Source organism: Bradyrhizobium oropedii, from assembly GCF_020889685.1.
GTDB classification, from domain to species: Bacteria; Pseudomonadota; Alphaproteobacteria; order Rhizobiales; family Xanthobacteraceae; genus Bradyrhizobium; species Bradyrhizobium oropedii.
The window spans coordinates 1-57671 of record NZ_JACMYO010000021.1 but is presented as its reverse complement, the minus strand read 5'-3'; the positions used below and the strand labels follow the sequence as shown (position 1 = coordinate 57671).

Here is a 57671-nt window from a genome sequence, read left to right as displayed (position 1 = left end):
CGCAATGACGACCATTTCCATGCGAATTACGCCTGTTCGATCTCTTCGCGCAGCACTTCGAGCTCGAGCCAACGGTCTTCGGCGGCGGCAAGCTCTTCCTGCGCCTTCGCGATCGCGGCGGAAGCTGCGTCAAACTTCTTGCGATCCTTCGCATAGAGGTCGGGATCGTCGAGCAGCTTCTGCTGCTTGGCGATCTCGGCGTGCAATCTGTCGATCGTCTTCGGCAGGGTCTCGAGCGCGTGCTTCTCGTTGAAGTTCAGCCGTCGTTTCGGCGCGGCAGTGGGCGCCGCGGCAGCCTTGGCTTCCTTCTTCTCTTCAGTCGGGGCGTCCGCCTTCACGGTCTCGCGCTTCACGTCGGCGCCGCGCTGCGCCAGCATGTCGGAGTAGCCGCCGGCATATTCGATCCAGCGGCCCTGGCCTTCGGGCACGATCACGGATGTCACCACGCGGTCGAGGAAGTCGCGATCGTGGCTGATCAGGATCACCGTGCCCTCGTAATCGCCGAGCATGTCCTCGAGCACGTCGAGGGTTTCGAGATCGAGGTCGTTGGTCGGCTCGTCCAGGATCAACAGGTTCGACGGCTTTGCCAATGCGCGCGCCAGCATCAGCCGACCGCGTTCGCCGCCGGAGAGCGCCTCTAGCGGCGTGCCGCGCTGCTCCTGCGCGAACAGGAAATCCTTCATGTAGCCGATGACGTGCTTCGACTTGTCGCCGACCATGACGTGATCGCCGCGGCCGCCGGTGAGCGCCTCGGCCAATGTCAGCTTCGGATCGAGGCTTTCGCGATGCTGGTCGAGCGTCGCCATCTCGATATTGGCGCCCAATCGCACCGAGCCGGAGTCGGGTGGATCGTTGCCGATCAACAGATGCACCAGCGTGGTCTTGCCGGCGCCGTTCGGGCCGACGATGCCGAGCCGGTCGCCGCGCTGGATCCGGGTCGAGAAGCCGTCGACGATCTTGCGCTCGCCAAAGGCTTTGTTGATGCTCTTGGCTTCGATCACCAGGCGACCGGACTTCTCGGCCTCGGCGGCGGCGAGCGTGGCATTGCCGGTGGCGCCGCGGTAGTCGCGGCGCTGGTCGCGCAGCGCGTGCAGATTGCCGAGCCGCTTGACGTTGCGCTTGCGGCGGCCGGAGACGCCATAGCGCAGCCAGTGCTCCTCGTTGACGATCTTGCGGTCGAGCTTGTGCTGCTCGCGCTCTTCCTCGGCCAGCACCTCGTCGCGCCATTCCTCGAAGGCGCCAAAGCCGCGATCGATCTGCCTGATCTGGCCGCGGTCGAGCCAGGCGGTCGAACGCGACAGATTGGTGAGGAAGCGGCGGTCGTGGCTGATCAGCACCAGCGCGCAGCGCCGGCTTTCCAATTCGCCCTCGAGCCATTCGATGGTCGGCAGATCGAGATGGTTGGTCGGCTCGTCCAGCAGCAGGATGTCGGGCGACGGCGCCAGTACCCGTGCCAGCGCCGCGCGGCGCGCCTCGCCGCCGGAGACATGCGCGGGATCTTCCTCGCCGGTGAGGCCGAGCTGTTCGAGCAGATAACGTGCCTGGTAATGATCGTCGCCGGGGCCAAGGCCGGCCTCGACATAGGCCAGCGTCGTCTTGTGCTCGCCGAAGTCAGGTTCCTGCGGCAGATAGCGGATGGTGGCGCCGGGTTGCACGAAACGGCTGCCGGCATCAGGCTCGACCAGCCCTGCAGCGATCCGCAGCAGCGTCGATTTGCCGGAGCCGTTGCGGCCGATCAGGCAGACGCGTTCGCCCGCGGAGACCGACAGCTCGACGCCGGTCAACAGCGGCGTGCCCCCGAACGTGAGGCTGATGTCCTTGAGCTGGATGAGGGGCGGGGCCATCGCGCTAACCCCCGTTCGCCGGCGCCTGCTCGGCGCGGCGGCGCTGGATGCGGCGGATGGTCTGGTCGAGGGTCGACAGGAAGGTCGAGCGGTCGCGCGGCGAGTATGATTTCGGCCCGCCAGTGATTTCACCGGACGAGCGCAGGTCGGTCATCAGATTGCGCACCGCGAGCGTCATGCCGATCGACTGCTCCGTGAACGGCTTGCCGTTCGGTGCGATCACGTCGGCGCCGGCCTTGACGCAGCGGCTTGCCAGCGGAATGTCCGCGGTGATCACGACGTCGCCCTCATGCGCGCGTTCCGCGATCCAGTCGTCGGCCGCATCCATGCCGGAACCGGCGGCGATGCGCTCGATCAGCGGATCCTGCGGCACGCGGATGAAATTGCCCGCGACCACGCTGACGGGTACGCCGAGCCGGATCGCGACGCGATAGATTTCGTCCTTCACCGGGCAGGCGTCGGCGTCGACATAGATGTGGGTGGGAGCAGGGGTTTCGGTCATCGATTCCAAGGTTGGCAGGCGCGGCCTGCGTGTACTCCATCGGGCGGAAAATTGCGAGCAAAACGAGAGGCTTGCCACGCGGCTGGCTTCGATTACGATTGCCGGAGAAAAACAACCGAAATAAGGGGAAACCCCATGGATTCGAAGGCTACGCAGACCTATCGCGTCTCCGCCTACAACACCTCGAAACTGTCAGAGAACAAGATCCACGACGACACGGTGGCGCGGAAGTTCGGCTTTTCCGGCGGTCTGGTGCCCGGCGTCGACGTGATGGCCTACATGATGCATCTGCCGGTCGAGAAATGGGGGCGCGGTTTCCTCGAACGCGGCCTGATCGAGGCGCGCTTCGTCAAGCCGGTCTATGACGGCGAGATCGCGGAATTGACCGGCCGGGAGACCGGTAATGGACTGTCGATCGAGCTCACCAGCCGCGGCGAGCTCTGCGCCACCGGCACCGCATCGTTGCCGGCCTCAGCGCCGAAATTCGTGCTCGACGATTACCAGCAGGTCGCCGCGGTCGCCGAACGCAAGCCGGTGAGCGCCTCGTCCTACGAGCAGGACAAGTGGCTTGGCACCATCCCGCGCGACTGGTCCGGCGATGCCGCCAAGGAGTATCTCGCCGACATCAGGGAGACTGACCCGATCTATTTGCGCGAAGGTCTCGGCCATCCCGGTCTGCTGCCTCGGGTGATGAACAAGGTGCTGGTCGACAACGCGATCCTCGGGCCCTGGATCCATGTCGGCACCCGCATGCAGCTCTTGTCGGCCGGCAAGATCGGCGACGAGCTGACCGCGCGTGCCAAGGTGACCGGCAACTACGACAAGAAGGGCCATCGCTTCGTCGAGCTCGACGCGCTGGTGCTCGGCAACGGCGTGCCGCTAGCGCATTGCTGGCACATCGCAATCACCCAGCCGCGCGAGCAGGTGGCGGCGTAGATGTCTGTCACCATAGACTATTATCTGTCGCTCAACTCGCCATGGACCTATATGGGCAGCGCGCCGCTTACCGATATCGCGCGGCGCCATGGCGCGACCGTCAACGTCAAGCCCTGCAAGTTCGGTCCGATCTTCGAGCAGACCGGCGGCCTGCCGCTGCCGAAACGCTCCCCGCAGCGGCAGGCTTACCGCCTGATCGAGCTGAAGCGCTGGCGCGAGGTGAGGGGCATCCCGCTCAACGTCGAGCCCAGACATTTTCCGAGCGACGATCTCGCGGCGGTGCGGCTCGTGATTGCCGCCGGGCTGCAGGGCAAGGATGCGCACCGCCTGTCGCTGGAGTTCGGCCGCGCGATCTGGGAACGCGAAGAGCCGCTCGCCGACGCTGACGTGATGTCGGCCGCCGCGCAACGCGCCGGCCTCGACGCGGCGGCCCTGCGCGCGGGCGCTCCGTCGGATGCCGAGCTCGACCAGCTCTACGAGCAGTACACGCAGGACGCGCTGAAAGCCGGCGTGTTCGGCGCGCCGAGCTATGTGCTGCCGTCCGGCGAGATCTTTTGGGGGCAGGATCGGCTGGAATTTCTCGAACGGGCGCTGAAGATGCCGGATTGATCGGACTCGAGCGGGTGACGGCGCAAGGAAGGGGCAAGACCGTCCAGACGTGATACCCCGCATCCAGTACGCCGCGGCTTTTCGGTTCTATTTCTGACGTCTCAGGGATACTGGGTCACCGCCTTCGCCGCATGCGGGTGACGACGGCGGTGTTGGCAGCGTCAGCGCCGCTTAGTTCTCACCTCACCTCGCTTGCGGGGAGAGGTCGGATCGCATCGCAGATGCGATCCGGGTGAAGGGCTCTCCACGCACTCACGTCTTTCGAATCTGCGGTAGCAGCCTCAACTATCCGACGTCGTCGTTTGGGTGAGGCACACCGCATCCCGCGCTTCTTCTTGCAATGGAATAGGGAACATAAAAAGAACTGGATAAATGTCTCGCAGGGTCTTGCGGTGGAATCATGAACTGCATAAGTAATGTCATGGCTAAATACTTTGGAGATTGTCATGACTGACACACCTGTTGCTAACCCGACTGTCGCCGCAGAACCAGCCGAGCTTGAAATCAAGTCGACCCTAGCTGTCTACAACGCCCTCAAACCACTCGACAGCGATGCACAAGAGCGCGTCGTCAAGCATGTTAGCGGCATACTCGGCATCAGCGTGTTGCTTAAATCGGCTGACCCCGAACCTGACACCGCAGCGACCGGTGAGGAACATCCGGCAGCGGCTCAAGCGGGCGGGACGCCGACGTTCGGCACGTTTGCGGAATTGTTTCATGCCGCTGATCCACAAACCGCGTCTGACATGGCTCTTGTGGCGGGGTATTGGCTGCAGGTCTGCAAGAATGCCCCCAGCTTCGATGGCCAAAGCGCCAACAAAGAGCTGAATCACCTCGGTCACCGTGTAGCAAATATCACTACGGCAATAGGCGCTCTAAATTCTCAGCGACCCGCCCTCGCCATCCAGCTTGCGAAGTCCGGCAGTTCGCGTCAGGCGCGCAAGACCTACAAGATCACGACCTCGGGCGAGGCTGCGGTGAGGGCGATGATTAATGGATGAGGCGCGCCTTACCGAAGCCCTCAAGTCGCTGCTGGGTGATGATCTCGCGTCCGACATGGTGACCAACTTCGTCAGTATGCGGCGCGATCTGGCGACGCGCACCTTGGAGCGATCCTCGCCCGGCAAATTCGTTGAGACGTTCGTGCAGTGTCTCCAACATATCGCGGCCGGCAAGCACGACACGAAACCCGACGTGGACGTCTATCTTTCTAAACATGCCGAGAACGCCGCCTTGCCGGACGGGCTGCGCATCTGCGGGTGCCGGATCGCGCGCGCTATGTATTCGTTGAGGAGCAAACGCAGCATCGCCCACAAGAATGAGATTGATCCCAACACCTTCGATCTTGCGCTTCTGCACGAAGGCGCGGCATGGATCATGGCCGAGTTGTTCCGCATCGCCTCGGGCCTGACGATGCAGGAGGCGGGGGAACTGATCAATCTGGTGCAAGCGCCGGTCGGCACGCTGGTCGAGGACATCGACGGTACCCGCATCGTTCATGCGACCCTGCCAATTGAAGGTGAAATTCTGGTGCTGCTTCACAGCCAGTACCCGAACGCCGTGCCGGTGAAGAGCATCGAAGGTAGCATGATCGGGCGCAACGCGAAGTCGGTGCGCAACAAGCTCGGCGACATGAAGGGGCGCAAGCTCGTACACGGTGATGCCGCGAAGGGATTTCGTCTGACGCAGGCGGGTTTCGCAGACGCCGTGAGCGAGATCAGCAAGCTCGCTGGCTAATTGCCGACATCTCGCTCAAGTGCAAGTTTGCCGAGGCGTTGCCCGACCCGCCTCGACTGGGCGTGGAATACCGGACCACCCGCTTTCGCGGGTGATGACAGCGGCGAGTGATGGTGAAGCGGCGCCCTTACGCCGCGTTCGCCTTTGCATCCTGGATCGCGCGCCAGACGCGTTCCGGCGTCAGCGGCATGTTGATGTGCTTGATGCCGTACTCCGACAGCGCGTCGACCACGGCGTTGACGATGCAGACGAGACTGCCGGCGCAGCCGGCTTCGCCGCAGCCCTTGGTGCCGAGCGGATTGGATTTCGCCGGCGAGGGGTGATCGCCGACCTCCATCGCCGGCACGTCGCCGGCACGCGGCAGCGCATAGTCCATGAAGGAGCCGGTGATCGGCTGGCCCGAGGCGTCGTAGCTGACCTCTTCCATCAGCGCCTGGCCGATGCCCTGCGCGACGCCGCCATGCAGCTGACCGGCGACGATCATCGGATTGACCACGGTGCCGAAATCGTTGACCGCGGAGTAACGCACGATCCGCGTCACGCCGGTGTCGGGATCGATCTCGACCTCGGCGACGTGGCAGCCGTTCGGGAAGGTCGACGCCGTCTCCTTGGTGGCGTGGTCGACGTCGAGCGTCTCGGGTGTGCCTTCCGGCATCTTGCCGGCGCGCATCCGCTCGGCGAGCTCCATGATGCCGATCGAGCGGTCGGTGCCGGCGATGGTGAAGCGGCCCTGGCCGAATTCGATGTCGGCCTCGGACGCCTCCAGCATATGGGCGGCGGCCTTCTTGCCCTTCTCGACCACCAGCGCGGAGGCTTCGACGATCGCTTGCCCCGTCGCGGTGATCGAGCGCGAGCCGCCGGTGCCGTTGCCGAAGCGGACCAGATCGCTGTCGCCCTGTTCGAGCGTGATCTTCTCGAAGGGCACCCCGAGCTGCTCGGACAGCACCTGCGCAAACGGGGTGGCGTGGCCCTGGCCGTAGTCGAGCGTGCCGGTGGTGAGCTTCACCGAGCCGTCCGGCTCGAAGGTGATCTTGCCGAGTTCGCCGGACGGCGGCGCGGTGACCTCGAGATAGGAGCCGACGGCGATGCCGCGCAGCCTGCCGCTCTTCTTGCTCTCCTTCTTGCGCTTGGCGAAGTTGTCGTAGTCGGAGATCTCCAGCGCCTTCTGGAACACGCCGGCGAAATCGCCGCTGTCGTAGGTGACGCCCGAGGCTGCCGGGAACGGCAGCTGCGACGGCTTGATGAAGTTGCGCTTGCGCAGCGTGAAGCGGTTGATGCCCATCTCGTCGGCGGCGGCGTCGATCAGCCGCTCCATGTAGTAATTGGCCTCGGGTCGGCCGGCACCGCGATAGGCGCCCATCAGCGTGGTGTTGGTCACCACCGTCTTGATGTCGACGCCGAGCAGCGGCGTGCGATAGACGCTGGCGAGGTTCTTGCCGGTGTTGAGCGACAGCGGACCCGGCGCGACGCCGGTGATATAGGCGCCGAGATTGCCGTAGCCTGAGAGCCGCACCGCGAGGAATTTGCCGTCGGCATCGAGCGCGAGCTCGGCATGGATCAGCTGGGCACGGCCCTGGCTGTCCGAGAGGAAGCTGGTCGAGCGTTCGTCCAGCCACTTCACCGGCCGCCCCAGTTCGCGCGCTGCATGCGCGATGCAGGTGTATTCGGGATAGTTGAGGTTCTTCATCCCGAACGAGCCGCCGACATTGCCGGTGAGGATACGGACCTTGTCGGCGGGCACGTTGAGCAGGCGCGCCAGGATCGCCTTGTTGCCGGACACGCCCTGGGTCGGCACCTGCAGTGTGAAGCGCTCGGTTGTCTTGTCGTAATGCGCGAGCGCGACCCGCGGCTCCATCGAGACCACCGCGACGCGGGTGTTGACGATGTTGAGTTTCGTCACATGCGCGGCGCCAGCGAACGCTGCCTCGATCCTGGCGGTGTCGCCATAGTGATAGTCGAGCGCAACGTTGTTCGGAATGTTGTCATAGAGCTGCGGCGCGCCGGGCTTGGTTGCCTCGGCCGCGTCAGTTACCGCCGGCAGCGGCTCGATGTCGACCTCGACGGCCTCGGCCGCATCGCGCGCCTGCGCCGCGGTCTCCGCGACCACGAAGGCAACGGGATCGCCGACGAAACGCACCTTGTCGGTGACGAGCGCCGGGCGGTTGGTCTGCAGCAGCGGCGAGCCGTCGCGGTTCTTCAGCGGCAGGCCGCAGGTGAAGGGGTTGTAGCCCGCGGCCGCGAGGTCGGCGCCGGTCCAGACGCCGAGCACACCCGGCATCGCCTTGGCGGCCGCGGTGTCGATCCCCTTGATGATTCCATGGGCGTGTGAAGAGCGAACCATCCAGCAGTAAGCCTGACCGGGCAGGGAGAAATCGTCGGTGTATTTGCCCTTGCCGCGCACCAGGGTGTCGTCCTCCTTTCGTCGAACAGGCTGTCCGACACCGTATTTTTGCAGTGCGATAGCGTTTTCGAGGGAGGCGGGCGGCGTATGATCTTGCATCGAAAATGACCTGAAATGCCCGGATTTGCTGGAGTTTGGGGGCGCAGACGAGATAACGCACGCCCCCCTTAACGACAACGCCCGATTGGGCATGGACCCAATGTGAACGGAGTTTGCGTAGGGCTTTGACGCTGCTAAAGTTTCCGTGAACGGACAATTATTCGGCGGGCCCATGGATTGCCCTTGGGGTCCTGCGGAAAGACAGTGTTTTGATGAATGACTATGTGCGGCTTTGTGACGGCCCTCCGGCCGGCGAAGCCCCGTCAGGGCTGATTGCGGCGGTCGCGGAAAGCGGCGTCTACGCCGCGCTCGACCTCGGCACCAACAATTGCCGGCTGTTGATCGCCTGTCCCACCGGCGACGGGTTCCGCGTGGTCGATTCCTTCTCGCGGATCATCCGGCTCGGCGAGGGCATCGCCGCGACAGGCTCGATCAGCGAGGCCGCGATCGAGCGGGCGATCGCTGCGCTCGCCATTTGCAGCGACAAGATCCGTTATCGCAAGGCCCGCCGGCTGCGGCTGATCGCCACCGAGGCCTGCCGCGCCGCCGGCAATGCCGAGAGCTTTCGCGCGCGTGTCGCAGCCGAGACCGGCATCGAGCTCGAGGTGATCAATCGCGAGACCGAGGCGACGCTCGCCGTGATCGGCTGCTCGCCGCTGCTCGACCCGAAGGGGCGGGGCGCCATCCTGTTCGACATCGGCGGCGGCTCGACCGAGCTGGTGCGGATCGAGCGTGACCCCGACGCGCCCGATGCGCCGCCGCGCATCAAGGCGTGGATGTCGATCCCGCTCGGCGTCGTGACGCTGGCCGAGCATTTCGGCGGCAAGAACGTCACCAGGGATTTGTATGCGCAGATGATCGACGAGGTCGCGCAGCATGTCGCGCCGTTCGCGGCCGAGCACGGCAACGATCTGCGTGACATGCACATGCTCGGCACCTCGGGCACCGTGACCACGCTTGCCGGCGTCTTCCTCAATCTGTCGCGCTACGACCGCCGCCGCATCGACGGCATCTGGATGAACGATTGCGACGTCACCGCGACGATCCAGAAGCTGCTCGGCATGAGCTATGAGGCGCGCGTCAGCAACAACTGCATCAGCGTCGAGCGGGCCGATCTGGTGCTCGCCGGCTGCGCGATCCTCGATGCGATCCGCAACGCGTTCCCGATGCCGCGGCTCCGCGTCGCCGATCGCGGCCTGCGCGAGGGCATGCTGGTCGAGATGATGCGCGAGGACGGCGCGCTGCGGGCGTGCTAGGGCATTAAATCAAACGAGCGTTCGTTCCACCTCGCCCCGCTCTTGCGGGGAGAGGTCGGATTGCGCAGCAATCCGGGTGAGGGGCCCTTTCCACGCATTCGGTGTGTGGAAGCAGCCCCTCACCCCAACCTTCTCCCCGCAAGAGCGGGGAGAGGGAGAAGAGAAAATGACATGGCGAAAGACACCACCGGGCGGCTGCACGTCACGGTCAAGAGCGGCGGCAAGCGCAAATTGTCGTCAAAACTCTGGCTCGAGCGCCAGCTTAACGATCCCTACGTCGCCAAGGCCAGGGCGATGGGCTACCGCTCGCGCGCGGCCTTCAAGCTGCTCGAGATCGACGACAAATATCGCCTGCTCAAGCCGGGCATGACGGTGGTCGACCTCGGCGCTGCGCCCGGCGGCTGGAGCCAGATCGCGGCGAAACGCACCGGCGCCGCCGACGGCAAGGGCAAGGTGGTCGCGATCGACCTGCTCGAGATGGGCGAGATCCCCGGCGTCACCTTCGCGCAGCTCGACTTCCTCGACCATGACGCGCCGGAAAAGCTGATCGCGATGATGGGCAGCCGCGCCGATTTCGTGATGTCCGATATGGCCGCCAACACCACCGGCCATCGCAAGACCGATCAGCTCCGCATCATCGGCCTGGTCGAGACCGCGGCGCATTTTGCCGGCGAGGTGCTCAATCCCGGCGGCACGTTCCTGGCGAAGGTGTTTCAGAGCGGCGCCGACGCCGAGCTGGTAGCTCAGCTGAAGCGCGATTTCGCCGCCGTCCGCCACGTCAAGCCGTCCGCAAGCCGGCAGGATTCGTCCGAGCGCTACGTGCTGGCGACGGGGTTTCGGGGACAGCAGCAGCCGTCATCGTAGAGATCGTCATTGACGGAGGGAGACTGGACTCACTCCAGCCGCTGATCCCGCGCGCGCGGCACGACATTTCAGCGTGACCGGTTGGAACCTTGGCGCGCGGCCGGAGTCGAGTCCGTTGCTCCCGGCCAATGCCCCCCAAGCCCACCGGGAGAAAACCCCCCACTGGGTTGGCGGCCTTGGTGCAGCGTCGGGTTTCGCGCACTGGGGCCGTTTCTTGCCAGGGCTGGAAAATCGAGCATCGCAGGCGCATATCTCTCATATGGCGACCATTGTTCAATGCAATTGCGGCGCTGAGTACAGACGCACTGAAGAGAAGTTCTTGGTGCCGCATACGGGTGACGCGATCTGCACGGTCTGCGGAGCTGCGCTGGAATCGTGGCTGGAAGCGACCCACGTTCCCACATACGAACTTGTTGAACGTCCGGATCGAGGACAGCCAGGCGGAATGACCGGCCACCCCTGAGGGCCTGGCCGTGACCGGACCGCGGCTTGCAGTGTCCGTGCCTCGGAAACGGCTCGTTCGATCAACTAGCCGAGCCGCTGATCCCTGGCGTTCTGGGTATCCTCGGTCGCGACCTTGACGGCTTCGGCGGCGGCGCGCTTCTCGGCGCCCTTGCGGCTGGAGATATCGATCGCCTTGCGGCCGGCGATCTCGTTGCCGGCGTCGGCCGGCATCTGCCAGAAGAACCAGGCCGAGGCGGCCGAGATCAGCGAGACCACGATGAAGGCCGGTCCGAACACATCGGCGGAGAGTTCGGTCTGGTGATGCAGCGCCAACGTGGTTTCGACCGAGAAGGCGCCGACCGCGACGCCTGCCGACACCGCGAGCTGCTGGTTGACGCTGACGAGGGTGGTGGCGCGGCTCATCTGCGGCGGCTCGACCTCGGCATAGGCCACGGTGTTGATCGCGGTGAATTGCAGCGAGCGGAAGAAGCCGCCGACCACCAGGATGGTGAAGATCAGCATCAGCGGCGTCGAGATCGTGAACAGCGCGCAGGCGGCGAGGAAGGCCGAGCTGACCACCGCATTCACCGTCATCATGTTGCGGAAGCCGAAGGCCTTGATGATGCGCGCCGCCAGCGTCTTCATGCCCATGGCGCCGACCGCGGATGCAAACGTCACGAGGCCGGACTGGAATGGCGACAGGCCGAAGCCGACCTGCATCAGCAACGGCAGCAGAAACGGCAGCGCGCCGATACCGAGCCGGAACATGAAGCCGCCGACGATCGACGCCCGCATGGTCGGCAGCCGCAATAGGCCGAAATCGAGTACCGGCGAACCGGTGCGCCGCGCGTGGATGACATAGAGCGTCATCGACACCGTGCCGACCCCGACCAATCCGGCGACGATCGGCCACGGCAACAGATTGAGGCCAGCGACCGACAGCCCGAATGCGATGCCGGCGAGCCCGATGCCGGCCAGCACCAGCCCCAGCAGATCGAAACGCTCGGGGGCCTCGCTCTTGATCGGGTCGATGTATTTCAGTGCCAGGAAGATGCCGAGCAACCCGATCGGGATGTTGATCAGGAAGATCCAGTGCCAGGAGAAATAGGTGGTGATGAAGCCGCCGAGCGGCGGCCCGATCACCGGACCTATCAGTGCCGGGACCGTCACCCAGGCCATTGCGTTGACCAGCGCGCTCTTGTCGACCGAGCGCAACAGCACCAGCCGCCCGACCGGGGTCATCATCGCCCCGCCGAGGCCCTGCAGGATGCGGGCGAACACGAAATCGGTCACCGAACCCGACAGCGCGCAGCCGATCGAGCCCAGCATGAACACGGCGACCGCGCCGGCAAACACGATGCGGGCGCCGAAGCGGTCCGCGGTCCAGCCGCTGGCCGGGATGAACACTGCGAGCGACAACAGATAGGAGGTGATTGCAAGCTTCAGCGTCAGCGGGCTGGTGCCGATATCGGCGGCGATCGCCGGCAGCGAGGTCGCAATCACCGTCGAGTCCATGTTTTCCATGAACAGGGCGGTGGCCACGATGAGCGGGATCAGGCGTTGTTTGTTCATCAAAATGAGACGGCTGTGCTGAAAAAGGCGGGCGAGGGGGGCCATATCATCCTGCCTCCGGCCACGCTATTGCGGAACCGGCCAAACGCCCTAAATCCTGCGTGACGCTGGTATGCATCCGCCCGCGTTAGAGGTGCCTGCCGTGATCTACGTCCTTGCCGCTCTCTTGCCGCCGATCGGGCTGCTCCTGAACGGACAGCCGTTTTCGGCCATCTTCAATCTGGTCCTGATCGTGTTTTGCGCGATTTTCGGGCTGTTTTTCCACGTATTGCTGCTGGTGCCGTCGGCCCATGCGGTGATTGCGGTCCACATGAAGCGGGAAGACCGGCGCCACCGCGAGGTGGTCGAGGCGATCCGCCGCCACGGGCCGCCGCCCGGTTACAGGGTCCCCTGAACAGGCCCCTAAAAAGCCTGTGCATGGCTGGCAAACACTTTGATTCGTCATGCCGCCATGCTATCGACCAGCGTCAACCCCACCGATGGGCGCCGATTCGACGGTGACGCAGCAAGCGTCGCCGCAGGCGACGTTCATCCGTAAGACCATCGCGGCTGGACCGCAGATAAGGAGTTGGCAATGGCCACGGGATTTCCGGCTATCCGCGAAGCCTTCACGTTCGACGATGTGCTTCTGAAGCCCGGTTTGTCCGACGTGCTCCCCTCGGAAGTCGATATTCGCTCGCGCGTCACCCGCGCAATCTCGCTCAACATCCCGATCATGGCGTCCGCGATGGACACCGTCACCGAGGCGCGCATGGCGATTGCGATGGCGCAGGCCGGCGGCCTCGGCGTCATCCATCGCAATTTCGACCCCGAAGGTCAGGCTGCCCAGGTCCGGCAGGTGAAGAAGTTCGAATCCGGCATGGTGGTCAACCCGCTGACCATCGGCCCCGACGCCACGCTGGCCGACGCGCTGGCGCTGATGAAGGATCACGGCATCTCCGGCATCCCGGTCGTAACCGGTGCCGGCAAGAACGTGCCGGGCAAGCTGGTCGGCATTCTGACCAACCGCGATGTGCGCTTCGCGACCGATCCGCGGCAAAGGGTTTCCGAGCTGATGACGCACGAAAACCTCGTCACGGTGCGCGAGGGTGTCAGCCAGGACGAGGCGAAGCGGATGCTGCACCAGCACCGCATCGAAAAGCTGGTCGTCGTCGACGAGCAATATCGCTGCGTCGGCCTGATCACCGTGAAGGACATGGAAAAGGCGGTCGCCCATCCGCTGGCCTGCAAGGACGCGCAGGGCCGGCTTCGCGTCGCCGCCGCGACCACGGTCGGCGAGACCGGCTATGAGCGCACCGAGCGGCTGATCGATGCCGGCGTCGACGTCGTCGTGGTCGACACCGCGCATGGTCACTCGCGGCATGTGCTCAATGCCGTCAACCGCATCAAGCGGCTCTCCAACGCGGTGCAGGTCGTGGCGGGCAATGTCGCGACCGAGGGCGGCGCGCAGGCGCTGATCGATGCCGGCGCCGACTGTATCAAGGTCGGCATCGGCCCGGGCTCGATCTGCACCACGCGCATCGTCGCCGGCGTCGGCGTGCCGCAGCTCACCGCGATCATGGATGCGGTCGCGGCGGCGAAGAAGGCCGACATTCCGGTCATCGCCGATGGCGGTATCAAATATTCCGGTGACCTCGCCAAGGCGCTCGCCGCCGGCGCCGACATCGCGATGGTCGGCTCGCTGCTCGCCGGCACCGATGAGACGCCGGGTGAAGTGTTCCTGTGGCAGGGCCGCTCCTACAAGGCCTATCGCGGCATGGGCTCGGTCGGCGCGATGGCGCGCGGCTCGGCCGACCGCTACTTCCAGCAGGACATCAAGGACACGCTGAAGCTCGTGCCGGAAGGCATCGAGGGCCAGGTGCCCTACAAGGGCCCGGTCGGCAACGTGATGCACCAGCTCGCCGGCGGCCTCCGCGCGGCGATGGGCTATGTCGGTGCGAAGGACATCAAGGACTTCCACGACAAGGCCGAGTTCGTCCGCATCACCGGCGCGGGCCTGCGCGAGAGCCACGTCCACGACGTGACCATCACGCGCGAAGCCCCGAACTATCCGGGCGGGGTGTAAGCCCACAACTGTCATTCCGGGATGGTGCGTTGGCACCAGACCCGGAATCTCGAGATGGCGGGGATTGAGCGGACAATGAGATTCGCGGCGATACCCACCTCAGTCCTCCCCCGCAAGCGGGAGAGGGAGCGCTAGGCGAGCCAGCGCTTGCGTCGCTTGTAGTGCTTCACATCGCGATATGATTTCTGCTTGTCTCCGGCGACGCCAAGGTAGAACTCCTTGACGTCCTCGTTAGCGGCGAGCGCGCGCGCTTCGCCGTCCATCACCACGCGGCTATTTTCGAGGATGTAGCCGTGGCTCGCATATTTGAGCGCCATGTTGGTGTTCTGCTCGGCGAGGAGGAAGGATACGCCTTCCTTGGCGTTGAGATCCTTAACGATTTCGAAGATCTCTTCGACGATCTGCGGCGCGAGGCCCATCGATGGTTCGTCGAGCAGGATCATCTTCGGGCGCGACATCAGCGCGCGTCCGATCACGCACATCTGCTGTTCGCCGCCCGACGTATAGCCGGCGGTGGAGTTGCGTCGCTCTTTGAGGCGGGGGAAATAGGCGTAGACCCGTTCAACGTCCTGCGCGATCGCGAACTTGCCATCGGTCCGCGTAAAGGCGCCGGTCAGGATGTTCTCCTCGACCGTAAGATGAGGGAAGGCACGCCGGCCCTCCATCACCTGAATGCAGCCGCGTCGCACCACGTCGTTTGGCGACAGCGACTTCACCTCGACGCCGTCGAACAGGATCGAGCCCTTGGTGACCTCGCCGCGCTCTGCGTGCAGCAGATTGGAGATCGCCTTCAGCGTCGTCGTCTTGCCGGCGCCGTTGGCGCCGAGAAGCGCGACAATGCCGCCGCGCGGGACCTCCAGCGAGACGCCCTTCAACACGAGGATGACGTGATCGTAGACAGCCTCGATATTGTTGACGGATAGAATCAGAGCTGCTGCTTCCGTCGCAGCGGCGACCGTCTTGGCGTTAGACACGCGCGGACCTCCAAGCAGTTGCACCTTCCGGGATCCGGGAGCAGCCAAACTGCCCCCGGATCGCTCACACGGGCTCAGGTTTCCTTCGCGCAATCGCGCGGCTGGATCTTCTTCTCCGCGGCATACTTCGCGGACACGTCGGCGACGAGCGGTTCGATGAGCGATTCGTCAGCCGTGTACCAGTCGGAGATCACTTTCCAACCCTTGCCATCCCATTGCTGGACGCGCCCGTAGCGCGCGCCCTCGTGGTCGGAGCAGGAAATGCTGACCGGCTTCAACATCCCCTCAAAGCCGAGTTCCTTGATTCGATCAGCGGTGAGGATGAGGTTCTCAAGCCCCCAACGGACCTGCTCGCCCGTCAGCGGTTTCTTGCCGAACTTTTCCTGTGCCTTGCGGATTGCCTCCACGCCGAGCATGGCATTCGTCATGCCGCGGTTGTAGAGAATTTCGCCAATTTTGCCAGGTTCTGTCGAACCTTTGCCCTTCGCGTAGAGATATTTCTCTATGTCGGCATGAACGAGAAACTTGCCGGCGCCGTGCTGAAGCATCAGCGACTTGTAGCCCGCGGCCTGATCACCTGCCGGCGTCACATCCGGCTCTGCGCCTGACCACCAGACGCCGATCATCTTGTCGCGCGGATAGGCGACGGCGGCCGCTTCATTGATTGCCGTGCTGTTCATGACGCCCCAGCCCCAGACCAGGACATAGTCCGGCCGGTTCTGGCGGATCGCCAGCCATTGCGACTTCTGCTCGACGCCGGGATGCGTGACGGGGATCGGCGTGAAGTCGAAGCCGTACTTCTGCGCCAGCACTTGCAGCATCGGAATCGGCTCTTTGCCATAAGGGCTGTCATGGTACAGCAGCGAAATCTTCCTGCCCTTCAGCTTGTCGAAGCCGCCGAGTTCCTTGGCGACGTACTGGATCGCGATATCGGCCGCGGACCAGTAGGTGCCGAGCAATGGAAAATTATAGGCGAACACCGCGCCGTTCTTGGAATCAGCACGGCCATACCCCATCGTGATGATCGGGATCTTGTCGGTCGCGGTCTTTTCGGTGAGTGCGAAGGTGATGCCGGTCGACAGCGGATTGATGAACGCCGCGCCGGTTGGACCCTTGCTCTTCAGACGCTCGTAACACTCCACGCCCTTGTCGGTCGCGTAACCCGTCTCGCATTCCTCGATTAGAATCTTGATGCCGTTGATGCCGCCGTCACGTTCATTGATCAGGTTGTAATAGTCTACAACGCCGTTTGCGTAGGGCGCGCCGTTCACAGCGTACGGTCCGGTCCGGTAGGACAGAATTGGAATGAACTGCTCGTTTTGCGCTGCGGCCGGTGCGCTCAACGCCGCGCCGGCCAGGGCGGCCGCCAGCATCAATACATTGCGTGCAATACTTGCCATATTGATATCCTCCTCGTTTGAAGTCCCTCTTTTCCGTCCGCGGTGCTTGCTTCCTCTCCGTTGTCGGCGGCCGCCGTCCGCGTTGCGATCGTGGCGCGATCGCTCCTTCAATAGGGAAACGGCCAAAGTCTGAGCTTCTCCTTGCCGATCGATATCAGCCTTGCGAAGCCATGGGGTTCCTTGATGAGCAGATAACAGATCAAGGATCCGAAGATGATGAACTGGAGGTGAGTGATCGTTTGCGTCGACAGTGGCAGGCCGAGCTCGGCCGGAATCACATTCAGCATGATCGGCATGATGAGGATGAAAGCCGCCCCGATGAACGAACCCATGATCGATCCGAGCCCGCCGATGATGACCATGAACAGTAGCTCTAGCGAGCGGTCGATCGAGAACGCGAGCGGCTCCCATGAACCGAGGTAGACGAACGCCCAGAGCGCACCCGCCACCCCGATGATGAACGAAGATACCGCGAAGGCCGTGAGCTTTGCATAGAGGGGCCGGATGCCGATCAGTTCGGCGGCGATATCCATGTCGCGGATCGCCATCCACTGCCGGCCGAGATTACCGCGAACGAGATTCTTCGCCAGCACCGCCATCACAGTCACGAAGAGCAGGCACAGCAGGTAGCGCTCGACCGGCGTGCGAACGATCATGCCGAAGAAATCCAGTTCCGGCGCATTCACCGATCCCGACGGGGCGTAGTTGGTGAACCACGGGAGCCGCAGGAACGCCCAATCGAAGAAGAATTGCGCGGCGAGCGTTGCGACCGCCAGGTAGAGACCCTTGATCCGCAGACTGGGAATGCCGAACAGGATTCCGGCACAGGCCGCCATCAACCCGCCTAGCAGGATGGATGCCAGCACGGGCAACGGTGGGATCGCGATCGCGAAACCAAGCCAGGCAAGCGGGATGTGAACGCCGGTCGCCAGCTTGTAGGCGGAATAGGCGCCGATCGCCATGAACGCGCCGCTGCCGAGCGAGATCTGGCCGCAATAGCCGACCAGAATGTTTGTCCCGACGGCGGCGAGCGCCAGGATGAGGAAGGGCAGCAGGATGGCCCACAACAGATAGTCGGTGCGGAACGGCCAGATACGGAAACTGGCCAACAGCGGCACGCCAATGAACGCAATCCCGAGCAGGATAGCGAGCGCAATGCGATCCTGACGGATCGGGAAGATCGCCATGTCCTCCGCGTAGTTCGTCTTGAACTGGCCGGCTTCGCGATAAAGCACAACGATCTCCTTGGCTCAGATACGTTCGATGATGCGCTCGCCGAACAGACCCTGTGGCCGCAACAGCAGCACCGCCAACGCCAGTACGTAGGCAAACCAATACTCGATGCCGCCGCCGATCGACGGCCCGAGATACACCTCTGCGAGCTTCTCACCCGCACCGACAATGAGCCCGCCGACGATGGCTCCGGGAATGGAGGTGAGGCCGCCGATAATCAGGACGGGCAGAGCCTTGAGCGCGAGAAACGTGATGGAGAACTGCACGCCAAGCTTGGTCCCCCACACGGTCGCGGCGACCAGCGCAACGAGGCCGGCAACGAGCCAGACCACGAACCAGATCCAACTGATTGGAATCCCGATCGAGTGCGCGGCCAAATGGTCGTCGGCCACGGCCCTGAGTGCGCGACCGGTCTTGGTACGCTGAAAGAAGACGGCGAGGCCGGCGACCAGGACGCCTGCGATCAATGCGCCCCAGACATCCAGCTTGTTGACCAGAATCCCACCCGGAAACAGGCCTTCAAACAAGAACCAGGCGTCGGTCGGGAACAGCCGCAACGGGTAGACATCCGATCCGAAGATCATCTCCGCGGCGCCCTCGATGACGAATGTCACGCCGATCGTCGACATGAACAGCGTCAGGGCGTCCTGGTTGACAAGAGGCCCGATTACCAACCGCTCGATGAGCCAGGCCGTTGCCGCCATGATCACGGCGGCAAAGCCGATCGCGAGGACGACCGCGACCCAAAGCGGAAGGCCGTTGGCGACCAGGAGGTCGAGGGCGCGAACCAGCGCCAATCCCGCGAGCAAAACCATTGCTCCCTGCGCATAATTGAATACGCCGGATGCCTTGAAGATCAGTACGAAGCCGAGCGCGACCAGCGAATAGAGCACGCCGGACATCAATCCGCCGATAAGGACCTCGAGAAACTGACCCAGTGCGATCATGGACGCACCTCAATGCGCGACGCCAAGATATGCGTCGATGACGGCTTGACTCATCTTCACTTCAGCAGGCGTGCCGTCGGCGATCTTGACGCCGTGATCCAGCACCGCGACGCGATCCGACAGATCCATGACCACGGCCATGTCGTGCTCGATCAGGGTGATGGTCGTGCCGTAGTGATTGTTCACATCAATGATGAACCGCGACATGTCCTCCTTCTCCTCGAGGTTCATGCCTGCCATCGGCTCGTCGAGAAGAAGAAGGTCGGGCTCCATCGCGAGAGCGCGACCGAGTTCGACACGCTTCTGCAAGCCGTATGGCAAACGCCCAACCGGTACCTTGCGGATTGTTTCGATTTCGAGAAAGTCGATGATCTCCTCGACCTTGCGCCGATGCTCGACCTCCTCCGCGAGAGCAGGGCCGTAGCGCAGCACCTGCCACAACAGCCCGCGGCGCACCTTCAAGGTGCGCCCCGTCATGATGTTGTCGAGCGCGCTCATGCCCTTGAACAGGGCGACATTCTGAAAAGTACGCGCGATGCCGCCGCGCGCCGCCTCGAAAGGCTGCATTTTGGCCCGGGTGCGTCCCTTGAAGGTGATGGCACCATGGTTTGGATGATAGAAACCGTTGACGACGTTCAGCATCGAGGTCTTGCCGGCGCCGTTGGGGCCTATGATGGCTCGAATTTCGCCTTTTCTGACGTTGAACGAAACGTCTCGCAGCGCCTTGACGCCGCCGAAGGCCAGCGCCACGCCCTCGACCTCTAGCAGGATTTCGTTGGTGTCCGGCGCTCTCATGCTGCCCTTCCGAGCGATTCTGCCGGAGCGATGACTTGCATGTCGCGAACCTTGACCCGGGCCGCGATCTTGCCCTTCCGGCCATCCTCAAAAGTCACTTCCGTAGAAATGTCGGCGTCATGCGCTCCGTTGTAGAGGGCCGTGACCAATGGCGCATAGCGTTCGGCAACGAAGCGGCGACGCACCTTCTGCGTGCGGGTCAGTTCGCCGTCATCCGCGTCGAGTTCCTTGTGCAGAATGAGGAAGCGGCGAATCTGGGCGCCCGCAAGCTGCTTTTCCGCGGCTAGGGAGCGGTTCACTGCGGCAACGTCTTTGGCGACCATGTCGTAGACCAGCGGATGCCCGGCAAGCTCGTGATAGGATCCGTAGGCGACGTTGTTGCGTTCGGCCCAATTCGCGACCGCGACCGGGTCGATGTTGAGCATCGCGCAGACGAACTCCCTGGAGTCGCCGAACGTGATCGCTTCCTTGATATTGGGGTAGAACTTCAGCTTGTTCTCGAGGTACTTGGGGGCAAACATCGTGCCGTCAGCCAATCGACCGACGTCCTTCGCACGATCGATGACCTTCAAATGCCCGGTCTTCTCGTCGAAAAAGCCTGCATCGCCGGTCCTGACGTATCCGTCTGATGTCATGGCTTCCGCGGTCTTTGCCTGGTCCTTGAAATAGCCGAGGAACATGCCGGGCGAGCGGAACTGCACTTCGCCCGATTCCGCAATGCGGATATCGACGTTGGGCGCCGGCGGACCAACCGTATCCGAGTAGATCTCGCCATCGGGCTGGCAGGTTACATAGAGGAACGCTTCGGTCTGGCCGTAGAGCTGTTTCAGGTTCAGGCCGATCGAGCGGTAGAACGCGAACAGATCCGGACCGATAGCTTCGCCTCCAGTGTAGGCGACGCGCACCTGGGACAGGCCAAGAACGTTCTTGAGAGGCTCGTAGACCAGCCAGCGGCCGAGCGCATAGATCAATCGGCCTGACAGCGGCACCGGACGTCCCGTCAGGACTTGCTCGCCATACCGCTGCGCGACGTCCAGAAAGTAGCTGAACAATCGCCGCTTGATCAGTGCGGCGTCCTCCATCCGGACCATCAGCCGTGTCAACATGGCTTCGAAAATTCGTGGCGGAGCCAGATAGAAGGTCGGTCCGATCTCATGCCGATCCTGCTCGATCGTGTCGCTGCTTTCCGGACACGCCATGCAGTATCCAGCCACCAGGCCCTGCACATAGCTGACATAGTGATCGCCCGCCCAGGCCAGCGGCAGATAGGCGAGCACCACGTCCTTGTCGGTCAGTCTGTCGAACCGCGTGGTGTCGATTGCAGCATCGATGCAGTTTCGCGCCGACAGCATGACGCCCTTCGGCGCACCGGTCGTTCCCGACGTGTAGAGGATGACCGCGATGTCCGAACCGTTGCCCGCCCGAATGGATTCATCGATCCGTTTGCCAAGCGTTGGCTCGGCCGCAAGCGCGGTGCGGCCGTCCGCGATGATATCGCCGATAGCGATCAGTCGACTGCGGTCGTAGCCGTCAAGCCCGCGCGGCTCGTCGTAGACGATCTTGTTGAGTTGCGGCAGTCGGTCGGACACGGACAAGACCTTGTCGACCTGCTCCTGGTCCTGCGCTGCGACCAGCTTCGCGTCAGCATGAGCGAGAACAAAGGCAAGCTCATCCGCCACGGCATCTGAATAGACCGGAACGGGAATGGCGCGCAGCACCTGCGCTGCCATCATGGTCCAGTAAAGCTTCGGCCGGTTTGAGCCGACTATGGCGACCGTGTCGCCTTCGCGCAAGCCAAGGCGATGCAAGCCCGCAGCGTAGGCACGTATGATCTCGGCAACTTGAGTCCAAGTCCAGCTCTGCCAGATGCCAAGGTCCTTGTGCCGAAACGCTGGCCGCGTGCCAAATTGCGCGCTGTTTCGCAGCAGCAATTTGGGAAACGTGTCATACGATCCACCGCCGGCCATGTCGGTCTCGATCCAAAAACCGGAGCGTTGGTTCGCTCCTGTTATGGTGATGCCTGTCCCTTTTTTTGGGTAACAGCCATGCGAGTGCCGCATGCTCCGAGACTACAGCGAATCGAAAGTCCGACAAGTGCCAGATTGATAGATCGCGTTCCTGCGCGGACGCGCGGGACGGGGATGGTCTACCGGGTGCCGGTCGTCCGAAGGTGAATCCGGCCGCCAAACCAAAGACGTTGCGGTGCGAAGAAGCTGGTCGGCTCCTCAAGAGGTAATCCCAATGGTTTGGGAGGCCTCACATTCGTCGGCCGGTTCCACGGAGCGGATCGAAGTCCTCGCCACTCAGCTTTCGAGGGGAGGCGGCAAACCGATCGCCCACTGCGCGGCGGCGCTCGTCGCGACCCATGGACGGCCAGCTACGCTTTAGCTCCGTCGTGCCGGATGCCGAGGTCGGTTCAGGAGAACCGAGCATGGCCGCTTCGTTCGCTGGTGGCGTGCCTTGATCGACTTGCCGACACCAGATTCCGGGGGCGGTCTTGCGGACCGCCCCGGGACGACGGCGCCGTTTCGAGCACTTTTGCTTGCGAAATGACGGGCATCATTTCAAACAACATTTCAAACAAGTTGCGCGCGAAACAGCAAATCCATCTCCCTTGCGGGGAGGTGGATTGCATGACTACGTGTGCGCCACGAACCAATCACCTCAAGAGGAAATCATGTCCCAAGGAAAGCGCATCGTTCTGGCCTCGCGCCCGCATGGCGAGCCCACGCCGGCCAATTTCAGGCTCGAGGACTACACGCCACCGACGCCAGGCGCGGGCGAGGTGCTGCTCCGCACCATCTGGCTGTCGCTCGATCCCTATATGCGCGGTCGCATGGCCGACGGTCCGTCCTATGCCGCACCGGTGCCGGTCGGCGGCGTGATGGAAGGCGGTACGGTGAGCGAGGTGATCGCGTCGAACAATCCCGGCTTTGCCAAGGGCGATATCGTGCTGTCGCGCGCCGGCTGGCAGACGCATGTGCTGTCCGACGGCAAGGGTCTCGCCAAGATCGATCCGAAGATCGCGCCGATCTCGACCGCGGTCGGTGTGCTCGGCATGCCCGGCATGACCGCCTATACCGGCCTGCTCGAGATCGGCAAGCCGCAGGCGGGCGAGACCGTGGTGGTTGCCGCCGCGTCCGGCGCCGTTGGTTCTGCGGTGGGCCAGATCGCCAAGATCAAGGGCGCGCGTGCGATCGGCATTGCCGGCGGCAAGGACAAGTGCGCCTACGTCAAGAACGAGCTCGGCTTCGACGAGTGCCTCGATCACCGCGATCCCAATCTCGCGGCCAAGCTGAAGGAAGCTTGCCCGAAAGGCATCGACGTCTATTTCGAGAATGTCGGCGGCGCGGTGTTCGACGCGGTGTTTCCGTTGCTCAATGCGTTCGCGCGCATCCCGGTTTGTGGCCTGATCGCGCATTACAACGACACCGAGGCGCACGCACCGAAATGGGCCGGCGCGATGATGCGCAACATCCTGACCAAGCGGCTGACCTTCCGCGGCTTCATCGTCAGCGACTTTGCCGCCATGCATGGCGACTTCCTGCGCGACATGTCGCAGTGGGTGCGCGAGGGCAAGGTCAAGTACAAGGAGTTCGTGACCGAGGGTCTGGACAGCGCGCCGGAGGCCTTCATCGGCCTGCTCAAGGGCGCCAATTTCGGCAAGCAGCTGGTCCGGATCGGGCCGGACAAGGCCTAAGCTGAGGGCCTGAAGCTCCCATTCCGCGCAACAAAGTATCAAAAACGCCACATTGGCGGGGTTTTGGGGGCCTTTCGGCCCCCATTTGCTTGACGGGGACCCCAAGCACTTGATTCAATATGGCTATATTTCAGGTGTAGCCATGGTTTTTGAACTCATTGTTTTCGGGGTCATCCTCCTCGCCGTCGGCTATTGGGCGACGATGTTCGTCATGGGCCGCCGCGACGACGTCTTGCACGGCAAATTCGTCGAGGATCAACCGGACGCGGAGCCGGTGCGATTCATGCCCTACGTGCCTCGCGTGCGGCCGGCGCAGGCGGCGCCGCAACAGAGCAGGGACTCGCTACAGGCGCTGCTCACCGTCATCAAGCAAGACCTGCACGACGCGGCGCGAAGCTGAGAAAGCTCACGCCGGCTGCTTGCTGAGTAGCGTATCCAGGTCGACATCGACCTGGCCCTTCGCCCTGACGTGACGCACCTCGAAACTGTCAGGCTGGAAGCGGTACTCGACGAGACCGACTTCCTTGATGCCGATCACTTCCTGCCGTGCGTCCGAGATGATGAAGCCGGCCGAGGGCGCCCAGATCTGCCTGACATGCTCGAACGTGTAGTCGCGGCGCTGGTGCACGTGGCCGCTGCCTACCAGCCGCAGATCGACCTTGCCGAACATCTCGATCAGGCGGCGCCGCGCCGGTTGCGGCACGAAGCGGATCGCGGTCTCGACACGCTCGGCATCGTAGGGCACGTCGAGATAGAGCGGCTTGTGCAGGAACAGCGCGACCGGCTTGCCGACGGCCTTGTCGAGCGCGCCTGCAAGCCAGTCGAACTGCTCGGCCTCGCTGTCGAGGCCGGTGTTCATGATCAGCGAATTCAGACCGATGAAGCACCAGCCGGCGGCGTCGAAATGCCAGCGGTCCTCGCCGAGCACGGACGTGAAGGCGCCGCGGGTCGCTTCGGTCGGCAGTTGCGCAGGCGTGGGGCCGACCGCGGTCGGATTGTCGCCGATGTCGTGATTGCCGGGCAGATAGAGGCAATCGACCGGCAGCGCGCTATGCAATTGCTTGGCGAACACCAGATCGTCGCGGCTGCTCGGCCCGTCGAACGAGACGTCGCCGGAATTGAGCACGAGATCGGGCCGCGTCGCATCGATGTGCTCGCTGACGCGATGAAAATTGTCGATCAGCGGCTTGAAGCGGCGGGCGAGGTGGGTGTCGGAGATTTGTGTCAGGCGAAACTGGGCCATGCATCGCTCCTTTCGCACCGAGCATAGGTCGGCGCGAAGTCGGAACGATGACGATTTCGACGACTTATTCGCTGCTCTGTTTGATGCGGCGTTTGAAGTCTTGTTTGACTCTGATGCTTTCGCGCGGCCGCTAGATCGCAAGTTGCTGTATCAGGCGTGCCGGCGCGGCAGGCGGACCGGCGCGGCTTCCGAACAGCCCGGTGTTGGGCAGATTTGTTCCCGTGCCGGCCGGCGGCGCGTTGAACCCGAAATAGGCCAGCGCGTCGTGCCTGACGTCGTAGGCCGCAAAACCAAGCAATGCGAGCAGCAGCGTCGTGGCGAGGCTGTGCCTTACGATGTCGCGCGTCGAGCGATAGCCGCTGCTGAAATAGAGTGAGAGCAGGAGCGCGACCAGGAGAGCCGCGGCGACACCGGCGAGCCCCGACATCACCATGCCAAGCCCGCCATCCGCCGCGTCGTCGAACCAGCCGGTGCCGGGATCGATGGCCTTCAGCAGGGGGGTGAGGAGATCGCCGAGCGCCCCGGCCGCCTGGGCCGCGCCATCGAGGATCGGGGTGATGATGCTCATCGCGTCATCCGTGAGGCACTGAAACCGTCATTGTTGCTGGGAGTTGGTCACCCGGGCTCGGATGATGGTTCAACGGGTTACCCTGGCGCCTTATTGGGACGCTTCATTGTGTTGGGCCGCCGCGGCGGCTAAGAGGGCGGCCAGGCGCCCGCGGCTGAGGGAGATTTTCGTGTCGGTTCAAATGGTTCTATTGCCGGTCTTCATCCAAATTGGGCTCACCTTCGCGCTCCTGTTCGGGATGGCGACGTTGCGTACGAGGACGCTGGCGAGCGGCGAGACCAAGATGCGGGACATCGCGCTGCGCGAGCAGAACTGGCCGGCCCGCGCGACCCAGCTCGGCAACTGCTTCGCCAACCAGTTCGAGCTGCCGGTGCTGTTCTATGTGCTGATCGCCATTGCGCTGCCGCTGCGCCGTGCCGATCTGTTCATCGTGCTGATGTCCTGGGTGTTCGTGGTGACGCGGTTTGCCCATGCCGGCGTGTTCGTCACCTCCAACGACGTGCGGCCGCGCTCGCTCGCCTGGTTCGCCGGCGTGCTGGTGCTGGCGGCGATGTGGCTGTATTTCGCGCTCAGACTGCTGCTGTTGATCTGATGCGCCCAACCGAAAGAGACCAATGACCCCCGCTGCCCGGCTTTCCGCCGCGATCGAGCTGATCGCCACCATCGACGCACAGCGCATTCCTGCGGCGAAAGCGCTGAAGGAATGGGGCACCGCGCACCGCTATGCCGGCTCCGGCGATCGCGCCGCGATCTCCGGCCTGATCTGGGACGTGCTGCGCCGGCAATCCTCCTCATCCTGGTTGATGGATGATTCCAGCGCCCGGTCGCGGGTGCTCGGCATGCTCAAGCTCGAACGCGGCATGGACGTCGCCACCATCGCGGCGCTGTGCGACGGCGGCCGGTTCGCGCCGGAGCCGCTGACCGCAACGGAGGAGGCCGCGCTGACCTCGCGCTCGCTCAGGGATGCGCCGGCGCATGTCGCGGGCGATTATCCTGATTGGCTCGATTCGCATCTGGCAAAAGTGTTCGGCGACGAGCGCGCCGCCGAGGCCACCGCGATGGCGAGCCGCGCACCGCTCGATTTGCGCGTCAACACGTTGCGGGGCAAGCGCGAGAAGGTGCTGGCACGCCTGTCGCATCTGGGTGCTGCGGAAACGCCGTGGTCGCCGCTCGGCCTGCGCATCGAGCTCGGCGCCGACGCGCGCAATCCCGGCATCCATGCCGAGGAGGATTTCATCAAGGGCGCCATCGAGGTGCAGGACGAGGGCTCGCAGCTCGCCGCGCTGTTCTCGGCGGCAAGGCCCGGCGAGCAGGTGATCGATCTCTGCGCCGGTGCCGGCGGCAAGACGCTGGCGATCGCCGCCATGATGGACGGCAAGGGCCGGCTGATTGCGACCGACAGCGACAAGCGCCAGCTTGCGCCGATCCACGAGCGGCTGTCGCGCGCCGGCGTGCACAATTGCGATGTCCGCACGCCGCGCGGCGAGGACGAAGTGCTGTCCGACATCAAGGCGTCGGCCGATCTCGTGCTGATCGACGCGCCCTGCACGGGCACCGGCACCTGGCGCCGCAATCCAGACGCCAAATGGCGCATGCGCCCCGGCGCGCTCGAGGTGCGGCTGAAGGATCAGGCCGAGGTGCTGGAACGCGCCGCGCCGCTGGTGAAGGCCGGCGGCCGCATCGCCTACATCACCTGCTCGGTGCTGGCGGAAGAGAACGGCGAGCAGGTCAGGGCCTTTATCGCGCGGCATCCGGAATTTTCCGTGCAGCCGCCGGAGCAGACCGCATCGGTGCTGTGGGACAAGTCCGAGCAATTTGCGGAGGCCGCGCTGCAATCGGCCGAGGGGCTGCTGATGACGCCGCGCCGTACCGGCACGGATGGGTTCTTCGTCAGCATCCTCAAGCGCCAGACGTCATCCTGAGGTGCGCGCCAGGCGGTGCGTCAGCAGCGCTCGGCGAGCCTCGAAGGATGTGGATCGAGCCGGGCCCTCGCCCTTCGAGACGCGCGCAAGAGCGCGCTCCTCAGGGTGACGGGACTGAGCACACCTCGACCGGCACCGGCGTCTTGCTCACCACGATGACCCAGAACAGCAGCGCAATCGCGCTGATCGCGGCACCGAGCACGCAGACGCCGAGCCAGCCGGCGGCGGCATACGCCATCGTCGAGCTGATCGCGCCGAACCCCGTGCCGATCGAATAGAACACCATGTAGCCGCCGACCAGGCGGCTCGCGGCGTCGGGGCGCGCGGCGACGATCAGGCTCTGGTTGGTGACGTGGATCGCCTGCACCGCGAAGTCGATCATCACGACGCCGACCAGCACCAGCCACAGTGACGTATGCAGGCAGGCGATCGGCACCCAGCCGGCGAGCATCAGCAGCAGCGACAATCCGGTGGTGCGCTGCGCCCAGCCGCGATCGGCGAGCTGGCCGGAATTGCGCGCGACCAGCGCGCCGGCGAGACCGGCGATCCCGAGCATCCCGATCGCGGTGTGCGACAGCGACAGCGGCGGCGCTGCGAGCGGCAGCACGACCGAGCTCCAGAACACGCTGAAGCTTGCGAAGATCAATAGCGCGAACACCGCGCGCTCGCGCAGCACGGGCTCCTCGACGAACAGCGCGACCGTCGAGCGCAACAGCCTTGCGTAGGACGCTCCGGCCATCGGCTGCGGCGCGTGCCGCGGCAGCGCGCGTGCGAGCAGCGCCGCCAGCACCAGCGTCAGCGCCGCCGAGGTCAAATACACCACGCGCCAGCCGGCGAGATCGGCCAGCGCGCCGGCGGCAAAGCGAGCCAGCAGAATGCCCGACACCACGCCGCTGGTGACGGTGCCGATGGTGCGGCCGCGATCGGCCGGCGCCGCCAGCGTTGCGGCGTAGGCGACCAGCACCTGGATCACGACGGCAAGCAGCCCGACCAGCACCATGCCTGCGAGCAGCACCACGGCGTTCGGCGCTGTCCCGACGATGGCGAGCGCGATTGCCGACAGCACGGTCTGGCCGACGATCAGCCTGCGGCGGTCCCAGAGATCGCCGAGCGGCACGATCAGCATCAGCCCGAAGGCGTAGCCGATCTGGGTCAGCGTCACGACGCCGCCGATCACCGCCGGGGTGATGGCCAGATCCCGCGCCATGGTGTCGAGCAGCGGCTGGGCAAAATAGATGTTGGCGACGCTGAGCCCGCAGGCGACGGCGAACAGCAGCACGACGGCGGGTGAGAGGGCGCCTGCCGTCGCGTCGCTGGGCTTCGGGTTCGTCGTGTCGTTCCGCTGGGCCGGTCCGGCCTGTGCCATGGTCTGGTTCGTCATCTCGCCTCCGCTGCAATTCGCAATCTGGTCTTATCATGAGACCAGTTGCGCCGGGTGCTGTCTAGTCCTATTTTAAGACCAGTTCGGAATCGTGATCGAGGGAGGCGGAGCGCGATGAAGCGGACCGGATTTGCCAAAGCGGACTGTCCGGTGGCGCGCGCGCTGGATGCGATCGGCGACTGGTGGTCGCTGTTGATCGTGCGCGACGCATTCGACGGCCTGCGCCGGTTCGGCGATTTCCAGAAGAATCTCGGCATCGCCAAGGGCATGCTGACGATGCGGCTGCGCACGCTGGTTAAACTCGGCGTGCTTGAGCAGGTCGCGGCGTCAGACGGCAGCGCCTATCAGGAATATGTGCTGACCAAGCGCGGCCATGACCTGTTCCCGATCGTGGTCGGCCTGCGCCAATGGGGCGAGGCGCATCTTTATGCGCGCGGCGAGGCGCATTCGGTGCTGCTCGACCATGCCGGGCAGGCGGTCGGCCAACTCGTGCTGCCGTCGAAGAGCGGCAAGCCGCTGAGCTGGGCGGAGACCAAGGTGAGAAAGATTGCTGCGCGGAAGCGGTGAGTGCAGAAAGTGCGGCGCTCTCTCCACGTCTTTGCGAGGAGCGAAGCGACGAAGCAATCCATCGCTCCGCTTATGCGGATAAATGGATTGCTTCGCTTCGCTCGCAATGACGGTGGGACTGCGTCAGCTCAATCCACAATAAACAGCGTCGCGCCCGTCGCGGTCGACGACCGATGCGCGGCGTCGCCGAAATCGGAGACCTGGTAGCTCATGCCCGGCTTCAGTGTGAATTTGCGGCCGTCCCGCAACTCGGTGTCGAGCTCACCCTTGATGACATAGAGCACATGGCCGCGATCGCACCAGTGATCGGCGAGATAGCCCGGCGAATAGTCGACCATCCGCACCCTGAGATCGCCGATGGTGAGCGTGCGCCACAAGGCTTGCCCGGTCTCGCCGGGATGCACTGAAGGTGCGACGTTGCTCCAGTCGGTGACGGTGAACGGCAGGGTCGGGATTTTCATGGGCGGGATCCTGATGTTTTGCTCACGCTGCGAATTCTCACCCGTCATTGCGAGCGAAGCGAAGCAATCCATGCGTCCGCATGCGCGGAACCATGGATTGCTTCGTCGCTATCGCTCCTCGCAATGACGGGGGTGAGAGATCGGCTCAATCCACCAGATGGTTTGCCGAGCCCTGCCTGATCTTGCCGTCGGCGCCACACCGCAGATATTCGCAGATCTTCTTGCCGCGTTCGTTCCGGTAGAACACGACGACGCTGTCGGGCGAGACATAGAGGTCGATCAGTTCGAAATGCAGCTCGGGCAATTTCGCCAGCGCCGCGCTCCAATAGGCCCGCAGCTGCGGCTTGCCGCGCACCGTGCCGGTCGCGCCGAAGCCGAACGCCGGGATCCGGTCCGAGGTCATCTCGGTATCATCAGAATACATCCCAAGCACGCGCTCGAGGTCGCGCGCGTTCCAGGCGGCGATCCAGTCGCGGCCGAGCGCGGCGAGGCGCGAGGGTTCGTGAAAATCCGGCATTGGTTTCCTCCATGATTGGCTTTGGCCAAATTAGGTCAATAATACTGACCTATATCGATTTGTCCATGCCCAAAGAAGAATGTGGGCGCAACGCTGGCCGCGGTTGCGGGGGCGGGCGCCGTCGCGTATCTGCTTGCCATGACAGCCCAGCACACAGCCCGTGACTCGTCGACGCCACCAGCGGCCTCGGCGCATGACAAGATTCTGATTGTCGATTTCGGCAGCCAGGTGACGCAACTGATCGCCCGCCGCGTCCGCGAGATGGGCGTCTATTCCGAGATCGTGCCGTTCCAGAAGGCGGAGGCCGCCTTCAAGGAAATGAAGCCGAAGGCCGTGATCCTCTCCGGCGGTCCGGAGTCGGTGCACGAGACCGGCTCGCCGCGTGCCCCGCAGCTGATCTTCGAATCCGGCGTTCCCGTGCTCGGCATCTGCTACGGCCAGATGACCCTGGCCGCTCAGCTCGGCGGCGAGGTCGAGGGCGGGCACCACCGCGAGTTCGGCCGCGCCGATGTCGAGGTCAAGACCGACAGCCAGCTGTTCGACGGCGTCTGGGGCCATGGCGAAAAGCACCAGGTGTGGATGAGCCATGGCGATCGCATCACCAGGATGCCGCCCGGTTTCTCGGTGGCCGGCACCTCGCCGAACGCGCCGTTCGCGATCATCCAGGACGAGAAGCGGAAGTACTACGGCCTGATGTTCCACCCCGAGGTGGTGCATACGCCCGACGGTGCAAAGCTGCTGCGCAATTTCGTGCGCAAGGTCGCAGGTCTCACCGGCGACTGGACCATGCGCGCCTTCCGCGAGGAGGCGATCGAGAAGATCCGCGCCCAGGTCGGCAGTAGCAAGGTGATCTGCGGCCTCTCCGGCGGCGTCGATTCCGCCGTGGCGGCGGTCTTGATCCACGAGGCGATCGGCGACCAGTTGACTTGCGTGTTCGTCGATCACGGCCTGCTGCGTCTCGACGAGGCGAAGACGGTCGTCGACCTGTTCCGCAACCACTACAACATCCCGCTGGTCCATGTGGACGCGTCGAAAGAGTTTCTCGGCGAGCTCGAGGGCGTCACCGATCCGGAAGCGAAGCGCAAGACCATCGGGCGGCTGTTCATCGACGTGTTCGAGGCGGAGGCCAGGAAGATCGGCGGCGCAGCATTCCTGGCGCAGGGCACGCTGTATCCCGACGTGATCGAGAGCGTCTCCTTCACCGGCGGCCCGTCTGTCACCATCAAGTCGCACCACAATGTCGGCGGCCTGCCGGCGCGCATGAACATGAAGCTCGTCGAGCCCTTGCGCGAATTGTTCAAGGACGAGGTGCGCGTGCTCGGCCGCGAGCTCGGCCTGCCCGAAGTGTTCGTCGGCCGCCACCCATTCCCGGGCCCGGGCCTCGCCATCCGCTGCCCCGGCGACATCACAAAAGAAAAGCTCAACATCCTGCGCAACGCCGATGCGGTCTATATCGACCAGATCCGCAAGCACGGCCTCTATGATGCGATCTGGCAGGCTTTTGCGGTGCTGCTGCCGGTGAAGACCGTCGGCGTGATGGGCGACGGCCGCACCTACGAATACGTCGTCGGCCTCCGCGCCGTCACCTCGACCGACGGCATGACTGCGGACTTCTACCAGTTCGACATGAAGTTCCTGGCCGAGACCGCCACGCGCATCATCAACGAGGTGAAGGGCGTGAATAGGGTGGTGTACGACGTGACCAGCAAGCCGCCGGGGACGATCGAGTGGGAGTAGTGTGGCCGGCGGCCGTCGCGCAATTTGGCGTAGTTTGGTGAGGGCTGTTCTCACTTCCTCCGATATCCGAGCGTTGACCCGAGTTGTGGCCTCCACTTAACCCCGATCGGTGTGAGTTCCACGTGCTTCCGCGAGCAGAGTATTGTGGCGCATTACAGCGTGCAGAACGGCCGGAGACCGAGAGGGGAAAGCTCAGTTTAAGGGGGCAGCAGCAGCAATTGGATTAAAGTTGACCACTATTTATCCGCCTTGATCTTTTTGGTGGGAGCTTGCTCAGATTGGGCCGTGGTGGATTGGAGCGAGAGGTCAAGTTCTTCAACTGGTCCGACGTGGGCATCTGCGCACTGTGTGCACCGGGAGGCCCTGAAGAAACGATCGTCAGCAAGCGTGGGTATGCTTTGGAGTGACGCTGGCATATGCCCGCGCCGGGTTTGCTCTTTCGCTTCCAGGGCCCAGTTTTTGGCGGTCTGTAGTCGGCTGCGGCGGACGATGACTTACTGATAGTAGGCTGCATAGGTGCGCCTCAGCTTGGCCTTTTCGATCTTGCCGGTGGCGGTCTTGGGCAGCTCCGAAACATGGATGACGGCCTTCGGGCATTTGAACGGGCTTAGCCACTCGCGCACGGCTGACAGCAGCGTGTCCGCGTCGATGGATCGGCCATCTTGGGTGACGACGACGGCAGTGATCGCTTCGCCCCAACGCTCGTGCGGCAAGCCGATCGCGGCGACTTCAAGCACGTCGGGATGGGCGGCCCGGACCGCGAGCTCGACCTCGATCGACGAGACATTCTCGCCGCCGGTCTTGATGACATCCTTGAAGCGGTCCTCGAACCAGAGAATCCCGTCAGCGTCGAAATGGCCGGCATCGCCTGAGTGGAACCAGCCATGGCGGAAGGCATCTGCGGTCGCCTCGGGATTGTGCAGGTAGCCCGCCATGGTCTGGGGACTGCGATAGACGATCTCGCCGGTCGCTCCGGTCGGAAGCAGGTCGCCGCTCGGTGCCATGATGGCGACCTGCACGTTGACGGCCGGCGTGCCGACCGCGCCGGGATGGCTGAGCTGGTGCTCCGGCTTGAAGAACGTCGAGACCGGGCTCATCTCGGTTTGCCCGAACATGAGGCTGAAGTCGCAGCCGAAGGTCTCGATCGCGCGGCGGAGTTCCGCTTCCGGCATCGGCGCCATCGCGTAGACCGTCAGGCGCAGGCTCGAGACATTGCGTGGGTGCGCGAGCTGGCGTTCGACGAGCTGATGGATCATCATCGGCAGCGCAAAGAGCACGCTGATGCGCTCGTTTTCGATGACTTCGTGAAGAGCGGTGGCGTCGAAGCCGCGCTGGATCACCATCGAAGCGCCTGCCGCGATTGCCGGCGTGCAAAGCGCGTTGAGTTGGGCCGTGTGGAACAGCGGAAGCACCACGCTCAGCCGATCGTTCTCGGTCATGCGCGTATCGATCGCCGTCCCAAGCGATTCCAGGTAGATCGCGAGATGGGTGCCGATCACGCCCTTTGGCGCCGAGGTCGTGCCGCTGGTGTAGAGATAGGAGAGGGGCGCCCGATCCTCGATCGCGACATCCGGAAGGTCGGAGGACCTGCCGGCCGCGAGCGCGTCAAGGTCGAGCAGTGGCACGTCGCGGATGCCATCGGGAGCCGTGGTGCCTGACGCCTGCCCGTCCAACACGACAACGCCAAGCAGTTGTACCGGATCCTCAACGCCCGCGCTGAACTGCTTCAGCAGGCCCGCTTCGACGACGGCGGCGCGAGCGTGCGAGTCCTTCAGGACATGGCTAAGCTCGCCTTGTCGCCAGAGCAGGTTGACGGGGACACAGACCAGGCCAAGCCGCGCGCAGGCGAAATAGACGGCCAGGAACTCGGCGCAGTTGCCCGACATCAAGGCAAGAGCGTCACCCTTCTCGAGGCCGAGCGCGGAAAGACCATGGGCGATCCGATTGGTCCAGGCGTCGAAGTCGCGATAGGACCAACGCCTGTCGCCGTCGCAGATCATCTCTCGCTCTGGAAAGCGCGCCGCGCTTCGGGTGACGAGGTCGCCAACATTGACACGGTGGATCAGGTGATTGGTCACGGCCGCTTAACCCCTGCTATAAGAATGATTGCGGGTGAGGAAATCTCGATGCAGATCTTCATTCGTGAACACCCTGGATTCGCGCCGCTGCGATAAACAACGGATTTACGTGTCCTTATCTATGAAATAGGCCGGCTTTCCGGTCGTCCATGTCTCTCCCCAGAGCTGGCCCCCTCCATCCACGGTCAATGTCTCGCCGGTCACGAATCCTCCGGAAGGACTTGCGAGATAGACGCAGGCTTCGGCGACATCCCACGGCGAACCCGCGCGCATCATCGGATTTGATCGTGGGTAAGCCGCGCGTGCCTCAGGCGTATAGACGCTCCAGCCTTCGGTCTCGATCGCGCCGGGGGCGACACAATTCACCCTGATGTTGAATGGGGCCCATTCGACAGCAACGCTGCGCGAAAGGCCGATAACCCCGGATCTGGCCGCAATCGAATGCGCGATGCCATAAAGGCCGTGCGTCGTAACGACGACTATGTTGACGATGCTGCCGGGATATTTGTTGTCGCGCCAGTGGCGTGCGGCGGCCTGCATCATGTACCAGGTGCCGTTCAGATTTGTATCGATGACGGCGTTCCAGCCCTTGACCGAGAAATCGATGGCGGGTTGCGGAAATTGGCCTCCCGCGCTGTTGATCAGGCCGTCGACGCGGCCATGCTCCTGCCAGGCCGCGTCGAACAGCCTTGCGACAGCGTCGGGATCTCTGATGTCGACGACGCATGCAGATGCTTTCAGTCCCTTCGCCGCCAAATTGGCTGTCAAAGCGGACAATTTGTCCTGATCGCGGCCGACCATGACGAGATGCGCGCCCAGCCGTGCGAACAACCACGCGATCGCCTTCCCGATGCCGCCCGCGCCACCGGATAGCACGATGACCATATCCTTGAGGGCATCGGAAGCGAACACGGTCCGATGCGCCGCAAGCTCATCGTCCGTCAGCCCTAGCCTGTCCGATCGCTCGGGCGTGTGATCGTCAGCCATGCGCAGCCACGTCCTTGAGGAGTTCGCCTGCGATAATCATCTTCCGGACTTCCGTCGTTCCGGCGCCGATCTCCAGCAGCTTGATCGAACGAAATAGCCGGTTGATCTCCGACTCCCAGATGTAGCCGCTGCCGCCGTGGATCTGGACTGCCCGGTCGAGGACGGCGTGGCATGCCTCGGCGGCGTACATCACGGAGGCTGCCGTCAGCATGTGGATATCGCCGCGTCCGCCACCGCCGATTTCGAGCGGCGCGGCCTCCGCCAGCGTGCGATAGGTGAAGGTTCGCATGGTTTCGACTTGAACGTACATCTCCGCCAGCATGGACTGGACCATCTGGAAAGATCCGATCGGCTTGCCGAACTGTTGGCGCGTCTGTGCGTATTCGATGGAGAGCTGCAAAGCGCGCTCCGAAACGCCGAGACACAGCGGTGAGACCATCGCGCGCTCGAGATCGAGCCCGCTCATCACGATCGACACACCGCGATTCTCGCCGCCAACCAGGTTCTCCGCGGGCACCCGGCAGTCTTCGAACACGAGCTCGGCGGTCTGGCTGCCGCGATAGCCCATTTTGGTCAGCTTCTGTGCGACCTTGAACCCGGGAAAGTCTTTTTCGACGATGAAAGCGGAAATGCCGTGGGCGCCCTTTGAGCGATCGGTCTTGGCGTAGACCAGGATGACGTCGGCGACAGGTCCGTTGGTGATGTAGATCTTGCCTCCGTTGAGGAGGTAATGATCTCCATCGCGCCGTGCGGTGGTGCGCATCGAACCGAGGGCGTCGGAGCCGGCCCCCGGTTCGGTGAGGCCCAGCGCACCAATCTTCCGGCCCGCGCAGAGGTCCGGCAGATATTTGCGGCGCTGCTGTTCGTTGCCGTTGCGATAGATGTTGTTGGCGCACAGATTGTCGTGCGCGACCCAGGACAGCGCCATCGCATGGTTCCAGCGCGCGAAGCCCTGCAGCACGAGGCCGGCCGCCACAAGATCCAGGCCGGCGCCGCCATATTCCTCGGGGATGGTCGCTCCGAAAAAGCCGTTGTCCCCGATCGTGCGAAACGCGTCGTCCGGCCACCATTCCTCGCGATCCATTCGTTCGGAGAGCGGATAGAGTTCCTTCTGCGCGAAGCGATCCGCCTGATCGAGGATGGTTTGCTGCTGTTCGTCGAGCGCGAACATCGACATGCGATTGTCGCCGCTCAAAATGGCCCGGGATGTGGTCATGCGCCGGTTTCCTTCCCAGTCATTATGGACGTCGCGATCTTGGTGATCACGTGCTTTATAATGAATTTAATTCAGTTTAGGTTGATGTCAACAGTTCGGACCGACCGACGAGAGACAAAATGAATGAAATTCATTGTTTATGTGACGTCTCGCTGCTTGCGAGGGGCGCTATGTAGGCACCCGAACCCGGTTACGATGCGATTTGTCGTCCAGGATCTGGAAAATTCCGGAGTTGCGATATGCCGGCGATAAGCCCCGAACGAATGCAAGACCGTCACGACGCAATCCTCGACGCAGCCAAGCGTGCCTTCGCCGAGAAGGGCTATGAGGGAGCCTCGATCGCCGAGATCGCGCGCATTGCGCAGATTTCCGATGGGCTTGCCTATCGCTATTTCCGCAACAAGCGGGACCTGCTGTTTGCCGTCTTGCAGAAGTTCTATGAACGGATCTTGATCGACCTCGAGACGCAGGTGTTCAGGAAAAATCGCTTTCCTGACCGCCTCGAAGCGCTGATCAAACGGCATATCGAAGTCTTTGTCTCCGATACCGACCTCTGCCGCCTGTTCATCGCGGAGGTGCGGGGCGCGAGTGACTATGAAGGCTCGGCAATCCAGGAGATGAACCGGCGCTATACCTCGGTGTTGATTCGAATCGTCAAGGAAGCCGTAAAGACCGGAGAGGTGAGACCGGATGTAAATCCAAAGCTGCTGCGCGACGTTCTGTTCGGCGCGATCGAGCATCTTGCCTGGAGGTACGTCAATGGCAGGGGGCAGCTCAGGGTTGCCCAGACGGCACGCGAGCTGACCGCCATGCTCACCATCGGCATTTGCGTGGACGGGTAGGCATCCCTGGTCGCAGAGCAGAGCGAGGCGGATCGCTGCGGGGATGCAAAACGCGCCGAGTGCATCGGCGCGTCGCACTTGTCGACGTTACCTCGGGTTGTTGAATCCCTTTGCCTGACCTGAACAGCTCACTTCTTCAGGAGCCGGCATTTCGACTCGGAGGCTGGCCGGTATGCGTCTTCGCCCCTGACCGTCTTGACGATGTCAAGGTAGTCCCACGGTTCCTTCGACTCGGATGGCTTCTTCACCCGGGCGAGATACATGTCGCGGATGACCCGGCCGTCCTCGCGCAGCTTGCCGCCGTGCACGAAGGCGTCTTCGATCGGCAGTTCGCGCATCTTGGCCATCACCTTCGCCGGATCGTCGGTTCCGGCCGCCTGGATCGCCTTGAGATAGTGCAACACCGAGCCGTAGACGCCGGTGTGGATCATCGTCGGCATCACCTTGGTCCGGGCGAAGAACTTCTTCGACCACGCGCGGCTCTTTTCATCCGTGTTCCAATAGGAAGCGGTCGTCATGTAGGTGCCTTGCGCGGCCTGCAGTCCGATCGCGTGCACGTCGGTATCGAACATCAGCAGGCCGACGAGCTTTTGACCGGCCTGAACCAGTCCAAATTCACCGGATTGCTTGATCGCATTGTCGGTGTCCTGGCCGGCGTTGGCGAATGCCACCACATCCGCCTTGGAGTTCTGCGCCTGCAAGACAAATGAGGAGAAATCGGCCGTGTTGGTCGGATGCCGCACGCTGCCAAGCACTTTGCCGTCGAGTTCCTTGATGAAGCGCGTCGCGTCCTTCTCGAGCTGTTGACCGAACGCGTAATCGGCAGTGACAAAGAACCAGGACTTGCCGCCCTCATTCATGACCGCCGAGGCCGTCACTTTCGAGAGCGCATAGGTGTCGTAGGCGAAGTGAACGGTGTTGGGGCTGCACAGCTCGTCCGTCAACGAACTCGCACCCGGTCCCGAGAGCAGCGCGATCTTGTTGCGTTCCCGGACCATGTTGTGGACGGCAATCGCGATCCCCGAGTTTGGAACGTCGGCGACGGCGTCGACCTTGCCGTTGTCGAACCAGTCACGGACGATCTGCAAGCCGACGTCGGTCTTCATCTGATGGTCGGCGCTGATGATCTCGATGGGTTTGCCGAGCACGGTCGGGCCGAATTCTTCGACGGCCATCTTGGCCGCTTCGACCGATCCTGGTCCGCTATTGTCGCGTCCCCAGCTCGAAAGGTCGGTCAGCACGCCAATTCGGACGACATCGTCTGAGATCTGCGCTGAGGCTGTCGACGCCGACGCCACGACGATGGCCAAGGCCAGGAAATGCTTCTTCACGTGTTCTCCCTCATTTTCTTCTGTCGGATGGTCGATCGTTGGCTGAGCGGGCACATGGCCGGCGAGGCGATGATGATTGCGATGAAAACGGGTGACGCGACTACTTGTCGCCGAACCGCGGCTCGCGCTTTTCACGAAATGCACCGATACCTTCGCGCGCATCTGCGTGCGTCAGCAGGAACGGAAAACCGTCGATCGCATGGCGCATCTCGTCGCCGCCGAGCCCGCGGTTGTAGAAGGATTTCGCCATTCGCACCGCAAGCTGCGGCTGTGACGCGATGCGTTCCGCGAATGCCAGCGCGTCGGCAAGCAGCCTGTCATCTGGAACAACGTGGGAAACGATCCCCAGCCGGCCTGCTTCCGCGGCAGTGAGCGGGTCGCCGAGCATGCTCATCTCCTTGGCCTTCGCGCGCCCGACAATGTCATTGAGCCGCACAATGGCGAAGCCGGGCAATAGCCCCAGCTTGATCTCCGGGACCGCAAAGCGGGCGCTCTCGGCTGCGAAGATGAAGTCGGAAGCGATCGCAAGCTCGAAGCCGCCGCCATAGGCAATTCCGCTGACGGCGGCAATCACCGGCTTGAGCGCCCGTTCCGGGGCGGTCAGGACCTCCATAGCGTCGATGAAGAACGCGCGTGCCTTTTCCGGGGCAAAATCGAAATTGCCGATATCGGCGCCGGCGCAGAATGCCTTGCCACCGGCGCCGGTAATGATGCTGACGCACACCTGGTCGTCGCTATCGGCCCGCTTCAGGCCTTCGAGGATGCCGGCGCGAATGCCGGTGGTCAGAGCGTTCAGCTTGTTCGGTTCGTCAAGCGTCAAGATCGCGATCTTGCCCTGGACGTCGTAGTTCACGCTTCCCAATCGTAACATGTGCGTTCCTGAATTCGGCGTTGCGGGCTTGTTATTGCGCGGCGAGGTCCGGCTCGACGATGGCGACGACGGCGTTCCGCTCGACCGTTTCGCCGGGCTTGAAATGAACCGCGGTCACGACACCGTCAACCTCGCTGGCAATGCGCAGTTCCATCTTCATGGATTCCATGACGACGGTCGCATCGCCGGCCTTCACGCGGGTGCCGACTGCGACGTTGACCTTCAGCACGACGCCCGTCATCGGGGCGCGCAGTTCGCCGCTGATCTCGGGGCTCGTGCTGATGTACCGGAGATAGGGAATTGCGCTCATCGTGTGGGCGTGACGCGGACCGTGGACGAAGATCGCCTGATCCTTCTGGACGATCCGCACGGTCTCGCGGCGCGCGTTCACCACCGCGGCGAAGCTGTCGTTCGCGAGCGGCGAAAGCTTGACCCAAATCCTGGCATCGTTGACGCCGATCTGCATCGCGCCGTCCGGCTGCAACGGCGCGAAGCGGATTTCCGCGCTGGCGCCTGCGTTCTCGAGGTGCAGGATGGGGATCGGCGACATGCCATCGTCTCCTGCCGCCATCTGCCAGCCGGTCAATCCGCCGGATTGCCAGGGGCTGCCGGACTGAGGGTCCCGCTGGCGCATCATCCAGAAATAGGCCCCGAGCGCGAGCGCCTCAGCGTCGATGTCACCAGCCTCGGGGGCAAGCGCATCAATCTGCTCGTCGATCAGGCGGGTATGGAACGTCGCGGCCCTAGTCGCGGGCAGGGCGATCAGACGTCCCAGGAACTCCCGGTTGGTGATGACGCCAAAGATTGACGTCTCCTTAAGCGCGCGGTCGAGCCGGTCGAGCGCCTGATCGCGAGAGGCGGCGTGTGCGATCAGCTTGGCCAGCATCGAGTCGTAGTAGGGCGTGACGATCGATCCGCTCTCGATTCCTGTCTCGACGCGGATGTCGTCGGACGGAAACCTGACGTATACGACCTCTCCAGTCGACGGCATGAAGCCGTCGTTGGGATCTTCGGCGCAGATTCGCGCCTCGACCGCGTGGCCCCGGCACGCCAGTTCATCCTGCGCAACCGGCAGGCCGTCGCCGGCGGCAATGCGGAGCATGGTCTCGACGATGTCGATGCCGGTGACCAATTCGGTCACGGGATGCTCGACCTGCAGCCGGGGATTGACTTCCAGGAAATAGTAATCAGTGCCGCTAACGATGAATTCGACCGTGCCGACACCACGATATCTGAGTTGGCGGCCGAGCCGGACGGCGTCGTCGAGGATGCGCTGGCGAAGCGCGGGTGGCAGGTTGGCAGCGGGCGCTTCCTCGATCAGCTTCTGATGGCGGCGTTGCAGGGTGCATTCGCGTTCGAACAGATGGATGACGTTGCCGTCGCCGTTTCCCGCGATCTGCACTTCGAGGTGCCGGCCGCGCTGGATCAGCTTCTCGACAATCAGCCCCGCGTTGCCGAAGGCATTCTTGGCCTCTCGCATTGCGGACTCGATTTCGTCGCGAAGCCCGTCGAGGGTCGAGATCGCCCGCATACCCTTGCCGCCGCCACCAGCGGCCGCCTTCAGCATGACAGGCAGTTCGAGCCGGCGGACCATGCGTTCGATTTCGACAGGGTCTTCGCTGGGAGCCTCGCTGCCGGGCACCGTCGGTACGCCGGCCGCGACGGCTTCACGTTTCGCGGATGCCTTGTCGCCGAGGCGTTCGATGGTTTCCGGCGTCGGTCCGATGAACACCAAGCCGGCCGCTTCAACCGCGCGGGCGAAGGCTGCGTTCTCGGCCAGGAAGCCGAAGCCCGGGTGAATGCCTTCGGCACCGGTGAACTTGGCGGCGGCGATAACGGCATCGATCCGCAAGTAGCTCTCAGAGGCCGGCGCGCCGCCGATCTCGATCGATTCGCCGATGGTCTTGACGTGCAAGGCGTCGGCATCTGCAGTGGAATGCACGCCGGCCACCGCAACGCCGAGACGTTGGCAGGTGCGGGCGATACGGCAGGCGATTTCGCCTCGGTTGGCGATCAATATTTTCTTGAGCACAGCGGGTCTCCTGCGTCTACATTCGCAACACGCCGAAGTCGGTGTGCTGATGCGGGATCCGGCCGGCCAGATCGAGCAGCAGCGCCATCACGCTTCGGGTTTCGAGCGGATCAATCACCATGTCGCACCAGGTGTTGCGGGCGAAATTGTAGGCATTGGCGAAATCTTCGAAGGTTCGCCGCGTGGGCGCCATGTAGGCTTCGCGCTCAGCGTCGGTCCACGTCGTGCCTTCGCGCTTGTGCACTTCGTCGCGAACCATTGCGAGCGTGGTGGCGGCCTGGTCGGGACCCATGATCGCGGAGCGGGCATTCGGCCACATCATCATGGCGTTGGGCCGGAACGCACGGCCGCACATCGCAAGGTATCCCGCGCCGTAGGCGTTACCCATGATCAGCGTGTATTTCGGCACATTGGCGCTCGCCATCGCCGTGATCATCTTTGCGCCGTTCTTGGTGATGCCGCCTTCTTCCGCCTCGCGGCCGACCATGAAGCCGGTTACGTCGGCCATGAACAGCAGTGGAATATCACGCTTGCAGCAGAGGTCGATGAAGTGCGTCGCTTTCAGCGCACTTTCCGAGAACAGCACGCCGTTGTTGCAGAGGATGCCGATCTCGAAACCCATGATCCGCGCGAAGCCGGTCACCAGGGTATCGCCGTAGAGCGGCTTGAACTCGTGGAATTCGCTCGCGTCGACGAGACGCGCAAGGATATCGCGATTGTTGGTGGGAATACGGGGATCCGAACTGATCAGGCCGTAGATTTCGTTCGCGTCGAACTGCGGTTCGCGTACCGGAGCTATGGTCCAGTTCTGCCGGGGAATCTCGCCGAGATTGGCGACGATCTCGCGGGTGATGGCAATCGCGTGGGCGTCATTCTCGGCGAGATGATCGGTCACGCCGCTGATGCGGCTGTGCATCTCGCCGCCGCCGAGTGCCTCGATGCCGACTTCCTCGCGCGTTGCCGCATAGACGAGTTGCGGGCCGCCGAGGAACATGGCGCCCTGGTTTCGAATGATCACCGTCTCATCGCACAATGCGGGGATGTAGGCGCCGCCCGCCGTCGAGGGGCCGTGCACCACCGCAATCTGCGGGATGCCTTCGGCGGACATCCTGACCTGGTTGTAGAAGATCGAGCCGAACTGGCCGTCGTCGGGGAAGATATTGGGTTGGTCGGGCAGGTTGGCGCCGCCCGACTGGACCAGGGTTACGCAGGGGAGGCGATGCTGCCAGGCGAAGCGCTGGGCGCGAACGTGCTTCTTGCAGGTGATGCCGTAATAGGTGCCGCCCTTCACCGTGGGTTCGTTGGCGATGATCATGCAGGGACGGCCGGAGATCATGCCGACGCCGGTGATGATGCTGCCGCCGGGCGGCACGCCTTCGTACAAGCCTTCTCCGGCCAACTGACAGAATTCAAGGAACGGCGATCCGGGATCGACCAGCGCGGCGATCCGTTCTCGCGGCAGCAACTGGTCGCGCTCCTTGTGAAGCTTGCGCGCCCGTTCGGGTCCGCCGATCGCCGCGGCGGCCCGGCGTCGCCGAAGATCGGCGACGCGCTCAGCGTATGCGCTGCGGTTGCGTACGTATTCCTCGCTCGAGGTTGCGAGGTCCGATTTCATCATTGCCATTGCGAGTCGTCCTGGCGGCTGCGCGGCAAGCTCGTCGTCGGCTTGCCGTCGGTGTGAATCTTTCCACGGGGTGGCGGCGTGATCCTCACGACGTGAATGAGGCGCCAAAATCTAACAGTTGTTAGAATCGATCGCGCGGCGATGCAAGAGGAACTCATGCGTGCCTCTCAAGCCTTCCTGAATCGCGGCAGGGTGATCTGGTCAGAGACTTGGTCGAAGGCAAGCTCGACATCCATGTCGAAGGTGACCCCCTCCGGATCGCTGCCCACGAGAGTGCTGATCATGCGTGGCCCTTCCGCAAGCTCGACGAGCAACACAGCGTAGGGCACGTCCGCCTTGAATGCCGGGCCCGGAGCCCGGTGGACCACACTGAAGGAGTGAACCTTGCCGCGGCCCGTTGCCGGCCTGTGCTCGAGCTCATCGCGGCCGCATTGGCGACATGTGGCCTGCTGGTAGTACTGCACGTGCCGGCAGCGGCGGCAGTGCTGGAGCAGAAGCTTGCCCTGTTGCAGGCCGCGCCAGAACGCGGCCGTGTCGGCATCCGGCGCGGGCAGCGGCTTTCGGTTGGAATCCTCTGGCACCATCACAGCGCTCCCCGTGTGCCCAGAATGGTCGTGGCGTTGGTGGCGAAACCTGCGCCAAGGCTGTGAACCAGCCCCAGGTGAGCGCCTTCGACCTGCCGCTCGCCGCATTGGCCGCGCAACTGCGCAATCACTTCATGGAAGTGGAACAGCGCGCCCGGCATTCCTGAATGTGCGAACGATAGCAAGCCGCCATGGGTGTTGGAGGGAATTCGGCCGCCATGGCTCATCTGCCCGTCGGCAACGAACGGTCCACCTTCCCCCTTCCGGCAGAAGCCAAGGTCTTCGAGCATCATGATTACCGTGCCCGTGAAGCAATCGTAGATGCCAGCGACGTTGATGTCGGTTGGCCGGTAACCGGCCATCGCATAGGCTCGCTGGCTGGATTCGACGGCGCCGGTCGTGGTGAGGGACGGCATCAGGAAGATGTGTTCATGGGTGTAGCGCTCGCCGCAGCCGAGAATATAGACCGGCTTCTCGATCCCGAGCGCCTGCGCATGCTCGGCCGAGGTGAGCACAAAAGCCGCACCGCCGTCCGAGATCAGCGAGCAGTCGAGCTTGTGATAGGGCGTAGTGACCATCGGCGAATTCAGCACGTCCGCGGTGGTGATCGGCGTCGTCTGCTGCGCACCGGGGGTCCGCGCCGCGTGACGCCTGTGCACGATCGCGACCTCGGCCAGTTGCTCAGGCGTGGTGCCGAACTCCTTCATATGCCGGCGGGCGGTCATGGCGAAGGTGTTGGCGACGGGGATGCCGAACGGCATTTCGTACTGCTGATCGCGGCTCTCGGTGAGCGAACGCAGCGCCAGGTCCGGCGTCAGCCCGGTCATGAGGCTGTCGGCCGCAACCAGCAACACCACCTTGGCGAGGCCGCCGTGAATGGCGGCCGCGCCGATACTGAACATCGTCGCCGCCGTTGCGCCGGACACCTGCAGCGTATTGGAGAAGGTCGGGCGGATTCCGAAATATTCGCTGAAGGCGACGCTGAAGCGGTGGAACGGGGAGGCGAAAGCGTGGCTCGACAGCACGCCATCCACCTTGCTCTTTTCCAGCCCAGCGTCCGCGAGCGCATTCCTGGCGGCCTCCGCGGCAAGCGAGAGCGGGCTGCGGCCCGGTACCTTGCCGACCGCCGATAGTCCGATACCGATGACGGCGACCTTCCCTCGAAGACTGGTGTCGCTCATGTGGAGGCCTTCAAAAGTCGTTCGAGTTCGTGGCGCTGGACCTTGCCGCTCGTGGAGCGCGGGAATTCCGCAAATGCGATGAAGCGGAATTCGCGTGGTCGCTTGTAACCGGCCAGCTCGCGGCGACACAGCTCAGCGAGCTCAGCCTCCTTCAGTTGGGCATTGTCGCGGCATGCGACAAAGGCAACCGGAGCCTCGCCCCATCTGGCGTCAGCGGCGCGCACGACTGCGACTTCCGTGATCCGATCGTCGCTCAGCAGCACACGTTCGATCTCGGCGGGATAGATGTTCTCGCCGCCCGACTTGATCATGTATTTGGCGCGATCGACGAAATCGAGCGATCCGTCCGGGTTGCGCCGGAACACGTCGCCCATGTGAAACCAGCCGCCGCGGAAGTCGCGCGCATTGGTCTCGTCTGCCTGCCAATAGCCGGAAAACAGCGTCGGGCTGCGGATGGCCAATTCGCCGGGGTCGCCCGGAGCGACCTCGTGGTCGGAGGTGTCCACCAGCTTGATCTCGCAGAACGCGTTCTGTCGCTTGGACAGGCTGGTCGGCACTTCACCGGGCGGGATCAACGCCCGCGTCGCCGGCGGCAGGCCGGTTTCGGTCGAGCCGAAGCTGTTGAGATAGGGCGCACGGAGCAACGCTGTCACCTCGGCAATGGCGTGCGGGGGCACAAGATCCGCCATGGCCCCGCACACCCGCACGCCCTTCACCTTCGTGCGCTGCGCCTTCAGGCCGTCGATGAACGCCTCCACCATGCCGGGGATCAGGACCAGCCAGCCAATGTCGTGTTGGGATACGGCTGTCAGCAGTGGTTCCAGCTGGAATCCGTCGATCACAATCACAGTTCCACCACGCAGCAAGGTGGCAAGCGCGTGATCGGTCGATGCCATGTGGAACAGCGGGGTCCATGCCACGAACGTATCGTGCGGCGCGATGCCGAGCTCGGAGGAAAACACCAGCGCGCGCATCACCATCGCGCGGTGCGAGATGACGGCGCCTTTCGGCAGGCCGGTCGTTCCGCTGGTGTAGAGAATGACGAGCCCGTCTTCCTCCTGCGCCACGGACGGGGCAGCCCGCCCACGCTGCCGCGCGAGCTCGCCCTCATATTCCGGCCCGATCTCCAGGATCGGATTCGCCTTGGCGGCGGGCGGGAGGTTTGCCGCGAGATCAGCCTCGACCAAGAGCAGCTTGGGCGACACCAGTTCAATGCAGTAGGTGAGCTCGCGCTCCGACAGCCGCCAGTTCAGGCACGCCGTGATGATCCCGAGATTGGCCGCTGCCAGCTCGATTTCGAGGTATTCCGGTCGGTTGCGCGACAGCAGGCCAAGCCGGTCGCCTCGTTGCAGGCCCCGCGCGGCGAGCACGGCAGTCAGGCGACGGACCCGGTCGAGCAGTTCGCCATAGGTCACGCGCTGGCCGCGGTGTTCGATCGCAAGTCTGTTGGCATGAAGTGCGGCGCAGGCCTCGAACAGCGCGCCGACGGTTCCGATGCCGGATCCGGCGCCTGTCTGGGTACTGAACTCGGTTGCCATCGACGTTTCCTCAAGCGCTGTCTTTCGACATTCTTGTCCCAAACCGGTGCTTGCGCCGGCGGAATACAAATTCTAACATCTGTTAGAAATAATTGGTAGCGCTTCTTATGCGCCAACAGCGGGAAGATCAACATGTCCAATCGATACGCCGCCTACACCAGGCTGAAGCTCGACTATCCGGCGGAACGGATACTTCGGGTCACCTTCGATCGCCCCGAAACCTACAATTCCGTCGACGCCGAGACCCATACGCAGCTCACCCACATCTGGCGCGACATCGACAACGATCCGGATATCAACGCCGTGATCGTCACGGGGGCCGGAAAGGCATTCTCGGCCGGTGGCGACTTTGAACTGATCAAGGGGCTGCTCGACAATCCGGCGGCGCGGATGGCCACCTGGAAGGAGGCAAAGGACCTCGTCTACAACGTGATCAACTGCAACAAGCCCATCATCTCGGCCATCAATGGCGTTGCGGTGGGGGCCGGTCTCGTCGTTGGTATCCTCGCCGACGTGTCGATCTGTGGCAAATCCGCGCGGATCGTCGACGGGCACACGCGCCTCGGCGTCGCGGCGGGCGATGTCGCATGCATCATCTGGCCGTTGCTCTGCGGACTGGCGAAGGCAAAGTACTATCTGCTCACATGCAAGCCGCTGTCCGGTGAGGAAGCTGAGCGGATCGGCCTGGTTTCGCTCTGCGTCGACGATGCCGAACTGCAGAAGATCGCGCTGGAAACGGCGCAGGATCTCGCCACCGGCGCACAGAGTGCGATCCGTTGGACCAAATATGCGTTGAACAACTGGCTTCGCGTCAATGGGCCGCTGTTCGACACATCGACTGCGCTCGAGATCCTCGGCTTTGCCGGCAACGAGGCGCGGGAAGGACTGGCCTCGCACCTCGAGAAGCGCAAGCCCGCATTTCCGAAGGATTGCCCGATCTAGGATTGGCGGGTACTCGTCAAGGCAACTGACCTGGCCGGTTGCCTTGACGCCTGGCTTCATGCGACGCGCCGCCTGCTCCGCGTGAATCCTGACCGGCTGCTACGCCTTGAGCTTCCGTCGGATGTGCTCGATGGCCTCCGGGTTGGCAAGCGCCGACAGATCGCCGGGGTCCTTGTCCTCGAAGACGGCACGGAGCACGCGGCGCATGATCTTCATATTGCGCGTCCTCGGCAGGTCGTCGACCAGCAAGACCCGCTCCGGGCGGTACGACGTGCCCATGCCGTGCACCAGGGCTTGGGCCAGCTCTTCGGATAGCGAACGGGATTCCTGTGCGGGGACGGCCGGCACGCAGGCGCACACGATCGCGGAGCCCTTCACTGGATGGGGGACGCTGAAGACCGCAGCTTCCGCGACCTTGCCGGTTGCGGTCAGTATGCCCTCGAGCTCCGCCGGGCCGACGCGCTTGCCCGAGATCTTGATCGTGTCGTCCGAGCGGCCGAGAATGTAATAGAGGCCATCCTTGCCCCGCATGGCAAAGTCGCCGTGCACCCAGATGCCCGGGATCGTTTTCCAGTAGCTCTCAAGATAACGCTGGTCGGCCTTCCACAGGCTCTTGGTCAACCCGATCGATGCATGACGCAGGACCAACTCGCCGACCTCGCCGTCGGGGACACGGTTACCCGCTATGTCGACGATGTCTGCGCCGACCCCGAGCGCCGGCCGGGAGAACGAACACGGATTCATCGGATGGTTCGGCGTGCCGGTGAAGATACAGCCGCCGACTTCCGTTCCGCCGGAAATATTGATGATCGGGATCTTCGACCTGCAGACATGTTCGAAGAACCATCGCCACGGCGTTTCCGTCCAGGCCTCGCCGCCCGACGCAGTTATCCGCAGGCTCGAGAGGTCGTATTGCTCGACCTCCTCGCCATACCGCATCATGCCGCGCACGATGGTCGGTGAAACACCGAGATAGGTGACCTTGTGCTCGGCGATCAAGCGCCAGAAGCGTCCCGTATCGGGATAGTCGGGGGTGCCCTCGGCGACCAGCAGTCGGCCGCCGGCGAAGCTCGGAATGCAGGCGCACATCGCGCCCACCATCCATCCAATGTCGCTGAAGAAGAAAAACAGGTCCGTTGGCTTGAAGTCGCCGCAGATGATCATGTCCCGCGTGACCATCGAGGCGATGAAGCTGATATGCGTCCACACGCAACCCTTCGGCTCGCCGGTCGTGCCTGACGTATAGAGAAGGATGGCGGGATCTTCCGCGTCCATCTCGGTCGTCGGCAAGTCCGCGTCTTCCTGGGCAATTTCGTTCCACCAGTGGTCGCGTCCGGCCTGCATGGGCGTGTCGATGTCGAGCCCGCCGCGGTCGGCCACGATCACATGCTGGACGCTCGGTGCGGTTTCGAGCGCCTCGTCGAGAACCGATTTCAGCGGACCCGGAGTGCCGCGACGCCAGGTGCCGTTCGCCGTGATGACGGCCTTCGCTTCGCCGTGGTTGAGCCGCGAGCGGATCGGGTCGGGGCCAAAGCCCGAGAACAGCGGCATCACGATCGCGCCGATCTTCAGGATCGCAAAGAAGGCCGCGAAGGTTTCGGGCAGGTTCGGCATGTAGATGGCGACGACGTCGCCCTTGCCTATGCCGAGCTTGCGCAGGCCGGAGGCCAGCCGTTCGACGGCGGAAGCGAACTCGGCGTAGCTCAGTCGTCGCTGCTCGCGCCTGTCTTCGCCCTCCCAGACCAGAAACGGCTTGTCCCAGACTTCAGTTCCGCGGTGCTTGTCGATGCAATTGAGGACAATGTTGGTGGTCCCGCCGACGCACCAGCGCGCCCACGGCTCGCCGTGTGCAAGATCAAGGATCTTCTCGGGCTGGCGATAGAAGCGAACGTCGCAGAACTTGAACACTTCCTGTACGAGCCAAACCGGGTCGGTGTCGGCCCTGGTCGCCAGTGTGTCGTAGTCCGGCAGCCCCGTGGCGCGCAGGAACGCGCTCAGGTTGCTCTTCTCCACCAGTTCCGCGGGGGGCGTCCAGAGATACGCCATTGGTTTCCTCCTGCTTCAAGAGCTGCGCCATCTTCTTGCATTTGGCGACCGGCGATGTATTCTAACAAATGTTAGAATTAAAGGAAGAAGATATCGTGGCCGACAAAGAGCAGGTCCGCTATTCGGTCGAGGGCGGCATCGCGACCGTGACCATCGACCGCCCCGAACGCAAGAACGCGCTCTCGGTCGAGGCGATGAACGGTCTGACCGACGCGTGGAGCAAGGCCGAAGCCGATCCTTCCGTCCGGGTAATCATCCTGACCTCCGCGGACTGCGGCGTGTTCTGTGCCGGGCTGGACCTGAAGCAGGCCGCAGATATCCGGGCGAGGGACGGGGTCGATATCCTGACGCGGATGCGCGATCCCATGCAGCACGCGATGCGGAAGGTTTCGAAGCCGATCATTGCCGCGATGACCGGATCCCTGATGGCCGGCGGGATGATGCTTGCGCTGAAGTGCGATCTGAGGATCGCGCTGCGCGGCACGCGGGCAGGGATAACCGAAGTGAAGATGGGACGCGGGTCCCCGTGGGCGGTGCCGATGCTGTGGATGGTTCCGCAGCCGCTGCTGATGGAAATGGTTCTCACCGGCGAGACGATGCCGATCGAGCTACTTGCGGAGTATGGCTTTGTCAATTCGCTGGAAGACACGCCACAAGCCGTCCGCGAACGTGCAAGCGAATTGGCGCGGAAGATCGTCGAGGGGGCGCCGTTGTCCGTCAAGGCGGCCAAGGCCAGCGTGCTCGCCGCAATGGATCTCGGTCATGCACAGGGGCTTGTCGAGGCTGAGCGGCTGCATGTGGAGGCCTATGCCAGCCTCGATGCGATCGAAGGACCGAAGGCGTTCGCCGAGAAACGCAAGCCGGTCTGGCAAGGCAGATAGAAGGGGTCAGGGCTTGTTGACGCCTTCGAAGATCAGGGTCTCGGTGCGGCGAGCCAGTTCGAGCACGGCATCCCTGTTCTCCAGCCTGAACCATTCGATCGTCCAGTTCAGCGCGCCGATCACGAACATGCGCAGTGGCACCACCTCCATGTCAGCCCGGATCTCGCCGGCACGCCGCGCATTGATGAAGAGCTGATCCCAATATTCGGCGTAGGCTCGCCGCAACGGCCGGTGCGGCTTCTTCAGGTGCTCCGGCAATTGCCCGTAGATGCGGATGTTGGCCGAGGTGAAGTCGCTGGTCTCGAGCAGTGCGACAAGGTGGGCCTCGATCGCGAGGCCGATCCTGCGCCGATGCGATACCTTGCCCGCTTGTTCGACCGCGTTCTTGACCGTTTCGAAGACGTGGCGAAGGCCCCGGTCCAGCACCTCATCGAGGATCTCCTCCTTGGAGTCGAAGTGGTAGTAGATGCTTCCGGCCTTGATCTTGGCTCTTGCGGCGATCTGGCGCAGCGTCGTGGCCGAGAATCCCTGGCGGCGAAACAATTGCGCTGCGGATTGTAGAATCTGATCGCGCGACCGCTCCGACTTCATCTGTACGGGGGCCACTTCGACCCTGGCGCTGCGCTTGCGCCCCGCCGACGTGCCCTTCGGTCGACCCGTCGCTGATTTGCGACGCGATCCGGTACCGGAACGTGTGGATGTTCGCGTGACTTTCATGTCTGCCTGAAGCTCTTCATTTGCAGCATATTGTCGCGGTGATCCGAAACGGCAATGAACCGTTTCGCAACGCATGACGGACCCGGCGACCCATCCACATATTTCACGGGTTACCGACGCTCATGCCCGACGAATAACGTTCAATAGCTTGCGGGCAATGCTTGCCGGGGTTTCGACACCGGGCCGGTACCAGGTGATCGCCCAGTTCATCGATCCCAGCAGCCCGAGCCTGAAGATGCGTTGATCGACTCCCGCCGGCAGCGGCAACTCGGCAACGAGATCCTTGAAAACGGCTTCGTATTTGTCGCGCAGCGTCACAACCTGCTCGGGAAGGGTATCGACGGCGAGATGCGAGACCAGCACGGACGCAAAGCGATTCTTGTCGAGCAGGCCGTGCATGTGAGCGATGCATGCCGCCTCGAGGCGGGCCCATGCATCGTCGCGTCCTTCCACGGCCTGTTTCACCGCATCCAGTGACTGGGACACCGCAAAGGAATAGACCGCGACGAACAGATCCTCCTTGGACGGGAAGTGATAATAGAGCGAGCCGGGCAGGATGCCGACGACCGCGGCGATGTCGCGCATCGATGTATTCTCGTAACCCTTGCTGCCGAACAGCCGCGCCGCCTCGCTGATCAGCACTTGTCTGCGGTCGTCAGGCAGCTCCTGCGTCTTGCCGGAAGCTCGCGGCCGCGGTGCCGTCTTTGGGGAGGGCGCTTGAGCTGTGGAGCGGGCGCGTTGGCTTTTCGCGGTCATCTGGTTTCGTTCGGGAGGTGTGGCTGAGGTTCTGTCTTAGCTGACGAAGCTCGCGCCGTCGAGAATGACGCACCCAAATCGCCAAACAAACAGTTGTTTGGTAATTGACACCGGCGAAATTCGCCGGGTAACGTCCGCCGCGCGGTCGACGGCCGACTGAATGAAAGGGAAGGGGAAATGGGAGCCTGGGAAATCAAGGGCAGTGCGCAGGGCATGTGCAAGTCGTGGCGCGACATGGATCCGAAGCTTGCCGAACGCGTCACCAGGATCAGGGCGCCACTTAGGCGCGGCATTGCGTGGGAAGGAACGGAGATCTGGGCGTATCGCGACCGGCCGCAAAGCATTTCCGAGTGCCTGGCTACCAATGTTGCACGTTGGCCCGACCGGGAGGCCTACGTCTTCTATCCCGGCGGTCACCGGATGACTTGGCGCGAGGTCGGAGCGCAGGTCGATCGCGCGGCTGCGCGGTTGCGGCGCGAGTTCGGTTTCAAGAAGCGCGACAGACTGTGTCTGCTGACGGCGGGGTGCCTCGAATACGTCATTAGCTATCTCGCTATCATTCAACTTGGCGGCGTCGCGGTGCCGGTCAATCTCGGGCTCCCGGCAGAAGGATTGGCCGCCCAGATCAACAAGGTCGGAGCCAAGGGGCTTTTGGTATCGCCAGATGTCTGGAACGGAAAGCTTGGATCGCTGCGAGCCGGTCTCGGGAGCGTGGAGGTGGTCTTCCTGACCGGTCAAGAAGCCCCGGCAGGAACGCTTTCCTTCGCGCAACTCACCCAGCCCGGTATCGATCCTGTCGCGCATGAGCCGGTCGATGAGTGGGACCTGTGCGCTATTTCCTTCACGTCCGGCACGACCGGAGTGCCGAAGGGGACGATGGCCATGCACATCAATGCGATTGGCTGCGCGCAGAACGTGATGGTGGCGGCAAAGGGTCTTTGTGAGGACGACGTCAACCTTTGCATGCCGCCGCTGTATCACAACACGGCCGTCTACGCCGACTTCCTGCCGGCGCTGCTCAGCGGCGGCAAGTGCGTGATCATGGCGGCATTTGCGCCGCTCGATGCGATCAAGCTGATCGAGGCGGAGCGGGCCACATGGACCGTGGCGGCGCCGATCATGCTGTGGATGATGATGAACCATCCGGAATTCCGCTATCACGACTGCTCGACGCTCAAGAAGATTATCTTTGGCGGTCACGCGTCGTCGGAGACGTTCATCAACCAGCTTAATCTGGAGTTTGCGCCGATCTCGATGGTGAATGCCGGCTCGGTTTCGGAAAGCACCGCGCTCGGCTTCGCGTTGCCGACCGAAGATGCAATACGCAAGATCACCAGTTGCGGCCTCGCTACTCCGAACACCGACATCGCGATCTTCGACGACGACGGCAACGAGGTGCGTGAGCCAAATGTGATCGGCGAAGTCGCATACCGCGGTCAACAGACCAACGCGGGATACTGGCAGGAGCCCGGCAAGACGGCCGAGGTGTTCCGGCGCGACGGTTTCGTGCTCTCGGGTGACTGGGCCAAGATCGACGAAGAGGGCTATCTCTGGCTGCTCGACCGCAAGAAGGACATGGTCGTTCGCGGCGGGCAGAACGTCTACTGCATCGAGGTCGAAAACAAGCTCTATCTTCACCCAAAGGTGCTGCGCGCGGCCGTGGTGGGCGTTCCCGATCATGTCTTCTCCGAGCGCCTCAAGGCGGTGGTGGTGCTCAAGCCGGGTCAAAGTGCGACGCCGGACGAGATTCGCGACCACTGCGCCAGGCATCTCGCGAGGTACGAGACGCCTGAATACGTCGTCTTCGCGAGGACGCTGCCGACAAATCCCGCGGGCAAGACCCTCAAGACGTCATTGGTCGACTTCTGGGGTGAGGCCGACAACACCGCGCTGGTACGGTTGGCAGCATTCAACGCCAGCATGCCGTCCGCGCTAATCGATATGCCGCATCTGAAGGTCGACGACAGCCCGGTCACACCGCGCGAGGCGTTATCGGAACTCGAGGCCAATACGGACAGGGGCCGGCGCATCGCCCGCGTCATCGATGAGCAAGGTGTCGTCGGGCTGACCAAGCCGAACGAGGCCAGATTCCGCAAGTGAGTGCCGAGCCGGGACCTCGTGGAAGTGGATCCGGCCATCATATCCGGCGTGCTCCGTACAAGCGCGCCGGATGAGGAGATTGTTGAACGATGCTGAACCTTGACTTCGCTGATCCAAAGGTCAACGCCGACCCATTTCCCCTCTTCGCGCAACTGCGGGAGAACGACCCGGTTCATTGGTCGTCGGCCATGAAAGCATGGGTCGTTACGCGCTACGAGGACGTCAAGTGCGTGGCGGTGGTCAATTCCGACATGTCCGCGGATCGACTTGCCCCTTTCTTTGCGGCAGTGCCGGCGGAAAGCCGGACCAGCTATACCGGCCTGATGACCTATCTCGGGAACTGGATGGTCTTCCGCGACCCTCCCGAGCACACGCGCCTGCGTCGCCTCTTCACCAAGGCTTTCACGTCGCGTTCGGTGAAGGCGCTGGAGCCGAATGTCGAGCAGATCGTCGGATTGCTGTTCGAGGAGATGGAGCGCAAGTCGGCCTCGGGGGGAGCCGTCGATTGGATAGCCGACTTCGCCTATCCGTTGCCGGCAACCGTGATGATGGATCTGCTCGGCGTCCCCCGCGAGCATCTGCTGCAGGTCAAGCACTGGTCCGACGATATCGCGCTGTTCATCGGGACCTCACGAGCGACCGCGGACAAGTATCTGCGCGCCGAAGCCGGGGCGAAAGCCATGGCGGACTATTTCCGCGGCATCGTTGCGCAACGCGCCGCCGATCCTCGGGACGACATCATCAGCCAGATGGTGCTGGCGCGAGAGGAGCAGGAGGCGCTGAGCAGTGATGAGGTGATAGCGACCTGCATTCTGCTGCTATTTGCCGGACACGAAACCACGACCAATCTGCTCGGCAATGGCCTCTATTATACGATGCGGTCACCCGAGCAATGGGAGCGCGTCAAGGACGATTCCTCGCTGGTTGATTCTGCCGTCGAGGAATGGTTGCGATATGACGGCCCGAGTGGCGCCCTCGCACGCGTCATTACGGCTGACGTCGAGTTCGGCTCCAGGCAGTTGCGGAAGGGGCAGCGGCTTTTCGCCTTCATCAATGCAGCCAACCGCGACCCCGAGCAGTTTCCGGATGCGGACCGCTTCGATGCCGGTCGATCGCCAAATGCGCATCTGACCTTCGGGCATGGCATTCATTTCTGCCTTGGTGCTCAGCTTGCGCGGCTCGAGGGACAAATCGCGCTGCGTTCGTTGATCGAGCGCTTTCCCCGGATAGCGCTGGCGACCGCGATCGCTCCGGAGTGGAAGGATTCGCTCATTTTGCGCGGCATGCAATCGCTGCCAGTCCGCCTGCGTTGATCCGGTTTAAGGGAGGGAGTCGAAGCCGATGGAAGGGATCCCGGAGGTCTATGTCGTTGGGACAGCCTGTACGTCTTTCGGAAAGAAGCCCGAGACTGGCTTCAAGGAGCTTGCGCGCGAGGCCTATCTCGCCGTTCTGGCGGATGCCGGAATCGGGGATGGCCGCGACATCTCGATGGCCTGGTTTGGGAATTGCGGAATGGGTTCGTTTGGGCAACGCAACATTCGCGGACAAGTCTGCTTCTCACCGCTGGTTCAGGAGGGCCTTTTTCCCGAACGCGTACCGATGATGAATGTCGAGGGCGGCTGCGCCACGGCCTCCCAGGCCTTCCATGGTGCCTGGAAGGATATCGCCTCGGGCGATGCGCAGCTCTCGCTCGCCATCGGGGTCGAGAAGACATTCATTCCCGATGATGCGGTGCGCATTCAGGAGATTTTCGACGGCGGGATCGATCGCCTGGATCCGGACGAATGGCTTGCCTACTACGACGATGCCGGCAGGACATGCGGAAAGCAGTTCAAGCCCGGCGACCAGCGCGGCACCATCTTCATGGATACTTACGCCATGCAGGCGGCGTATCACATGCAGCGTTACGGCACCACGCCGCGGCAGATCGCGGCAGGCGCCGCGAAGAATCACACGCATGGCAGCCTCAATCCTCTTGCGCAGTACCGCTTCAGGATGACGGTCGATGAGGTGCTCGCCGATCGCGAGATCAGCTATCCGTTGACGCGCAGCATGTGCGCGCCGATCGGCGACGGGGCTGCGGCCGCGCTCGTCTGCTCGAGGGACTACCTCGTCGCGCTTCCGGCCCGCGTGCGAGACCGCGCGGTCAAGGTTCGCGCCAGCACGATGTCGGGCGGAAAGTATCGGTCGCTCGACGAGCCTGGACTGTCACGCATCGCGGCTGATCGTGCGTACAAGATTGCGGGACTTTCGCCATCGGATATCGATATCGCTGAAGTGCACGATGCGACGTCATTCTGTGAGCTCTACCAGGCCGAGATGCTCCGTTTTTGCGGCGAAGGGCAGGGTGGTGCCTATGTTGAATCCGGCGCTGCTGCGCTCGGAGGGGAGCGTCCCATCAACCTGTCCGGGGGACTTGTCTCCAAGGGGCACCCCATTGGAGCGACGGGCCTCTCGATGATCCACGAACTCGTATTGCAACTGCGCGGCGAGGCCGGCGATCGACAGGCGGAAGGGGTGCGAATAGCGCTCGCCGAAAATGGTGGTGGCGTGATGGGATTTGACGAGGCTGCGTGCGCGATCACGATTCTGGAGAAGCTTGACTGCTGATCAGGCTGGGTTGATTGCAACCGCAACTGTCTTCGAAAGCAGCGCCGACGGACGCCGGCGCTGCCACTAGGATCCGCGCACCACGCCTGTTTCGGACGGGCGGCCGCGGCGTGACGATGCTGCCGCGGCCAGTATGGTCCGTTAGACACCCATTTCCATCGGCCTGCTGAAGCCTCGTATCACCCATGCGGACCGTTGATCCCGGCGGTACCGAACGTAGCTGCGGGGATTAGTTCGCCGTGACTCCTTAGGCCGTTAGGGCCGGAATCGCGGGCGCCGATCATCGACCCGCTTCGCCTTCGAAATGGCTCGCTCCAGTGAGTTCGGCGGGAGGACCTCAATCTCGAAATTGATATTGGTGTCGTTCTTCAGCTTGCGTTTGATCCTGTTCATGAGCTCGCCGTCGAATTCGGCCGGATTGTCGGGCTTTGCGGCAGGATCGCGTTCGACCCGGACGGTCGCCTTGTCCAGTGCGCCTTGCCGTTCAAGGACAATCTTGAACTCGACGCCGGTGCCCGGCACCGAGAGAAGGGAGCGCTGAACCTGGCTCGGATAGACATTGGCGCCACGGATCAGCAGCATGTCGTCCAGGCGGCCATAGACGCCCATGGGAAGCCGCGGGTAGGTGCGTCCGCAGCCGCACGGTTCGTGCGTCATGTGGGACTCGTCGCCCGAATAGAAGCGGATCATGGGCTGCGACCGTCTCCGAAGGTGAGTGTAGACGAGGGCTCCGCTCTCGCCATCGGGGAGGGCGCGGTTGGAATTGTCCTTCGCGACGACTTCGGTCCAGACCTCATCCTGCATCACGTGCACGCCGTGGCCGAGTTCGCATTCCGCGTTGGTGCCCCACGGCGTCATTTCCGACGTCGTTGCCATGTCGCGCACCACGATGCCCCATCCCGCCTCGAGTGCCTGCCGCGTTCCTGGAATCGACGAGCCGGGCTCTCCGATGAAGATTCCGAGACGAAGCGGTGAGGTAGACGGATCCAGTCCCATCGATCGTGCCGTCTCCAGCATGTGCAGCGCATAGCTTGGTGTCGTGATCAACACAGTCGACTTGACCCGCCACATCAGCTCGATCTGGCGTTCAGTCTCACCCGCACCGATCGGGAAGGCCGTCGCCCCCAGCCGTTCGATGCCGAGCAGCGAGCCCCATCCCCCCATGAAAAGACTGAAGACCGTCGCAAGCTGCACGACGTCACCGGGACGAACTCCGCTGGTGTAGAAGGCCTGCGCCATGACGTCCGAGATGTAGTCCCAATCCTCACGCGAGATCGCATAAAGTGTCGGCTTGCCGCTGGTTCCTGACGAGCCGTGTATACGGCAGATGTCGACGGGCCCCGAGCCGAGATAGCTGCCGAAGGGCGGGTTTTCCGCCTGATCTTCGCGCAGCATCTGTTTGGTGATGATCGGCACGAGTTCGGTGAAGCTGGCGATGGACGTCACCTTGTCGGGCGAAAAGCCGGCCCGATCGTAATGCCTTCGGTAGAACGGCAGATGCTCGTAGGCATAGCGTAGTTGCTGCTGCATCAAAGCCAGGATCTCTATCTCGCGTTCCACG

Annotated in this window: 49 protein-coding genes; 20 read left to right on the top strand and 29 right to left on the bottom strand. The window is 63.3% G+C overall.

The genetic code is table 11. The features are described from left to right. Positions 1-26: 26 nt before the first annotated feature. Positions 27-1844 (bottom strand): ABC-F family ATP-binding cassette domain-containing protein, encoded by a 1818-nt coding sequence (locus H8A95_RS08725; protein ID WP_229182801.1) that lies wholly within the window; start codon positions 1842-1844, stop codon positions 27-29. A 4-nt stretch (positions 1845-1848) separates the two neighbouring features. Further along, the gene (locus tag H8A95_RS08720; RefSeq protein ID WP_229182800.1) at positions 1849-2346 is read right to left on the bottom strand and encodes a YaiI/YqxD family protein; all 498 of its coding nucleotides are present in this window, start codon (positions 2344-2346) and stop codon (positions 1849-1851) included. A 135-nt stretch (positions 2347-2481) separates the two neighbouring features. Between H8A95_RS08720 and H8A95_RS08715 the strand changes: the two genes are divergently transcribed. The 4 genes from H8A95_RS08715 (at position 2482) to H8A95_RS08700 (ending at position 5628) form a co-directional block, all read left to right on the top strand. Beyond that, positions 2482-3282: a hotdog family protein gene (locus H8A95_RS08715; protein WP_229182799.1), complete on the top strand. Its 801-nt coding sequence runs from the start codon at positions 2482-2484 to the stop codon at positions 3280-3282. Further along, positions 3283-3891 carry a 2-hydroxychromene-2-carboxylate isomerase gene (locus H8A95_RS08710; protein ID WP_229182798.1) on the top strand — a complete coding sequence of 203 codons (609 nt, stop codon included), beginning with the start codon at positions 3283-3285 and terminating at the stop codon, positions 3889-3891. A gap of 446 nt (positions 3892-4337) precedes the next feature. Beyond that, positions 4338-4892 carry a hypothetical protein gene (locus H8A95_RS08705; RefSeq protein WP_229182797.1) on the top strand — a complete coding sequence of 185 codons (555 nt, stop codon included), beginning with the start codon at positions 4338-4340 and terminating at the stop codon, positions 4890-4892. Further along, a complete protein-coding gene (locus H8A95_RS08700) occupies positions 4885-5628 on the top strand; it encodes a hypothetical protein (RefSeq protein ID WP_229182796.1) in 744 nt (247 codons plus the stop codon). The genes H8A95_RS08705 and H8A95_RS08700 overlap by 8 nt, the downstream gene beginning before the upstream one ends. 127 nt (positions 5629-5755) lie before the next feature. On the opposite strand, the gene H8A95_RS08695 is transcribed toward H8A95_RS08700, so the two are convergent. Then, a complete protein-coding gene (locus tag H8A95_RS08695) occupies positions 5756-8128 on the bottom strand; it encodes a xanthine dehydrogenase family protein molybdopterin-binding subunit (RefSeq protein ID WP_229182795.1) in 2373 nt (790 codons plus the stop codon). Between the two features lie 212 nt (positions 8129-8340). Between H8A95_RS08695 and H8A95_RS08690 the strand changes: the two genes are divergently transcribed. Beyond that, positions 8341-9384 (top strand): Ppx/GppA phosphatase family protein, encoded by a 1044-nt coding sequence (locus H8A95_RS08690; protein WP_229182794.1) that lies wholly within the window; start codon positions 8341-8343, stop codon positions 9382-9384. A gap of 171 nt (positions 9385-9555) precedes the next feature. Next, entirely contained in the window at positions 9556-10248 is a 693-nt protein-coding gene (locus tag H8A95_RS08685) for an RlmE family RNA methyltransferase (RefSeq protein ID WP_229182793.1), read from the top strand. Positions 10249-10776: 528 nt separating this feature from the next. On the opposite strand, the gene H8A95_RS08680 is transcribed toward H8A95_RS08685, so the two are convergent. Further along, positions 10777-12264, bottom strand: coding sequence for a DHA2 family efflux MFS transporter permease subunit (locus tag H8A95_RS08680; RefSeq protein WP_229182792.1), 1488 nt, complete (start codon positions 12262-12264; stop codon positions 10777-10779). A gap of 142 nt (positions 12265-12406) precedes the next feature. On the opposite strand from H8A95_RS08680, the gene H8A95_RS08675 reads away from it, so the two are divergent. Together H8A95_RS08675 and guaB are read left to right on the top strand one after the other, a co-directional pair. Further along, on the top strand, positions 12407-12658 hold the full coding sequence (locus tag H8A95_RS08675; RefSeq protein WP_229182810.1) for a hypothetical protein: 252 nt from the start codon (positions 12407-12409) through the stop codon (positions 12656-12658). A 180-nt stretch (positions 12659-12838) separates the two neighbouring features. Beyond that, the gene (gene guaB / locus H8A95_RS08670; protein WP_229182791.1) at positions 12839-14329 is read left to right on the top strand and encodes an IMP dehydrogenase; all 1491 of its coding nucleotides are present in this window, start codon (positions 12839-12841) and stop codon (positions 14327-14329) included. 131 nt (positions 14330-14460) lie between these two features. Here guaB and H8A95_RS08665 read toward each other — a convergent pair whose 3' ends face one another. The 6 genes from H8A95_RS08665 to H8A95_RS08640 form a co-directional block, all read right to left on the bottom strand. Then, positions 14461-15303, bottom strand: coding sequence for an ABC transporter ATP-binding protein (locus H8A95_RS08665; RefSeq protein WP_229182790.1), 843 nt, complete (start codon positions 15301-15303; stop codon positions 14461-14463). Positions 15304-15377: 74 nt separating this feature from the next. Next, complete coding sequence (locus H8A95_RS08660; protein ID WP_229182789.1) at positions 15378-16829, bottom strand: ABC transporter substrate-binding protein; 1452 nt, start codon at positions 16827-16829, stop codon at positions 15378-15380. Beyond that, positions 16811-17938 carry a branched-chain amino acid ABC transporter permease gene (locus H8A95_RS08655; protein ID WP_229182788.1) on the bottom strand — a complete coding sequence of 376 codons (1128 nt, stop codon included), beginning with the start codon at positions 17936-17938 and terminating at the stop codon, positions 16811-16813. Before H8A95_RS08655 ends, H8A95_RS08660 begins: the two co-directional genes overlap by 19 nt. A gap of 15 nt (positions 17939-17953) precedes the next feature. Next, the gene (locus tag H8A95_RS08650; RefSeq protein ID WP_210345479.1) at positions 17954-18883 is read right to left on the bottom strand and encodes a branched-chain amino acid ABC transporter permease; all 930 of its coding nucleotides are present in this window, start codon (positions 18881-18883) and stop codon (positions 17954-17956) included. A 9-nt stretch (positions 18884-18892) separates the two neighbouring features. Continuing rightward, positions 18893-19678: an ABC transporter ATP-binding protein gene (locus tag H8A95_RS08645; RefSeq protein WP_229182787.1), complete on the bottom strand. Its 786-nt coding sequence runs from the start codon at positions 19676-19678 to the stop codon at positions 18893-18895. Then, the gene (locus tag H8A95_RS08640) at positions 19675-21645 is read right to left on the bottom strand and encodes an AMP-binding protein (protein WP_229182786.1); all 1971 of its coding nucleotides are present in this window, start codon (positions 21643-21645) and stop codon (positions 19675-19677) included. Before H8A95_RS08640 ends, H8A95_RS08645 begins: the two co-directional genes overlap by 4 nt. A gap of 710 nt (positions 21646-22355) precedes the next feature. Between H8A95_RS08640 and H8A95_RS08635 the strand changes: the two genes are divergently transcribed. Next, the gene (locus tag H8A95_RS08635) at positions 22356-23378 is read left to right on the top strand and encodes an NADP-dependent oxidoreductase (RefSeq protein ID WP_229182785.1); all 1023 of its coding nucleotides are present in this window, start codon (positions 22356-22358) and stop codon (positions 23376-23378) included. A 142-nt stretch (positions 23379-23520) separates the two neighbouring features. Next, positions 23521-23778 (top strand): hypothetical protein, encoded by a 258-nt coding sequence (locus tag H8A95_RS08630; protein ID WP_229182784.1) that lies wholly within the window; start codon positions 23521-23523, stop codon positions 23776-23778. A gap of 6 nt (positions 23779-23784) precedes the next feature. Here H8A95_RS08630 and H8A95_RS08625 read toward each other — a convergent pair whose 3' ends face one another. Both H8A95_RS08625 and H8A95_RS08620 read right to left on the bottom strand, forming a co-directional pair. Further along, positions 23785-24621: a metallophosphoesterase family protein gene (locus H8A95_RS08625; protein ID WP_229182783.1), complete on the bottom strand. Its 837-nt coding sequence runs from the start codon at positions 24619-24621 to the stop codon at positions 23785-23787. Between the two features lie 130 nt (positions 24622-24751). Continuing rightward, positions 24752-25189: a hypothetical protein gene (locus H8A95_RS08620; RefSeq protein ID WP_229182782.1), complete on the bottom strand. Its 438-nt coding sequence runs from the start codon at positions 25187-25189 to the stop codon at positions 24752-24754. Positions 25190-25358: 169 nt separating this feature from the next. Between H8A95_RS08620 and H8A95_RS08615 the strand changes: the two genes are divergently transcribed. Both H8A95_RS08615 and H8A95_RS08610 read left to right on the top strand, forming a co-directional pair. Next, positions 25359-25781 carry an MAPEG family protein gene (locus H8A95_RS08615; protein ID WP_229182781.1) on the top strand — a complete coding sequence of 141 codons (423 nt, stop codon included), beginning with the start codon at positions 25359-25361 and terminating at the stop codon, positions 25779-25781. 22 nt (positions 25782-25803) lie between these two features. Then, positions 25804-27111, top strand: coding sequence for an RsmB/NOP family class I SAM-dependent RNA methyltransferase (locus H8A95_RS08610; RefSeq protein ID WP_229182780.1), 1308 nt, complete (start codon positions 25804-25806; stop codon positions 27109-27111). Between the two features lie 100 nt (positions 27112-27211). On the opposite strand, the gene H8A95_RS08605 is transcribed toward H8A95_RS08610, so the two are convergent. Beyond that, positions 27212-28492 carry an MFS transporter gene (locus H8A95_RS08605; RefSeq protein WP_229182779.1) on the bottom strand — a complete coding sequence of 427 codons (1281 nt, stop codon included), beginning with the start codon at positions 28490-28492 and terminating at the stop codon, positions 27212-27214. Between the two features lie 114 nt (positions 28493-28606). Here H8A95_RS08605 and H8A95_RS08600 point away from each other — a divergent pair, with 114 nt between their 5' ends. Then, positions 28607-29059: a winged helix-turn-helix transcriptional regulator gene (locus H8A95_RS08600; protein WP_229182778.1), complete on the top strand. Its 453-nt coding sequence runs from the start codon at positions 28607-28609 to the stop codon at positions 29057-29059. A 128-nt stretch (positions 29060-29187) separates the two neighbouring features. Here the strand turns inward: H8A95_RS08600 and H8A95_RS08595 are convergent, their stop codons facing one another. Both H8A95_RS08595 and H8A95_RS08590 read right to left on the bottom strand, forming a co-directional pair. Beyond that, positions 29188-29520: a DHCW motif cupin fold protein gene (locus H8A95_RS08595; RefSeq protein WP_229182777.1), complete on the bottom strand. Its 333-nt coding sequence runs from the start codon at positions 29518-29520 to the stop codon at positions 29188-29190. A gap of 145 nt (positions 29521-29665) precedes the next feature. Continuing rightward, entirely contained in the window at positions 29666-30037 is a 372-nt protein-coding gene (locus tag H8A95_RS08590; RefSeq protein WP_229182776.1) for a nuclear transport factor 2 family protein, read from the bottom strand. A 138-nt stretch (positions 30038-30175) separates the two neighbouring features. On the opposite strand from H8A95_RS08590, the gene guaA reads away from it, so the two are divergent. After that, the gene (guaA, locus tag H8A95_RS08585; RefSeq protein WP_229182809.1) at positions 30176-31774 is read left to right on the top strand and encodes a glutamine-hydrolyzing GMP synthase; all 1599 of its coding nucleotides are present in this window, start codon (positions 30176-30178) and stop codon (positions 31772-31774) included. A 494-nt stretch (positions 31775-32268) separates the two neighbouring features. Here guaA and H8A95_RS08580 read toward each other — a convergent pair whose 3' ends face one another. The 3 genes from H8A95_RS08580 to H8A95_RS08570 form a co-directional block, all read right to left on the bottom strand. Beyond that, positions 32269-33852 (bottom strand): AMP-binding protein, encoded by a 1584-nt coding sequence (locus tag H8A95_RS08580; RefSeq protein WP_229182775.1) that lies wholly within the window; start codon positions 33850-33852, stop codon positions 32269-32271. Positions 33853-33957: 105 nt separating this feature from the next. After that, on the bottom strand, positions 33958-34839 hold the full coding sequence (locus H8A95_RS08575) for an SDR family oxidoreductase (protein ID WP_229182774.1): 882 nt from the start codon (positions 34837-34839) through the stop codon (positions 33958-33960). Beyond that, positions 34832-36055 carry an acyl-CoA dehydrogenase family protein gene (locus tag H8A95_RS08570; protein ID WP_229182773.1) on the bottom strand — a complete coding sequence of 408 codons (1224 nt, stop codon included), beginning with the start codon at positions 36053-36055 and terminating at the stop codon, positions 34832-34834. Before H8A95_RS08570 ends, H8A95_RS08575 begins: the two co-directional genes overlap by 8 nt. 263 nt (positions 36056-36318) lie before the next feature. On the opposite strand from H8A95_RS08570, the gene H8A95_RS08565 reads away from it, so the two are divergent. After that, positions 36319-36897: a TetR/AcrR family transcriptional regulator gene (locus tag H8A95_RS08565; protein WP_229182772.1), complete on the top strand. Its 579-nt coding sequence runs from the start codon at positions 36319-36321 to the stop codon at positions 36895-36897. A 128-nt stretch (positions 36898-37025) separates the two neighbouring features. Here H8A95_RS08565 and H8A95_RS08560 read toward each other — a convergent pair whose 3' ends face one another. The 7 genes from H8A95_RS08560 to H8A95_RS08530 all read right to left on the bottom strand — a co-directional run bounded on the left by H8A95_RS08560 (position 37026) and on the right by H8A95_RS08530 (position 46058). Then, a complete protein-coding gene (locus H8A95_RS08560) occupies positions 37026-38228 on the bottom strand; it encodes an ABC transporter substrate-binding protein (RefSeq protein ID WP_229182808.1) in 1203 nt (400 codons plus the stop codon). A gap of 100 nt (positions 38229-38328) precedes the next feature. Further along, a complete protein-coding gene (locus tag H8A95_RS08555; protein WP_229182771.1) occupies positions 38329-39081 on the bottom strand; it encodes an enoyl-CoA hydratase/isomerase family protein in 753 nt (250 codons plus the stop codon). Between the two features lie 49 nt (positions 39082-39130). Further along, positions 39131-41131 (bottom strand): acetyl/propionyl/methylcrotonyl-CoA carboxylase subunit alpha, encoded by a 2001-nt coding sequence (locus tag H8A95_RS08550; protein WP_229182770.1) that lies wholly within the window; start codon positions 41129-41131, stop codon positions 39131-39133. 16 nt (positions 41132-41147) lie between these two features. Then, the gene (locus H8A95_RS08545; RefSeq protein WP_229182769.1) at positions 41148-42755 is read right to left on the bottom strand and encodes a carboxyl transferase domain-containing protein; all 1608 of its coding nucleotides are present in this window, start codon (positions 42753-42755) and stop codon (positions 41148-41150) included. A gap of 167 nt (positions 42756-42922) precedes the next feature. Further along, on the bottom strand, positions 42923-43339 hold the full coding sequence (locus H8A95_RS08540; RefSeq protein ID WP_229182768.1) for a Zn-ribbon domain-containing OB-fold protein: 417 nt from the start codon (positions 43337-43339) through the stop codon (positions 42923-42925). Then, the gene (locus H8A95_RS08535; RefSeq protein WP_229182767.1) at positions 43339-44520 is read right to left on the bottom strand and encodes a thiolase C-terminal domain-containing protein; all 1182 of its coding nucleotides are present in this window, start codon (positions 44518-44520) and stop codon (positions 43339-43341) included. The genes H8A95_RS08540 and H8A95_RS08535 overlap by 1 nt, the downstream gene beginning before the upstream one ends. Next, complete coding sequence (locus H8A95_RS08530; protein ID WP_229182766.1) at positions 44517-46058, bottom strand: class I adenylate-forming enzyme family protein; 1542 nt, start codon at positions 46056-46058, stop codon at positions 44517-44519. Before H8A95_RS08530 ends, H8A95_RS08535 begins: the two co-directional genes overlap by 4 nt. Positions 46059-46190: 132 nt before the next feature. Here H8A95_RS08530 and H8A95_RS08525 point away from each other — a divergent pair, with 132 nt between their 5' ends. Further along, positions 46191-47000 carry an enoyl-CoA hydratase/isomerase family protein gene (locus H8A95_RS08525; protein ID WP_050421183.1) on the top strand — a complete coding sequence of 270 codons (810 nt, stop codon included), beginning with the start codon at positions 46191-46193 and terminating at the stop codon, positions 46998-47000. A gap of 99 nt (positions 47001-47099) precedes the next feature. On the opposite strand, the gene H8A95_RS08520 is transcribed toward H8A95_RS08525, so the two are convergent. After that, positions 47100-49046: an AMP-binding protein gene (locus H8A95_RS08520; RefSeq protein ID WP_229182765.1), complete on the bottom strand. Its 1947-nt coding sequence runs from the start codon at positions 49044-49046 to the stop codon at positions 47100-47102. Between the two features lie 68 nt (positions 49047-49114). Between H8A95_RS08520 and H8A95_RS08515 the strand changes: the two genes are divergently transcribed. Further along, positions 49115-49927, top strand: a complete 813-nt coding sequence (locus H8A95_RS08515; RefSeq protein WP_233286970.1) for an enoyl-CoA hydratase/isomerase family protein — start codon at positions 49115-49117, stop codon at positions 49925-49927. Between the two features lie 6 nt (positions 49928-49933). On the opposite strand, the gene H8A95_RS08510 is transcribed toward H8A95_RS08515, so the two are convergent. Both H8A95_RS08510 and H8A95_RS08505 read right to left on the bottom strand, forming a co-directional pair. After that, positions 49934-50518 carry a TetR/AcrR family transcriptional regulator gene (locus H8A95_RS08510; RefSeq protein ID WP_229182763.1) on the bottom strand — a complete coding sequence of 195 codons (585 nt, stop codon included), beginning with the start codon at positions 50516-50518 and terminating at the stop codon, positions 49934-49936. A gap of 246 nt (positions 50519-50764) precedes the next feature. Continuing rightward, positions 50765-51400 carry a TetR/AcrR family transcriptional regulator gene (locus tag H8A95_RS08505; RefSeq protein WP_274617392.1) on the bottom strand — a complete coding sequence of 212 codons (636 nt, stop codon included), beginning with the start codon at positions 51398-51400 and terminating at the stop codon, positions 50765-50767. A 177-nt stretch (positions 51401-51577) separates the two neighbouring features. Between H8A95_RS08505 and H8A95_RS08500 the strand changes: the two genes are divergently transcribed. The 3 genes from H8A95_RS08500 to H8A95_RS08490 all read left to right on the top strand — a co-directional run bounded on the left by H8A95_RS08500 (position 51578) and on the right by H8A95_RS08490 (position 56110). Further along, positions 51578-53500, top strand: a complete 1923-nt coding sequence (locus tag H8A95_RS08500; protein ID WP_229182761.1) for a class I adenylate-forming enzyme family protein — start codon at positions 51578-51580, stop codon at positions 53498-53500. A gap of 89 nt (positions 53501-53589) precedes the next feature. Continuing rightward, positions 53590-54813 carry a cytochrome P450 gene (locus tag H8A95_RS08495; RefSeq protein WP_229182760.1) on the top strand — a complete coding sequence of 408 codons (1224 nt, stop codon included), beginning with the start codon at positions 53590-53592 and terminating at the stop codon, positions 54811-54813. Positions 54814-54841: 28 nt separating this feature from the next. Next, positions 54842-56110, top strand: coding sequence for a thiolase family protein (locus tag H8A95_RS08490; protein ID WP_229182759.1), 1269 nt, complete (start codon positions 54842-54844; stop codon positions 56108-56110). Positions 56111-56365: 255 nt separating this feature from the next. Here H8A95_RS08490 and H8A95_RS08485 read toward each other — a convergent pair. After that, positions 56366-57671: phenylacetate--CoA ligase family protein (locus H8A95_RS08485; protein WP_229182758.1), on the bottom strand; the 1306-nt coding region annotated here is incomplete at its 5' end.

Coding starts and splice junctions, on each gene's coding strand:
- H8A95_RS08715 (WP_229182799.1), top strand. CDS start 2,482: ATGGATTCGAAGGCTACGCAGACCTATCGCGTCTCCGCCTACAACACC.
- H8A95_RS08595 (WP_229182777.1), bottom strand. CDS start 29,520: ATGAAAATCCCGACCCTGCCGTTCACCGTCACCGACTGGAGCAACGTC.
- H8A95_RS08575 (WP_229182774.1), bottom strand. CDS start 34,839: ATGGCTGACGATCACACGCCCGAGCGATCGGACAGGCTAGGGCTGACG.
- H8A95_RS08590 (WP_229182776.1), bottom strand. CDS start 30,037: ATGCCGGATTTTCACGAACCCTCGCGCCTCGCCGCGCTCGGCCGCGAC.
- H8A95_RS08515 (WP_233286970.1), top strand. CDS start 49,115: ATGTTAGAATTAAAGGAAGAAGATATCGTGGCCGACAAAGAGCAGGTC.
- H8A95_RS08610 (WP_229182780.1), top strand. CDS start 25,804: ATGACCCCCGCTGCCCGGCTTTCCGCCGCGATCGAGCTGATCGCCACC.
- H8A95_RS08630 (WP_229182784.1), top strand. CDS start 23,521: ATGGTTTTTGAACTCATTGTTTTCGGGGTCATCCTCCTCGCCGTCGGC.
- H8A95_RS08605 (WP_229182779.1), bottom strand. CDS start 28,492: ATGACGAACCAGACCATGGCACAGGCCGGACCGGCCCAGCGGAACGAC.
- H8A95_RS08705 (WP_229182797.1), top strand. CDS start 4,338: ATGACTGACACACCTGTTGCTAACCCGACTGTCGCCGCAGAACCAGCC.
- H8A95_RS08685 (WP_229182793.1), top strand. CDS start 9,556: ATGGCGAAAGACACCACCGGGCGGCTGCACGTCACGGTCAAGAGCGGC.
- H8A95_RS08645 (WP_229182787.1), bottom strand. CDS start 19,678: ATGAGAGCGCCGGACACCAACGAAATCCTGCTAGAGGTCGAGGGCGTG.
- H8A95_RS08490 (WP_229182759.1), top strand. CDS start 54,842: ATGGAAGGGATCCCGGAGGTCTATGTCGTTGGGACAGCCTGTACGTCT.
- H8A95_RS08495 (WP_229182760.1), top strand. CDS start 53,590: ATGCTGAACCTTGACTTCGCTGATCCAAAGGTCAACGCCGACCCATTT.
- H8A95_RS08525 (WP_050421183.1), top strand. CDS start 46,191: ATGTCCAATCGATACGCCGCCTACACCAGGCTGAAGCTCGACTATCCG.
- H8A95_RS08540 (WP_229182768.1), bottom strand. CDS start 43,339: ATGGTGCCAGAGGATTCCAACCGAAAGCCGCTGCCCGCGCCGGATGCC.
- H8A95_RS08510 (WP_229182763.1), bottom strand. CDS start 50,518: ATGAAGTCGGAGCGGTCGCGCGATCAGATTCTACAATCCGCAGCGCAA.
- H8A95_RS08725 (WP_229182801.1), bottom strand. CDS start 1,844: ATGGCCCCGCCCCTCATCCAGCTCAAGGACATCAGCCTCACGTTCGGG.
- H8A95_RS08700 (WP_229182796.1), top strand. CDS start 4,885: ATGGATGAGGCGCGCCTTACCGAAGCCCTCAAGTCGCTGCTGGGTGAT.
- H8A95_RS08650 (WP_210345479.1), bottom strand. CDS start 18,883: ATGATCGCACTGGGTCAGTTTCTCGAGGTCCTTATCGGCGGATTGATG.
- H8A95_RS08520 (WP_229182765.1), bottom strand. CDS start 49,046: ATGGCGTATCTCTGGACGCCCCCCGCGGAACTGGTGGAGAAGAGCAAC.
- H8A95_RS08530 (WP_229182766.1), bottom strand. CDS start 46,058: ATGGCAACCGAGTTCAGTACCCAGACAGGCGCCGGATCCGGCATCGGA.
- H8A95_RS08680 (WP_229182792.1), bottom strand. CDS start 12,264: ATGAACAAACAACGCCTGATCCCGCTCATCGTGGCCACCGCCCTGTTC.
- H8A95_RS08535 (WP_229182767.1), bottom strand. CDS start 44,520: ATGAGCGACACCAGTCTTCGAGGGAAGGTCGCCGTCATCGGTATCGGA.
- H8A95_RS08625 (WP_229182783.1), bottom strand. CDS start 24,621: ATGGCCCAGTTTCGCCTGACACAAATCTCCGACACCCACCTCGCCCGC.
- guaB (WP_229182791.1), top strand. CDS start 12,839: ATGGCCACGGGATTTCCGGCTATCCGCGAAGCCTTCACGTTCGACGAT.
- H8A95_RS08545 (WP_229182769.1), bottom strand. CDS start 42,755: ATGGCAATGATGAAATCGGACCTCGCAACCTCGAGCGAGGAATACGTA.
- H8A95_RS08640 (WP_229182786.1), bottom strand. CDS start 21,645: ATGGCCGGCGGTGGATCGTATGACACGTTTCCCAAATTGCTGCTGCGA.
- H8A95_RS08500 (WP_229182761.1), top strand. CDS start 51,578: ATGGGAGCCTGGGAAATCAAGGGCAGTGCGCAGGGCATGTGCAAGTCG.
- H8A95_RS08505 (WP_274617392.1), bottom strand. CDS start 51,400: ATGACCGCGAAAAGCCAACGCGCCCGCTCCACAGCTCAAGCGCCCTCC.
- H8A95_RS08635 (WP_229182785.1), top strand. CDS start 22,356: ATGTCCCAAGGAAAGCGCATCGTTCTGGCCTCGCGCCCGCATGGCGAG.
- H8A95_RS08565 (WP_229182772.1), top strand. CDS start 36,319: ATGCAAGACCGTCACGACGCAATCCTCGACGCAGCCAAGCGTGCCTTC.
- H8A95_RS08570 (WP_229182773.1), bottom strand. CDS start 36,055: ATGACCACATCCCGGGCCATTTTGAGCGGCGACAATCGCATGTCGATG.
- guaA (WP_229182809.1), top strand. CDS start 30,176: ATGACAGCCCAGCACACAGCCCGTGACTCGTCGACGCCACCAGCGGCC.
- H8A95_RS08690 (WP_229182794.1), top strand. CDS start 8,341: ATGAATGACTATGTGCGGCTTTGTGACGGCCCTCCGGCCGGCGAAGCC.
- H8A95_RS08600 (WP_229182778.1), top strand. CDS start 28,607: ATGAAGCGGACCGGATTTGCCAAAGCGGACTGTCCGGTGGCGCGCGCG.
- H8A95_RS08710 (WP_229182798.1), top strand. CDS start 3,283: ATGTCTGTCACCATAGACTATTATCTGTCGCTCAACTCGCCATGGACC.
- H8A95_RS08720 (WP_229182800.1), bottom strand. CDS start 2,346: ATGACCGAAACCCCTGCTCCCACCCACATCTATGTCGACGCCGACGCC.
- H8A95_RS08620 (WP_229182782.1), bottom strand. CDS start 25,189: ATGAGCATCATCACCCCGATCCTCGATGGCGCGGCCCAGGCGGCCGGG.
- H8A95_RS08695 (WP_229182795.1), bottom strand. CDS start 8,128: ATGCAAGATCATACGCCGCCCGCCTCCCTCGAAAACGCTATCGCACTG.